General features: G+C 60.7%; 42 protein-coding genes, 1 pseudogene and 1 CRISPR repeat array (1 of these 44 running past the window's edge). Of the genes and pseudogenes, 16 read left to right on the top strand and 27 right to left on the bottom strand.

Annotated elements, in window-relative coordinates; all coding sequences use genetic code 11:
- On the top strand, positions 1-119 hold the end of the coding sequence (locus tag Q0D52_RS01810) for a HAMP domain-containing sensor histidine kinase (RefSeq protein ID WP_294379824.1). 1,024 nt of this gene lie to the left of the window's left edge; only the last 119 of its 1,143 coding nucleotides appear in the window; its start codon lies off the left edge, out of view; it ends in the stop codon at positions 117-119.
- Between the two features lie 189 nt (positions 120-308).
- Here Q0D52_RS01810 and Q0D52_RS01805 read toward each other — a convergent pair whose 3' ends face one another.
- A complete protein-coding gene (locus tag Q0D52_RS01805; protein WP_294379823.1) occupies positions 309-1,682 on the bottom strand; it encodes an SPFH domain-containing protein in 1,374 nt (457 codons plus the stop codon).
- 144 nt (positions 1,683-1,826) lie between these two features.
- On the bottom strand, positions 1,827-3,278 hold the full coding sequence (locus tag Q0D52_RS01800) for a hypothetical protein (RefSeq protein ID WP_294379822.1): 1,452 nt from the start codon (positions 3,276-3,278) through the stop codon (positions 1,827-1,829).
- 203 nt (positions 3,279-3,481) lie between these two features.
- On the opposite strand from Q0D52_RS01800, the gene Q0D52_RS01795 reads away from it, so the two are divergent.
- The 6 genes from Q0D52_RS01795 to Q0D52_RS01770 all read left to right on the top strand — a co-directional run bounded on the left by Q0D52_RS01795 (position 3,482) and on the right by Q0D52_RS01770 (position 11,113).
- Positions 3,482-5,266, top strand: coding sequence for a hypothetical protein (locus tag Q0D52_RS01795; protein ID WP_294379821.1), 1,785 nt, complete (start codon positions 3,482-3,484; stop codon positions 5,264-5,266).
- On the top strand, positions 5,266-6,702 hold the full coding sequence (locus Q0D52_RS01790; RefSeq protein WP_294379820.1) for a sensor histidine kinase: 1,437 nt from the start codon (positions 5,266-5,268) through the stop codon (positions 6,700-6,702). The genes Q0D52_RS01795 and Q0D52_RS01790 overlap by 1 nt, the downstream gene beginning before the upstream one ends.
- 64 nt (positions 6,703-6,766) lie before the next feature.
- Positions 6,767-7,408: a response regulator transcription factor gene (locus tag Q0D52_RS01785; protein WP_294379819.1), complete on the top strand. Its 642-nt coding sequence runs from the start codon at positions 6,767-6,769 to the stop codon at positions 7,406-7,408.
- Between the two features lie 318 nt (positions 7,409-7,726).
- Positions 7,727-8,458: a DUF4428 domain-containing protein gene (locus Q0D52_RS01780; RefSeq protein ID WP_294361716.1), complete on the top strand. Its 732-nt coding sequence runs from the start codon at positions 7,727-7,729 to the stop codon at positions 8,456-8,458.
- A 106-nt stretch (positions 8,459-8,564) separates the two neighbouring features.
- Entirely contained in the window at positions 8,565-9,377 is an 813-nt protein-coding gene (locus Q0D52_RS01775; protein WP_294379818.1) for a hypothetical protein, read from the top strand.
- Positions 9,378-9,628: 251 nt separating this feature from the next.
- Positions 9,629-11,113, top strand: a complete 1,485-nt coding sequence (locus Q0D52_RS01770; RefSeq protein ID WP_294379817.1) for a DHA2 family efflux MFS transporter permease subunit — start codon at positions 9,629-9,631, stop codon at positions 11,111-11,113.
- A 355-nt stretch (positions 11,114-11,468) separates the two neighbouring features.
- Here the strand turns inward: Q0D52_RS01770 and Q0D52_RS01765 are convergent, their stop codons facing one another.
- Together Q0D52_RS01765 and Q0D52_RS01760 are read right to left on the bottom strand one after the other, a co-directional pair.
- A complete protein-coding gene (locus Q0D52_RS01765; RefSeq protein WP_294379816.1) occupies positions 11,469-12,692 on the bottom strand; it encodes an LL-diaminopimelate aminotransferase in 1,224 nt (407 codons plus the stop codon).
- A 269-nt stretch (positions 12,693-12,961) separates the two neighbouring features.
- The gene (locus Q0D52_RS01760; protein WP_294379815.1) at positions 12,962-13,591 is read right to left on the bottom strand and encodes a flavodoxin family protein; all 630 of its coding nucleotides are present in this window, start codon (positions 13,589-13,591) and stop codon (positions 12,962-12,964) included.
- A 686-nt stretch (positions 13,592-14,277) separates the two neighbouring features.
- On the opposite strand from Q0D52_RS01760, the gene Q0D52_RS01755 reads away from it, so the two are divergent.
- Positions 14,278-17,034, top strand: coding sequence for an ATP-binding cassette domain-containing protein (locus Q0D52_RS01755; protein ID WP_294379814.1), 2,757 nt, complete (start codon positions 14,278-14,280; stop codon positions 17,032-17,034).
- A gap of 4 nt (positions 17,035-17,038) precedes the next feature.
- Here Q0D52_RS01755 and Q0D52_RS01750 read toward each other — a convergent pair whose 3' ends face one another.
- Positions 17,039-18,169: an SLC13 family permease gene (locus tag Q0D52_RS01750; RefSeq protein ID WP_294379813.1), complete on the bottom strand. Its 1,131-nt coding sequence runs from the start codon at positions 18,167-18,169 to the stop codon at positions 17,039-17,041.
- Positions 18,170-18,528: 359 nt separating this feature from the next.
- On the opposite strand from Q0D52_RS01750, the gene Q0D52_RS01745 reads away from it, so the two are divergent.
- Positions 18,529-19,797, top strand: a complete 1,269-nt coding sequence (locus tag Q0D52_RS01745) for an MFS transporter (protein ID WP_294379812.1) — start codon at positions 18,529-18,531, stop codon at positions 19,795-19,797.
- Between the two features lie 98 nt (positions 19,798-19,895).
- Here Q0D52_RS01745 and Q0D52_RS01740 read toward each other — a convergent pair whose 3' ends face one another.
- The 6 genes and pseudogenes from Q0D52_RS01740 to Q0D52_RS01715 all read right to left on the bottom strand — a co-directional run.
- Complete coding sequence (locus tag Q0D52_RS01740) at positions 19,896-21,017, bottom strand: C39 family peptidase (RefSeq protein WP_294379811.1); 1,122 nt, start codon at positions 21,015-21,017, stop codon at positions 19,896-19,898.
- 387 nt (positions 21,018-21,404) lie between these two features.
- A complete protein-coding gene (locus Q0D52_RS01735; protein WP_294379810.1) occupies positions 21,405-21,878 on the bottom strand; it encodes a PaaI family thioesterase in 474 nt (157 codons plus the stop codon).
- 125 nt (positions 21,879-22,003) lie between these two features.
- On the bottom strand, positions 22,004-22,432 hold the full coding sequence (locus Q0D52_RS01730) for a PaaI family thioesterase (protein WP_294163498.1): 429 nt from the start codon (positions 22,430-22,432) through the stop codon (positions 22,004-22,006).
- Between the two features lie 80 nt (positions 22,433-22,512).
- Positions 22,513-23,877 (bottom strand): lysylphosphatidylglycerol synthase transmembrane domain-containing protein, encoded by a 1,365-nt coding sequence (locus Q0D52_RS01725; RefSeq protein ID WP_294379809.1) that lies wholly within the window; start codon positions 23,875-23,877, stop codon positions 22,513-22,515.
- A gap of 8 nt (positions 23,878-23,885) precedes the next feature.
- Positions 23,886-25,085, bottom strand: coding sequence for an ATP-grasp domain-containing protein (locus Q0D52_RS01720; protein WP_294379808.1), 1,200 nt, complete (start codon positions 25,083-25,085; stop codon positions 23,886-23,888).
- Positions 25,086-25,362: 277 nt separating this feature from the next.
- Positions 25,363-25,923: pseudogene (locus Q0D52_RS01715) on the bottom strand (DUF4143 domain-containing protein); the annotation flags it as partial.
- 363 nt (positions 25,924-26,286) lie between these two features.
- On the opposite strand from Q0D52_RS01715, the gene Q0D52_RS01710 reads away from it, so the two are divergent.
- Positions 26,287-26,778 (top strand): CrcB family protein, encoded by a 492-nt coding sequence (locus Q0D52_RS01710; protein WP_294379807.1) that lies wholly within the window; start codon positions 26,287-26,289, stop codon positions 26,776-26,778.
- A complete protein-coding gene (locus Q0D52_RS01705) occupies positions 26,775-27,155 on the top strand; it encodes a CrcB family protein (RefSeq protein WP_294379806.1) in 381 nt (126 codons plus the stop codon). The genes Q0D52_RS01710 and Q0D52_RS01705 overlap by 4 nt, the downstream gene beginning before the upstream one ends.
- Before the next feature lie 194 nt (positions 27,156-27,349).
- Here Q0D52_RS01705 and Q0D52_RS01700 read toward each other — a convergent pair whose 3' ends face one another.
- The 4 genes from Q0D52_RS01700 to purN form a co-directional block, all read right to left on the bottom strand.
- Entirely contained in the window at positions 27,350-28,249 is a 900-nt protein-coding gene (locus Q0D52_RS01700) for a J domain-containing protein (protein WP_294379805.1), read from the bottom strand.
- A gap of 340 nt (positions 28,250-28,589) precedes the next feature.
- The gene (gene purH, locus Q0D52_RS01695) at positions 28,590-30,233 is read right to left on the bottom strand and encodes a bifunctional phosphoribosylaminoimidazolecarboxamide formyltransferase/IMP cyclohydrolase (RefSeq protein WP_294379804.1); all 1,644 of its coding nucleotides are present in this window, start codon (positions 30,231-30,233) and stop codon (positions 28,590-28,592) included.
- 114 nt (positions 30,234-30,347) lie between these two features.
- The gene (locus Q0D52_RS01690) at positions 30,348-31,340 is read right to left on the bottom strand and encodes an XdhC family protein (protein ID WP_294379803.1); all 993 of its coding nucleotides are present in this window, start codon (positions 31,338-31,340) and stop codon (positions 30,348-30,350) included.
- A complete protein-coding gene (gene purN / locus Q0D52_RS01685; protein WP_276667602.1) occupies positions 31,330-31,944 on the bottom strand; it encodes a phosphoribosylglycinamide formyltransferase in 615 nt (204 codons plus the stop codon). Before purN ends, Q0D52_RS01690 begins: the two co-directional genes overlap by 11 nt.
- Before the next feature lie 341 nt (positions 31,945-32,285).
- Between purN and Q0D52_RS01680 the strand changes: the two genes are divergently transcribed.
- The 4 genes from Q0D52_RS01680 to Q0D52_RS01665 all read left to right on the top strand — a co-directional run bounded on the left by Q0D52_RS01680 (position 32,286) and on the right by Q0D52_RS01665 (position 38,316).
- Positions 32,286-33,191, top strand: a complete 906-nt coding sequence (locus tag Q0D52_RS01680; protein WP_294379802.1) for a Fic family protein — start codon at positions 32,286-32,288, stop codon at positions 33,189-33,191.
- Between the two features lie 127 nt (positions 33,192-33,318).
- On the top strand, positions 33,319-34,758 hold the full coding sequence (locus Q0D52_RS01675) for a VWA-like domain-containing protein (protein ID WP_294379801.1): 1,440 nt from the start codon (positions 33,319-33,321) through the stop codon (positions 34,756-34,758).
- 193 nt (positions 34,759-34,951) lie between these two features.
- Positions 34,952-36,514, top strand: a complete 1,563-nt coding sequence (locus Q0D52_RS01670; protein ID WP_294379800.1) for an AAA family ATPase — start codon at positions 34,952-34,954, stop codon at positions 36,512-36,514.
- A 2-nt stretch (positions 36,515-36,516) separates the two neighbouring features.
- Positions 36,517-38,316, top strand: a complete 1,800-nt coding sequence (locus Q0D52_RS01665) for a leucine-rich repeat domain-containing protein (protein ID WP_294379799.1) — start codon at positions 36,517-36,519, stop codon at positions 38,314-38,316.
- 157 nt (positions 38,317-38,473) lie between these two features.
- Positions 38,474-41,281: a CRISPR direct-repeat array (repeat unit 36 nt; unit sequence GTTTCCGTCCCCTCTCGGGGAAATGGGGTTATCGAT).
- 80 nt (positions 41,282-41,361) lie between these two features.
- Here Q0D52_RS01665 and cas2 read toward each other — a convergent pair.
- The 12 genes from cas2 to pglZ form a co-directional block, all read right to left on the bottom strand.
- A complete protein-coding gene (gene cas2 / locus Q0D52_RS01660) occupies positions 41,362-41,721 on the bottom strand; it encodes a CRISPR-associated endonuclease Cas2 (protein ID WP_294379798.1) in 360 nt (119 codons plus the stop codon).
- The gene (cas1, locus tag Q0D52_RS01655; RefSeq protein WP_294379797.1) at positions 41,718-42,740 is read right to left on the bottom strand and encodes a CRISPR-associated endonuclease Cas1; all 1,023 of its coding nucleotides are present in this window, start codon (positions 42,738-42,740) and stop codon (positions 41,718-41,720) included. The genes cas2 and cas1 overlap by 4 nt, the downstream gene beginning before the upstream one ends.
- An 18-nt stretch (positions 42,741-42,758) precedes the next feature.
- Complete coding sequence (locus Q0D52_RS01650) at positions 42,759-44,024, bottom strand: hypothetical protein (protein ID WP_294379796.1); 1,266 nt, start codon at positions 44,022-44,024, stop codon at positions 42,759-42,761.
- Positions 44,025-45,452 carry a type III-A CRISPR-associated RAMP protein Csm5 gene (gene csm5, locus Q0D52_RS01645; RefSeq protein ID WP_294379795.1) on the bottom strand — a complete coding sequence of 476 codons (1,428 nt, stop codon included), beginning with the start codon at positions 45,450-45,452 and terminating at the stop codon, positions 44,025-44,027.
- 2 nt (positions 45,453-45,454) lie between these two features.
- Positions 45,455-46,378 (bottom strand): type III-A CRISPR-associated RAMP protein Csm4, encoded by a 924-nt coding sequence (gene csm4 / locus Q0D52_RS01640; protein WP_294379794.1) that lies wholly within the window; start codon positions 46,376-46,378, stop codon positions 45,455-45,457.
- Positions 46,379-46,382: 4 nt separating this feature from the next.
- The gene (gene csm3 / locus Q0D52_RS01635) at positions 46,383-47,036 is read right to left on the bottom strand and encodes a type III-A CRISPR-associated RAMP protein Csm3 (RefSeq protein ID WP_294379793.1); all 654 of its coding nucleotides are present in this window, start codon (positions 47,034-47,036) and stop codon (positions 46,383-46,385) included.
- 4 nt (positions 47,037-47,040) lie between these two features.
- Positions 47,041-47,466, bottom strand: a complete 426-nt coding sequence (gene csm2 / locus Q0D52_RS01630) for a type III-A CRISPR-associated protein Csm2 (protein WP_294379792.1) — start codon at positions 47,464-47,466, stop codon at positions 47,041-47,043.
- A 3-nt stretch (positions 47,467-47,469) separates the two neighbouring features.
- Positions 47,470-49,755 carry a type III-A CRISPR-associated protein Cas10/Csm1 gene (cas10, locus tag Q0D52_RS01625; RefSeq protein ID WP_294379791.1) on the bottom strand — a complete coding sequence of 762 codons (2,286 nt, stop codon included), beginning with the start codon at positions 49,753-49,755 and terminating at the stop codon, positions 47,470-47,472.
- Complete coding sequence (gene cas6, locus Q0D52_RS01620; protein ID WP_294379790.1) at positions 49,745-50,542, bottom strand: CRISPR-associated endoribonuclease Cas6; 798 nt, start codon at positions 50,540-50,542, stop codon at positions 49,745-49,747. Before cas6 ends, cas10 begins: the two co-directional genes overlap by 11 nt.
- A gap of 150 nt (positions 50,543-50,692) precedes the next feature.
- Positions 50,693-51,625: a DUF4268 domain-containing protein gene (locus Q0D52_RS01615; protein ID WP_294379789.1), complete on the bottom strand. Its 933-nt coding sequence runs from the start codon at positions 51,623-51,625 to the stop codon at positions 50,693-50,695.
- A 2-nt stretch (positions 51,626-51,627) separates the two neighbouring features.
- Positions 51,628-53,790, bottom strand: coding sequence for a protease Lon-related BREX system protein BrxL (gene brxL / locus Q0D52_RS01610; RefSeq protein ID WP_294379788.1), 2,163 nt, complete (start codon positions 53,788-53,790; stop codon positions 51,628-51,630).
- A gap of 12 nt (positions 53,791-53,802) precedes the next feature.
- The gene (gene pglZ / locus Q0D52_RS01605; protein WP_294379787.1) at positions 53,803-56,433 is read right to left on the bottom strand and encodes a BREX-1 system phosphatase PglZ type A; all 2,631 of its coding nucleotides are present in this window, start codon (positions 56,431-56,433) and stop codon (positions 53,803-53,805) included.
- 150 nt (positions 56,434-56,583) lie between these two features.
- Here pglZ and Q0D52_RS01600 point away from each other — a divergent pair, with 150 nt between their 5' ends.
- Positions 56,584-57,585, top strand: coding sequence for a site-specific integrase (locus Q0D52_RS01600; RefSeq protein WP_294379786.1), 1,002 nt, complete (start codon positions 56,584-56,586; stop codon positions 57,583-57,585).
- The last annotated feature ends 86 nt before the right edge of the window (positions 57,586-57,671 follow it).

The following is a 57,671-nucleotide window of genomic DNA, read 5'->3' as shown; positions in this document are numbered from 1 at the left end:
GTCTGTCGCTGGTATGGGAAATCGCGACGCTTCATGGTGGCACGATCGAAATCGAGAACAGCTCCAACCGCGGCACCGTCATGCTCGCAACCCTCCCTAAGCTAGGCGTTGCGAAGTAGCCGATTGGGCTCTAAGCATGCCCCGGCAACGGTTCAAGCGCCACGAACGGCGCATCGTTGGTGAAGGGAGCCTACCCGCAAAAAGCGGCGCCCGCATGATATACGGGCGCCGCCATCAAGTTTGCGTATCGCGCTTGGCCGCGCGGGTCGGGACCGATGCCCCGCTTCGCGCGTCTCGCGCTAGCCGCCTTACGGGCGCTTCGTTCCGCAGTTGCTGCAGAACGCGCCGGTGTTGTGCTGGCCGCACTGGCAATCCCAGCCGCCGTCGCCTGCGGGCTTGGGGCTGCCGCAGTTGCTGCAGAACTTGCCGGTGTTCTTCGCACCGCACGAGCAGGTCCACTCACCGGCTGCCGCGGGCGGCTCGGGCTTGGGGCTGCCGCAGTTGCTGCAGAACTTGCCGGTGTTGGAGGCGCCGCAGGAGCACGTCCACGCATCGCCACCTGCAGCAGGTGCCGCCGCCGGCGCAGCCGCGGGAGCGGGCTCGGGGGTAGGAGCCGCGAAGCCGCCGCCCGCCGCCACGGGATACTGGCTTTGCGGGGCGCTGCCGCCCTGGCCGTACAGGCCCTGCGGGTTCATGCCGCCAACCGCGTTGGCCATGCCCATGCCCATGAAGCCCATCATGGCGCCGTTCTCGTTCGCGGCCGCCGTGCGCATAGCGTCGGCCTGCGAAGCCGCCAGGTTGGCAGCCGCCATGTTCGGGTCGCGCATGACCGCGGCCTTCTGCAGGTCCTTGATCATCTGCTCGTCCTCTTCGGACGCCGCAATGGCGTTCACGCCGAAGCTTGCCACCTGCAGACCGCGCAGCTGACCCCACTTCTCCGACAGCACCTCGTTCAACGCGTCGGCAAGCTCGGTGGTGTGCGCCGGCACGGCCGAGTAACGCACGCCCATGGCGCTGATCTTCGCGAACGCCGGCTGCAGCGCGGTCAAAAGCTCGCTTTTCAGCTGCGAGTCGATCTTGTCGCGCGTGTAGGGCTCCTCCACGTTGCCGCAGACGTTCTTGTAGAACATGAGCGGGTCGACGATCTTGTAGGAGTACTCGCCGTTGCAGCGCACGGAGATGTCCACGTCAAGGCCGATGTTGGCGTCCACCACGCGGAACGGCACCGGCTGGGCCGTGCCGTACTTGTTGCCCACGATCTCCTTCGCGTTGAAGAAGTACACGCGCTGGTCCTTGCCCGTGTCGCCGCCGAAGGAGAAACGCGCGCCCACGCGCTCGAAGGACTTCTTGATGCGATCGCCCAGCGTGCCGGACTCGCCGAAGAACAGGCTGGGCTCGGTGGACTTATCGAACACGAACTCGCCCGCCTCGCCGCAAGCGTCCACGATGGCGCCCTGCTCGACGATGATCATGAACTGGCCCTCGTTCACCGCGATGATCGAGCCGTCTGAGATGATGTTGCTCTCGCCCTTGGTATTCGAGCTGCGGCCCTTGTCCGAGATGCGCTTCTGGCCCTTCGCGCACAGCACGTCGGCCTCAAGCGAATCGCAGTAGAAGTACTCGCGCCAAGAGTCGGCCAGCACGCCGCCTGCAGCTCCGATACCCGCTTTGATCAAACCCATGATGTCCTCCTTCTCCGATGCTGCCTGTTCGTTCGTTATCCCAAAACCTGTTCGATTAAGCTTGGTTATACCCGATCGCCTGCGGCGCCGGCCGTTCCGTTACGGAAGCGACGATCGGCGCCGTTCGCAACCGGTGAAAATCGGTTACCGCTTGTCGTCGTCATCCGTTTCCACAAGCGTGCGCGTCTGGTACGAGGTGACGAACGTGTCGTCGCTGCCCGTTAAGTCGAAACTGCCGTTGACCACGTACGCATGCGCGCTGCGCTGCTCCACCGCCGTTTTCATCTGCGAATAGAAGTAGATGCATGTGCCTGCTGCCACGACCAGCGGCACGCCCGCGTCGACGCCCACGCGGGTGACGGTGTCGTCGAACTGGATGAAACCGAAGTCCACACCCAGCATGACGGCGCCGACCACCAGGAAGATGCCCAGGAACCACAGCACCACCTTCAGCGGCGATACCGGCAGATCGCCCACCAAGCGCCCCGTCTGGCCGTTCATGGCGAACAGGAAGTCCTTGTCCTTCCAGCGCGTGTGCAGCATCCACACCGGCAGCAGCGCCTGCTTGATCTCGGAGAACGACACCTCGGCGTCCACGTCTGCCGGGTCGACCTGGTCGTAGCCGGTGACGGTGTCGCGCAGCTGGTCGGCCAGCGTGTTCTCCATGCGGCGCACCGCGCGATGGCAGCACGCGTCGGAATCCTGGTCGTAGCGCTCGGCGGAGAAGCCGGGCAGGTAAGCCACCGAGAACGGGGTCAGCTCGTCGTAGTCGAACGGCTCGATGGCGTCCATGTGCTCGTCGGGCATCTTCGCCGAACCGTCGGCGGGGATGCGCGTGAACTCCGACGAGCCCTGGCGCCACGCGTTGTACACGTGGGTTTCCGTGACCTCGTACTTGCCCTCGCGCCAGGTGCGTATATTGCGCGCCTCGAAGGTGCCCTCGCCGCTGGCCGATCCGTCGTAAAGCCAGAACGGCACGTACACGCCCTGCACATGGGCGATGCGGTTTTGTGCGGCGAATTCCTTCGGAAGGAACTTCTTGCCCTTGTAGTACTCGGTAAGCGTCTGCTCGGCGGCGGCTTTGTCCAGCTTGAACGGGATGACCAGGTCGGGCTTGGCGGTGTCCACGAACGAGCCGGGCGCCATGGCCTGGTTGCCGCAGTACGGGCATTCCTGGATGGCGGTGGTAGCGTCGGACGTCAGCTGAGCGCCGCACGATGAGCACAGGTACGTGCGCATACCCGCGCGCTCCTCATCGTTCCAGCTGGCGCGCGAGAGGTACGACGCGATAGAGCTGTCGGCCTGGGCGCCCACCGCCACGGCAGCGTCGATGACGTCCTCGGTGACCACCGACGACGCCCCGGCGGCCTCGTCGGCCATGCGCTCGAAGCTTGATTGCTCGCCGGCTTCGGCACGTGCGGCCGCGGCCTCCGCCTTCTCGTCGGCCTCACGCTGCTTGGCCGCGTACGCCTCCTCGACCTGGGCCGGCGTGAACGTCGATTCGCAGAATTCGCACTCGAGCAAGCCGCTATCGCCCTTGTAGCGCAGCGGTCCCATGCAGTTCGGACATTGATAGTTCACCGATTCTTGGGCCATGGCTTTTTCCCCTTTCCCGAATGCGTATGTGGAGAAAACCTCTGGTAACAGCTTACCAAAGCCGGGCGTTCCAAGAGCGCCATGCTGTCCCATTTTCAGCCGCATTTCAGCAACCCGCGGCCCGACTTTGCGATCCGAGGGCCAAAGCCGAATCGAGCGCGTACAATGAGCCGAAACGACCGAGCGGGAAGGGGAAGGCGGCCATGGATATCGACCGTAAGCGCGTGCTGATCGCGTGCGCCATCGCCGGCGCCGTGCTGGGGCTCGTGCTCGCCGCGCTACAGGCCGCAGGCTCCTTCGCCACGCCGAACCTGCACGGCATGCCCACCGGCGCATCAAGGTCGACGGGCTTCATGCTGGCAATGGCCCCCTTGCTGGCTGCCTGGGGGTTCACCATCCACCTGCGCTGTTCCGACGCGCAGATCGCGCGCTATCTGAAGGCCAACGCCGCCCTGTGCGTCGCCTGGCTGCTCATCGTCACGCTTAAATACCCTACCGGCAACGACCATCTGGTTTCCATCATGTGGTACCTCTATTACGTGCCCATGCTGCTGACCAGCACGTTCAGCCTGTTCAGCGCCATGCGCGCCGCGGCGCTCGACCGCAGGACCGTCACAGGTTACGCGAAACGGGCCATCCTGGCCATCGACGCGGCGCTCATCCTGCTGGTGCTCACGAACAACCTGCACCACGTGGTGTTCCGCTTCTCGTTCGACGACCCGTTGTGGTCGGGCAGCTACACATACGGCCCGGGGTATTGGGTGGTGCTCGGTTGGATCATCGCGCAGATCGCGTTGTTCTTCGCCTGCTCGTTCGCCGCGGCGCGCCGACAGCTGCGCAGCGCGTTCGTGCCCATGGCCCTTGTCGTGGGCGTGCTCGGGGTGTACACGGTGCTTTACATCCTGCGGTTCCTGATCGGCTCCAACCTTGCGCTCGTGTACAGCATTCTGCTGATATCCTGCCTTGAGATAGCTCTTGACCTGGGGATACTTCCTTCATACTACTGGAGCGAGTCCATGTTCTCCGCGCTTCCGTTCAACCTGCGCATCCTTTCGCGCACCGGCGAGGTTGCGCTGCACACCGCGCAGTTCCACCCAAGCGACAACGACGACACGCTGCATCCCATGTTCCTGCAGTCCGGCCTTCCCCGCCGGAGCATCTCGAGCTTCCGCACCACGGCGGTCCCTCATACGATGTTTCGAGGCTACAACGTCACCGGCGGCTCGGCGCTGCTGGCAGAGGACGTCACCGCCATCGACGAACGGCGGGAAACGCTCGAGCAGCGAAGGGACAGCCTGCGGGCGCACAACGAGCTGCTGAAGCATCGCCACGCCATCGACAGCGTGCTGTACCGCACGCAGCAGGAGCGCGCGCTGGTCGACGAGATCGAGCAGACGCTTGCGGCGAAGACCCGCCGCATCGACGAGCTTCTCTCCGACCTCCCCCGCGGCAACGACCCGCAAAGCCTGGCGCAGCGGCGCGAGCGGCTCACCGAGGTCAAGCTGCTCATCGCGTACTGCAAGCGCAAGGGCGGCCTGGTGCTGGCAGGGAAAAGCGACCCGGCGTTCAACCGCGAACGCCTTCAGCTGGTGTTCAACGAAACGGCCTCCGACCTGCGCACATTAGGCATCGATTGCGCCGCGCTCGTGGACGTCAAGCGCGTGCTGGCCGCGTCCACGGTAAGCGTGCTCTACGACTGCCTGTACGATTTCGCGGCGGCGGCGTTCGCGGCGAACAACCCCATCCTCATGCTGTTCGTCAGCGACAAGGTCGAAGCCGGCGAAGGCCCGGGCACCGGGAAGCAGCGCGTCGTGGAGATGCGCGCCGCCCTGGAGGCCGAGGAGTCGGCGCAAACCGAAGGCTACACACGCTCCCTTGAGGAGCTGCGCCGGGTCCTCGAGCTCCGCGACGTCAGCTTCTCCCTTGATGTCGCGCCCGCAGGCGCGACGCTGGCCGTGCGCGTGAGCGAAGGCGAGGGGGTCGCATAATGGGAGACCTGCTGTTCACGAAGATCCCCGTGGTGGCAACGCTTACGGCCGTGTTCTTCCTGCTGAGCGCCGCGCAGACGCTGCATGTGCTGTTCCTAGGCGCACGCAAAAGCGGCCGTCCGGTATCGGTGGCCACCGTGTACGAGGCGCTGCTGGTGGTGCACCTGTATCTTGCCACCGCCACCATGCTGTCAGCATACGCGAACCACGGCACCCTGCTGCTACACCTGCGCATAACGGCGCTGCCCTTAAGCGCGCTGCTCTGGTTCAACCTGGCCTTGGCCGTCATGGGGCTAGCGCTTGCCATTCGTTATCGTAAACCGGTGATGACCTGGGAGATCGCGCTTTTCGCCCTGTGTTCGCCGCCCGTTATCGATGCCGCCGGGGCCTTCGCGCCGTACCTGTTCATAGCCGATGCCGCGTTCCTGACGTTCCGCGTGAGCGCGGGGCTGATCTTGGATATCCGGCGATTCCGCAACAGCATCACGCGGCTTTCCGCCATCGAGGCCATCGATCGCCTGCCCGAGGGCCTGGCCATGGCCGAGCGGAGCGGCCGCGTGCTGTACATGAACGACGCCATGCGGTGGTGTCTCATGGAGCTCGGCTTCGCCACCGACCTGTCCGACGTCAGCATGCTGTGGGAGAACCTGTGCAAAATCGCGAAACGCGGCGCGGCGCCCATAAACGACGTGCTGCCCGAAGGCGTGCGCATCCAGGTCGGGGAAGGCAACGTGCGCCTGTTCAAGCGCGACACCGCCGAGGTCAACGGCAAGACCTACCGCCGCCTGACCGCCATCGACGTCACGGAGGAGGAGCAGCTCAACACCACCATCGCGCGCACGAACGACCTGCTTGAGCAGGCGAACCGCGAACTGGAGGAATCGCTTGCGGGCGTTCGCGAGGTCGCGCGCAACGAGGCCATGCTGCACATGAAGGCGCGCGTACACGACACCATCGGCCAGCGCCTTTCCATCCTGCACCGCTACCTTGAGGACGGCAGCAGCAATCCCCAGGTGCTCGATCAGGTCACGGACCTGGTGCGCAGCATGATGGAGGACCTCGGCCGCGCCGACGACGAGCAATCTCCCACCGAGCTGGTCTCCATCGTGAGCGCGTTCGAGCTGGTTGGCGTGCGCATCGAGCAGATCGGCAGCCTGCCCAAAGCGCCCGCCGTGGCCGAGGCGTTCGTCACCATCTGCCGCGAAGCCGCCACCAACGCAGTCAAGCACGGCCAGGCCCATAACGTGCGCATCGCCTTCGAGGAAAGCGACAGCTCGTACACGCTGCGTGTAACCAACGACGGCCTGGCGGGTCCCAGCGATTTCCGCGAGGGAACGGGCCTTCCCAGCATGCGAGAGGCCGTTGGCGCGGTCGGCGGCACCTGCCAGGTGACGGCCACCCAGCCTTTCACCCTAGAAGCGGTGGTTCCACGGTAGAATAGAGGGTATCGCCGCTGTTCCGGCGATATGCAGGGACCGCCTTCTAGCCCAGGGGGACGCCATGATCGACATGGTCATCGCCGAAGATCAAGCCATGCTGCGCGATTCGCTCGCGTGCGCCATCGACATGCAGGATGACATGCACGTCGTGGCGGCCATCGCCGATGCGGCCGACGCCCTCTCCGCGGTCGAGAAGCACCACGCAAACCTAGCGCTTTTGGACGTGTGCACGGAAAACGATTCCAGCGGCATCGTCGCGGCCGCCGCCATCAAGGAGGCGCACCCCGACGTGCGCGTGGTCATCATGACGGGCATGCCCGAGATCACGTTCGTCGAGCAGGCCCGCGCCGCCGGCGTGGACAGCTTCGTGTACAAGAACGTGGGCACGGCCGAGCTCATCGCCGTCATCCGCTCCACCATGGAGGGCTATTCCACGTTCCCGCGCCCCCAATCCAACGCGCTTTCCGGCGCCGCGGCGCTCTCGCAAACCGAGATCGACATCCTGCGCCTGGTGTGCGAGACGAAAACGCGCAAGGAAATCGCACAGGAGCTGTACCTTTCTGAAGGCACCGTGAAGCGCCACATCTCCGAGATCTTGGCAAAAACCGGCTACGACAACATCCTGCGCCTGGCCGTGCACGCGGTTTCCAGCGGTCTCATCATCCCCGGCATGGGCCGCAACACCGAGCAATCTGAGGAATAGGGGCGCAAAATTGCCGCTATTCGGGCACTGATGCGAAGCTGGGCGCGCCCTAGCTTCCGCGCGTCCCGTTCCCGTCATTCGCGCGAGACGCACGGCACATGACGAAAGCTCCGCCCTGCTAGACTTTCGCGCACCCCTTCCCACGCACCCGCCCAAAAACCCCGACGCATAACGCAAGCTTTTTCGGCCTCCTGAACGGTAACCTGAGCCGCTCGGTCCGCTTTTGCACCCCTTTTCGAGCCGTAGGGCGCTTCTTCGCCTTCCCCGCTTCTGCCATTATCGGGGTACGGAGTTGGAGACGACGAAAGGGGGCGCGACATGGGGCTGTTCGGAAAGATGTTCGAAAAGAAAACCTGCAGCATCTGCGGCGGCGAGATTGGGCTTCTGGGCAATCGCAAGCTTGAGGACGGCAACCTGTGCAAGGAGTGCGCGGGCAAGCTGTCGCCGTTTTTCAGCGACCGACGCGCGAGCACCGTCGAGCAGATCGCCGAGCAGCTTGAGTACCGCGAGGCCAATCGGCAGAAGGTGGCGGAGCTCAACGTCACGCGCACGCTCGGCTGCGACATGAAGGTGATGCTCGACGAGGATGCGAAGCGCTTCATTGTCACGCGCAATTCCCGTTGGCGCGACGCAAACCCCGATGTCATGGACTTTTCCCAGGTCACGGGCTGCGACACCGAGATTCGCGAAACCCGCAACGAGCTCACCTGGAAAGACGACGAGGGTCATTCGCAAAGCTACGACCCGCCACGCTACGACATCGACTACGACGTGTACGTCACCATCCACGTGAACTCGCCGTACTTCAATGAGATCACGTTCAAGGTCAACGACTACCGCATCGAGGAACGCAATTCCGTGGAATACCGCGAGGCGGAGCGTCAGGCGCAGCAGATTCGCGAGGCGCTCACGCAGCTTCGCGAGACCGTTCGCGAGCAGGCGGCGGCAGCCGCGGCGCCGAAAACCGCGCAAACCTGCCCGTTCTGCGGCGCCACCACCGTCCCCGATGCGCAAGGACGCTGCGAGTACTGCGGCGGCGCGATGGGATAAGCGCCCGCCGGGTTGATTTGAGGCAAGCGCGTAAGCAGGGCACACGCCTTCGGCATGGGACCGAAGGTTCGCCATAGGAGCATCAACAAGAAAGGGAGTGAGGGACATGAAGAGGAAGCTATTGGTATGCGCGTTGGTAGCATGCGCGATGACGCTGTGCTTGACACTTACCGGCTGCGGCGGTGGCGGCGCGACCAACGACAAGGACGCGAAAGAGGCGTTCATCGGATCGTGGAAGCTGGCGGGCATGGTGTCCGACGGCGAAGAGGCCACCGCTGAGGACATCGCCATGCTCGACGCGTTCGGCATGAGCGTGGGCCTGAACGTTAACGAGGACGGCACCTGTGCTCTCGTCATGTTCGGCGAGCCCCTTGATGGCACGTGGGAGGCCAAGAGCGCCACGGAAGCCAAGTTCACCATCGATGGCAGCCCCATCACCGCAACCATCACCGACGGTAAGCTGCAGATGACCGACGACGGCTACGCCATGACGTTCGAGCGCGGCGAGGTCAAGACCAGCGGCACTGCGGGCGACGCAAAGGCCGCAACCACCTCCGACAAGAACACCGTCGCCGTTGACAAGGTGCTCGTCGACGATGAGAACTGCACCATCACCGTGCTGAACAAGAAGCAGGATTGGCTCGACGACTGCGGCTACACCTTCAAGGTTGAGAACAAGACCGCCGACAAGACCGTCCTGTTCATGGCCGAGTATGGCACCTTCAGCGTCGACGGCCAGATGGTCGACTTCACCCTGACCGAGACCGTCAAGCCCGGTATGTTCGCCGAGACCTTCGGTTACTTCGACAGCACCAAGGTTACCGACATCGACGCCATGAAGAACGTCGCCGGCACCATCAGCCTGATGGACAACGACAGCTACGAGACCATCGCCAGCTATCCCATCGAGCTCGCCTAGCACCAAGCGAACTCGAACGAAGCGCCTCCCCCCACGGGAGGCGCTTTTCGCTTCTCCACAATTTCAACGCTTACGAAACGAGGGTAGTTTCTGCTAGGCTAAAAGCAATTAGTGGTAGTCAGCAGCGCCCGCAAGCGGGGTCTGCAAAGGATGAAAGCTTCCTTTGCAGACCCCGCTTTTTTGTATTTCCGGGCCTGTTTCGCCTGTGCGGGCGCTGCGCAAAAGTCGGAAAGGAATGTACGGAAAACAGTATGCAAGGTTTTGATCCCCATAAGGCGCACATCGAGGTTGCGCATCCCTACCTGACCATGATGGGCCTGTATCTGGGCGGTTTCACGGGCATGTTCAGCGAGACGTCGCTTAACATCGCGCTTCCGCAGCTGACCGAGGCGTTCGGCGTCGACATGGCCGTCATGCAGTGGGTAGTCATCGGATATATGCTGGTCATCGGCATCGTGTTGCCTTTCGCCAGCCTACTCATGAAGTGGTTCAGCGTGCGCAAGCTCACGCTGTTCGCGCTGGGCGCGTTCTTCGTCGGCTCGTTGATCAGCGGATTCGCCCCTAGCTTCGAGGTGATGCTGGCGGGCCGCCTGGTGCAAGGCGTGGGCACGGGCCTGGTCCTGCCCATGATGTTCGCCGTGGTGCTTGAGGTGTTCCCACCGGTGAAGATCGGCGCTGCCATGGGCTTGACGGCGCTCATCATCATGTTCGCCCCCGCCATCGGCCCAACCCTCTCGGGCATTATCCTGGGTGCTCTGAGCTGGCGCTTCATCTTCTTCACCTTCGCCGTGGTGCTGGCCGTGGCCATGGTGTTCGCAGCGAGGTTCCTGGTGAGCCCCTACGAGCTGACGCGTCCGCGCGTCGATGCGCTCTCGTGCGTGCTCTCGTGCCTGGGATTCGGTGGCGTGGTGTTGGGCGCCGGGCTTGCCAGCCTGTACGGATGGACCAGCGTCGAAGTGGTGTCCGCACTGGTCATCGGCGCGGTCTGCATTGCCGCGTACGTGTATCGCCAGCTGCACATGGAGACTCCCGTGCTTGATGTGCGCGTATTCTGCCAGCAGGGCTACCGCGTGGGCGTGACGCTGGTGATGCTGAACTTCGGCATCACGCTTTCTGCCATGTATCTGTTGCCGCAATACATCCAAAGCGGCATGCTTTTGCCCGTTGCCATGACCGGCATGCTCATGCTGCCCGGCGGCATGGTGAATTGCATCGTGTCCGTGATCGCCGGCGGTCTGTACGACCGCATCGGCGCCCGCATCCCGGCGCGCGTCGGTTTCGCCCTGTCCATCGCCGGCACGGTGATGTTCCTGCTGGCGACGCCCGAAACGCCCATCGCGTATGTGGTTTGCGCTCACGTAATCCTGATGATCGGCGTGCCGCTGGCCATGTCGCCGAGCCAGACGAGCGCCCTGAACTCGCTGCCGCACAGCATGAACGCGGACGGCTCCACCATGATGAACACCCTGCAGCAGGTGCTCGGCGCCGTTGCCACCGCCGTCGCCACCAGCCTGTTGGGCATGGGCCAGGCGGCAAGCACGGAAGGCGGCGCGGTCGCGTTCACCAACGGCGTGCACTGGGGCTTCACGTTCACCCTGGTGCTTGCGGTTGCCGCGCTGGCGGTTTCCATGCTGCTGAAGAAGCGCAGCTATGCCGGCGATGACGCGCCCGCAGACGGCGCGCCGGCAAGCGCTCCGCAAGGCGACAGCGCAAAGGCCGCTGCCAAGGGTTGCTAGCAAAGAAAATCGAAAGCCCACGCGGACGTCGAACCCGCGTGGGCTGAGAGCGCAAAACCAATGAGGGATGCCGGCAAGAGAAGACAGAATTTAGTACAAATAATTCTCTGACGTTGCGTATTCCCCACCTGTGGCGTTTATGACGTAAATGATGACCAAATCAATCACTGTGCAGAAAATGCACAGTTTTAGGACTGTTTTCACGGCAGCAGCCTATACTCCGCCGTGCGGTCACCGACTTACACCGGTTAAACTCACACCGTCAATCATGTTCGCGCATACGAAGAAGGGGGCCTGCGGCCCCCTCTTCTTCGCGACTCCGCATGATGCGTCAACGGGCGGCAGCCCGCTGCCCCTACTCCGCCATGAGCTTCTGGATGCGCTCCATGGCCTCGACCGTGGCGTCGGCATCGCCGAAGGCGGTCAGGCGCACGTAGCCCTCGCCCGAGGGGCCGAAGCCTGCGCCCGGCGTGGTGATGATGTTCGCCTCGGTCAGCAGCTTGTCGAAGAACTCCCAGCTGCCCACGCCCTCAGGCGTCTTGCACCAGATATACGGGCTGTTCACAGCGCCGTACACGGTGAAGCCGGCGGCCTCGAGGCCTTCCTTGATCACGCGTGCGTTGTTGCGGTAGTAGGCCAGCGTCTCCTCGATCTGGCGCTCGCCTTCCTCGGTGTAGATGGCCGCGGCACCGCGCTGGATGATGTAGCTGGCGCCATTGAACTTCGTGCATTGGCGGCGGTTCCACATGGCGTTGAGGCTCTGGCCGTCGCGGACCAGCTCCTTGGGCACCACGGTGTAGCCGCAGCGCGCGCCGGTGAAGCCCGCCGTCTTGGAGAACGAGCGGAACTCGATGGCGCAGGTCTTGGCGCCTTCAACCTCGTAGATGGAATGCGGCACGCCCTCTTCGGTGATGAAGCGCTCGTAAGCGGCATCGAACATGATGATGGCGTCGTTGGCGTTGGCGTAATCAACCCACGCCTTCAGCTGCTCGGCGTTGAGCACCGTGCCGGTGGGGTTGTTCGGGCTGCATAGGTAGATGACGTCCGCGCGGCCCTCGGGCAGCGCTGGGCAAAAGCCGTTCTCGGCGGTGGTGGGCATGTACACGATGTTCGTCCAGCGCTCGGCGGCCTCGTCGTAGTCGCCAGCGCGGCCGGCCATGGCGTTGGAGTCCACGTACACGGGATACACCGGGTCGCACACGGCGACCACGTTGTCAATGTCCAGGATGTCGCCGATGTTGCCGCAGTCGGACTTAGCGCCGTCGGAGATGAAGATCTCGTCATCGGCGATGTCGACGCCGAGCGCGTGGAAGTCGCGCTTGGCGATGGCGGCGCGCAGGAAATCGTAGCCCTGCTCAGGGCCGTAGCCGTGGAAGGTCTCGGACTTCGCCATGTCCTCGACGGCGGCGTGCATGGCCTCGATGACGGCGGGGACGAGCGGGCGCGTGACGTCGCCGATGCCCATCTTGATGAGCTTCGCCTCGGGATGCGCCTCGGAATAAGCGGCGGTACGGCGGGCGATCTCGGAGAACAGATAGCTGCCGGGAAGTTTCTGGTAATTCGGGTTGACCTTAGCCACGAAGGGCCTCCTTGCACATTCGGTTTCCGCAAGCGGCGGCGCAGCCGCGACCGCCGCAGTTTCCATACGGGCCCATTTTGCAGCGGATTTCCCCGAGATTTCCGAAATGTAACGTAGGGATTCCCGGATTTAACACGGAAGCGCCGGCACAAGGCCGGCGCTTCACGAATGCGTCAAATAACGGTCTGGGAGCCGCGCGAACTAGCACATGCGGTTCGCGATCCGGCTGCGCGAGCTAGCGGATGCAGTTCATCATCTAGCCGCCCGAACTAGCGGATGTAGTTCGTCATCTGGCCGCGCTCGGCGACGGGGACGTCGATGCCCGCAGCCTTCCCGGCCTCGATGCACTTGAGCAGCCACGCCATGTTCTGCCCGATGTTGCGCATGGTCTGCAGGCCCTCCGCGTCCTGCGCGGCCTCGCCCGGCAGGCGCCCGTGCACGTTGTTCCAGTACGTGGACGACACGACGGGCATCTCGCAGAAGGTGAAGTACTTGTTCAGCACGTCGAACGACGCCGTGGTGCCGCCGCGGCGCGCAACGGCCACCGCCGCGCCGGGCTTATGGCGAAACGCCGCGCCGCCTGCGTAGAACGCGCGGTCGAGCGCGCACAGGATGCGGCCCGAGGGGTGCGCGTAGTACACCGGCGTGCCGAAGACGAAGCCGTCGACCTGCGCCGCTTTGGCGATCAGCTCGTTGACCACGTCGTTGTCGATGACGCACTTCCCGCCCAGCTCGGCGCACTTGCCGCAGGCGATGCAGTCGTTGACGGGCTTGTTGCCCAGCCACATGGTTTCCGTCTCAATGCCGTGCCCCTCAAGCGCGGCGGCAACCTCGGCGAGCGCAACCGACGTGTTGCCCTCCTGCCGCGAGCTGCCGTTGACCAGCAAAACTTTGCTCATAGGAATATCCTCTCGTCTGGATGACCCGGTAGATGTCGATCCCATTGTACAAGCGCCAACCACCCCCAACCAAACAAGCACACACCTCAGACACTTCGGGGACGTAGCGTTAACTGTCCGGGAAAGGGCACGGGGCGCGTCCCAAGGCGTCCCGCGTTCAGCAGATGCCTTACGTTCCCCCAGGATACTCCACACCCGTGCCCCGGCCAGAAGTCCCTTACCCAGGCGGCTCGGGGACCCGCACCCAAGAGGGCAGCTCGGACAGACTACCCGCAGCCCTTCCGCCCTCTCGCCTCAATGCTTCAGGGCGGACACTTCGGGGACGTAGCGCTAAGTGTCCGAAATTCGCGTACCCGCTTGCGCGATGACGATAGCCGGGATGCAAAAGAAATAGAGTTCTGGGCGGTTTCGCAGAAAAACAGGGCGGATTTTGACATGGTCCTGGAGTTCTGTGCGGTTTTTCGCCAGCTCCCCCGATGCGCGATGCGCCCGACCTGGGCAAACGCCGAGCCTCGAAGGCTCTTCAGGCAAATTCAGCCTGCAAAACCGCCCAGAAGATCCGGTACGCACGAACCAACACGCAACACCTCGCTGCGCATTTCCCAACCACCCCCGCTCACGTCCCGCGCCCCGGGCTCGCTTTATAATGAAGGGCAGCAACGCACCGTCGCCTGAAAGGCATCGCCATGAACCACCCGTCTGCCAACCGAACCAGCATCGCGCCTGCCAGCCCTACGCATATCGAGGTGCGCGGGGCGCGCGTGCATAACCTGCGGAACGTGAACGTCGACATCCCGTTGGGCCAGCTGGTGGGCGTGTGCGGCGTCTCGGGCAGCGGGAAAAGCTCGCTGGCCCTGGGCGTTTTGTACGCCGAAGGCTCGCGACGCTACCTGGAGGCGCTGTCCACGTACACGCGCCGCCGCATGGGGCAGGCCGCGCGCGCCGACGTCGACGAGGTGCGCTACGTCCCCGCCGCGCTGGCGCTGCATCAGCGCCCAGTCGTCCCCGGCGTACGCAGCACGTTCGGCACCATGTCCGAGCTGCTGAACAGCCTGCGCCTGCTGTTCAGCCGCGTGGGCAGCCACCCGTGCCCGCACTGCGGCGCCTACGCCCCGCCCTCCATGTCGGTGGCCGCCGAGCAGCCAATCACGTGCCCCACCTGCGGAAAGACCTTCTTCGGCCCCGGCGCGGAGGACCTTGCCTTCAACAGCGGCGGCGCCTGCCCCACGTGCGGCGGCACCGGCACCGTGCGGCGCGTGAACGAGGCGGCGCTGGTCCCCGACGAGAGCAAAACCATCAACGAGGGCGCGGTGCTTCCCTGGGGAAGCCTGATGTGGGACCTCATGAAGCAGGTGTGCGGCGAGATGGGCGTGCGCCTTGACGTGCCGTTTTCCCAGCTCACGCCCGAGGAGCGCGACATCGTCTTCCACGGCCCCGCCGAGAAAAAGCACATCCTGTACAAGGCGAAGAAGGGCGACAACTTCGCCGAGCTCGACTTCACCTACTACAACGCCGTCTACACGGTGGAGAACGCGCTGGCAAAGGCAAAAGACGAGAAGGGCCTGGCGCGCGTGGCCCGCTTCCTGACCGAAGGGCCGTGCCCGGATTGCGAGGGGACGCGCCTGTCGGCGGCGGCGCGCGGCCCGATCGTGCGCGGGATAAACCTGGCGAAGGCGTGCGAGATGACGCTCGACGAGGCTGTGACCTGGGTAGACGGCGTCCCGGAAACACTGGCGCCGGACCTGCGCCCCATGGCGGTCTCCATCTGCGAGTCGTTCCAGCATACGGCGCGACGGCTGCTTGAGCTGGGGCTGGGCTACCTGTCGCTCGACCGCGCGGGCTCCACGCTGTCCACCGGCGAACGCCAGCGCGTACAGCTGGCGCGCGCCGTGCGCAACCGCACCACCGGCGTGCTTTACGTGCTTGACGAGCCGTCGATCGGCCTGCACCCGGCCAACATCGACGGCCTACTCGGCGTCATGCGCGACCTGCTGGCCGACGGCAACTCGGTGGTGATGGTCGATCACGACACGCGCATCCTGGCCGCGGCGGACTACCTGGTGGAGATGGGCCCGGAAGCCGGAGCCGGCGGCGGGCACGTGGTCGCCTGCGGAACGCCAGCCGAGCTGCGGGCCGACAGCACCTCGCTGATCGGGAAATACTTGCCGGCGGCTGTCGAAGCGGGGAACGCCGCGACCGAGCTCGCGTATGCCCGTGAAATCGGCGCCCATTCGCAAGCAGAAACAAGAGCGGCCGCCTCAGCAGGCGAAACGACCCCGGCTTGCTGCGCGGACGCAGACGAGCCGCCAGCGGCGAGCACGGCAAGCACGGCGGAAAGCCATGGCGCCTCAACGGAGCAACCGAAGCTCGACCATGCGGCCGTATCGGCCGCAGCGGCCCCCGCAAGCGCAGCGGCCGCAAACCCCATGGCGAACGTGCGCCCCCGCCGCCCGGAGGGCCAGCTGTTCGACCATGGCACCATCCACCTGGAAACCAGCCCGCTGCACACCGTGCACGCGCTGTCGGTCGACCTGCCCGTCAACCGGTTAACAGCGGTCACCGGCGTGTCCGGAAGCGGCAAAACAACGCTGGTGCTCGAAGAGCTGATTCCTGCGCTGAACAGCGCAAACACAGGCGAAACCCTACCCGCCTGCGTGCGCGGGATCGACCCCGCCGGCATCATCCGCGCGCAGCTCATCGACGCAACGCCCATCGGCGCGAACGTGCGCTCGACTGTCGCCACCTACTGCGGCGTGCTCGACGACCTGCGGCGCGCATTCGCTCGCACCGAGGAGGCAAAAGCCGCGGGCCTGAAGGCGGGCGCCTTCTCCCACAACACCGGCAAGCTGCGCTGCCCCACCTGCGACGGCACCGGCCAGGTGTCGCTTGACGTGCAGTTCCTTCCCGATGTGGACGTCCCCTGCCCCGATTGCCGCGGCCGTCGCTACAGCGGCGACGCCGATGCCATCACCTGGAACGGCCACACGCTCGCGCAGCTCATGGCCATGAGCATCGACGAGGCGCTCGACGCATGCGCCAGCCTGAAGAAAGCGCACGCCATGCTGCAAACGCTGCATGACCTGGGGCTTGGCTATCTGACGCTCGGCGAGGCCACTCCGGCGCTTTCCGGCGGCGAGGCGCAGCGCCTGAAGCTGGCCAGCGAAATGGGCAAAGCCCAGGACGGGGCGCTGTTTGTGTTCGACGAGCCCACCATCGGCCTGCACCCGCGCGACGTGCGCACGCTGCTGAACGTGTTCCAGCACCTGGTGGAGCAAGGCGCCACCGTGGTGGTGATCGAGCACGACCTGGACTTCATCCGCAACGCCGACTACGTGGTGGACATGGGCCCGGGCGGCGGCCAAGCGGGCGGCCGCGTAGTGGCGCACGGAACCCCAGCGCAAATCGCCCAAAACCCCGCCAGCCTAACCGGCAGCTATCTATAAACCCTTACGCGACCCCCAAAACCGCAGCAAGCACAAGCAGCACCGCCAAGAACCCGACGTTCCAGGCCGTGAACACGAGCAGGTAGCGGCCGCGGATGCCGAGGCGTCCCACCATGACCGCCTTGAACGTGATGAGGCTTGCCATGGACGCGATGAGCGTGCCCAAACCGCCCAGGTTCGTGCCTACGATCAGCGCCTGCCACTGATCGGTGAACCCCGAAAGCAGCACCGCCGCCGGCACGTTGCTGATAACCTGGCTGCCCCCTACTGCGGCAAGCAGCGCGTTGCTGCCCACCGCCGCGGAAAGCGCCTCGTGAAGAACCGGAACGCGGCCCATGTTCCCCACGAACACGAACAGGGCCGCAAAAGTGGCCAACAGCCCCCAGTCAACGCGCCGCAACAGGCTTGCGTCCGAAAGGGAAACGCCCACCAGCACCAACGCCAGCAAAACGCGAACATCCAGCACGCCGGGCACCGCAGCCAAGCAGCACGCGAACAGCGCGCCATACATCGCCAACCGCTTACGCGAGCGGAAGGGGAAACCGGCGAACGTATCGACGCCGCCGGCGCCACGCACTTCCCCACCTCGGAAGCACAGCGCGCATGCAAGCGCCAGCATCGCGGCGGATGCAGCGGTATACGGCCCCATGAGCTGCAGAAACTCCCCAACGCCCATGCCCGAGGCCGTGAACAGGTACAGGTTCTGCGGGTTGCCCACGGGCGTGAACATGCTGCCCAGATTCGCCGCGATGGTCATGAGCGTGGCCACCAGGCACATGCGGCCCTCCATGCCTGCGCGGCGCAAAACCACCAAAGCCAGCGGCACGAACGTGATAAGGGCAACGTCATTGGTCACCGCCATGCTGGCGAAGAACGCAAGCCCGACCAGCACGCCAGCCACGGCGCGCTGCGTCCGGGCGCGCGCGACCAGCCACGCCCCCGCGGCATCCAAAACGCCAAGCGAGCGGAACCCCGCCACCACCGCCATCAGGCAGAACAGCAGCGCCAGCGTATGCCAATCAACATATGCGGCATATCCGGCATCAGGCGGCACAAGGGCGCACGACGCCAAGGCCGCCGCAACGGCAACGACCAGCACGGCCTCGCGCGCCGCAAAAGCCCGAGCCGCACGCACAGCCGACCGAAGCGATATGCTCCCGATTTCAATCACGAGGCAAAAGGGTAACACGTTGCCTTCGGGCGCATCGGGCAAATCTCCCGGCAAGCGCGAAGGCGAAGGGCAAAACCACCTAAGAACGCGAACGGAAACGCGCTCCGCAGTTTTGCCCAGCCTGAAACATGGTTCGCAACAGCACCCTTCCCGCTTCCCCGGCTTTTGCGGAAGCCTGGCGCTTCCGCAAAAGCCGGGCTCTTCCCGTCGCATTATCGCGATTCCGTCAGCTTTTCGCCGATTGAAACATGACCCCGTTATGCTAGATAACCGTACGCGCCAAGCGCGGTATGGCAATACCGTCCCGAAGGTGGTTCCCAAGCATGTTATTCGCCAAGATCAAGCAGCATTACGAAGCCGTGGTGGCGGTGTGCTGCTTCCTGATATTGTTCACGAACGTGGGCCTGCCCTCCACGTCGTTTTCCGTGTACCAGCCCTACCTGGTCGACCTGCCGGGCGTCGGGCATTCGGGCGGGTCGATCATCGTGTCGGTGCGCACGTTCGTGTCGCTTCTGGCAATGCTCGTGGTCGGTCGCTACTACGACCTGGTCGATTGCCGCATCGGCGCGTTCCTGGCAACGCTGTGCGTCAGCGCCGGTTTCGCGCTGTACCCCATCGCCGGCAGCAACTTCGGCATGCTGTGCGGCGCCTCGGCGCTGACGGGCCTGGGCTACGGCTTCGGCGGCATGATCGCCTCGACCATGCTGATCAACCGGTGGTTCCGGGCGAACGTGGCAACCGTGGCCGGCGTCGCCGCGGTGGGCTCGGGCGTGGCGGCCATCGTCATCCCGAACGCGGCGGTTGCCCTCATCAGCGCCTTCGACCTGCAAACCGCGTTCAGGGCAGAAGCGGCGTTGGCCCTGATTATCGGCGTGATGGTGTTCGCCCTGCTGCGAAACGACCCGCGCGACATGGGCCTGACCCCTTACGAGGGAAGCCCGAAGGCGGTGCAACGCAAGCAGGAGAAAAGCGCCCAGCAGCTTGAGCGCGCAAGGAAGCGCCACGTCAACCGCGACCTTTCCCCGCGCACCATGCCGCTTCTGTTCCTAGCCATGATCATCATCGGCTGCGTGTCGGTGGGCGGCGGCAACTACCTGGCCGTGCTGTTCACCTCCGAGGGATTCTCCGCCGAGCGCGCCGCCACGCTCGTAGCCGTCAACGGCGCATGCTTGACGGTGGCGAAGCTGGTCAGCGGCATGGCGTTCGACCGCTTCGGCACCAAGCGCGGGTCGGCGGTCTTTTTCGCCCTGTACATCGCCGGCACGGCGGTGCTGTGCCTGTCGGATATGGGCAACACCGGGCTTGCCGGGCTGGGCGTGCTGATGTTCGGCATCGGCATGTCGCTGGGCACCGTGGGCATTTCGGTATGGTCCATCGAGCTGGCGCCGCGCGGCAAGGAGACGCGCACCATCAAGAACTTCCAGGTGTGCTACGCGCTGGGCGGGTTCATCTTCACGTTTCTTCCGGGCTTTTTGACCGAAGCGTTCGGCACCTACCTGGTTTCGTACGCAGCGCTGCTGGCTATGCTGGTTGTGGCAGCCATCATCGTAATCGGCGTCTACGCAGCCACCGACAAACGAACGAACGCGTAAGGCGACGAACCCGGACGCTAACCCTACGTCCCCGACGTGTCCGTGACGGATCAGGGACGTAGGGTTAAGCGTCCGAAACGCTCTCGGCGCGGGGCGCCTTACGCAATCGCCAGCGCCATGGAGCCGCATTGCTCGTAGAGGTACTTGAACCAGTCGTAGTTGACGGTCACGTAGCCCTGCGTGGGGTCCATGATGCACGCCCGGTGGCCTTCCACACCCAGCAGCACTACGCAATGCTCCAGGTCATAGAAGGAATTCGCCTCCAGGGGCTCATCGAAGCACGGGTCCTCGAAGTCGAGCGTGGTCCACACGAGCACCGGGGTTCCAGACGATGCCTTGCTAGCAAGCTCATCGAAATCGGTGCCGGTGAGGTTGGCGAAACGCTCGCTTGCGCCCGCTTCCTCCAGGTAGGCGTTACCGGCCGTCAGGATGGCGGGCGGCATGCCCTCGCCCGCCCAGTACGGGTCGCCCCAGAACGCCGAAGCGTAATCGTCGCCCTCCACGTCGAAGGGCAGCTGGTTCGCCACGATGGAATCGGGGTCGGCATCGTGGCCCATGGCCTGCAGCACCGCGGCAAGCGAATACACCTCGCAGCCCGCCGGCATGCTGGGGTACTGGAACAGCTCGGGGACATTTGCGCTCGTACCGCTCAAACCGGTGAAGTCGACCACCTGCATCACATTTGCGCGGCCGAAACCTTCCATGGGCTCCTGGCCCATCGCGCCCAAGGCGTCGCGGCGATTGCGGGAGAACCCCTCGGCGTCGTCAGGGCGCATACCGGGAGCAACGGATTCCGCAGCTTCGGCATCTTGGGGCTGCTGCACGTCCATCCCGTCGTCAGCAGCGTACGCCGTCTCCATCGCCTGGGATTCCAAGGCGTCCTGTGCCGCGCCCCGATCGTCGCCATCGTTTGCGCCAGCGTGGCCATGAGCCGCAAAAACGCCGGCGATCACGACGACGGCAAGCACAACAGCCGCTACCGCGAGCGTACGCCTGCGCCCAAACCAGCTGCTACCGCCGATCACCGACCCGCCGCCCCTGATGAACGCGCCATTATGCGCAACGCGGGAAGCGCCCTCGCTATGACGCGCCTCGTCACGAGAGCGAACAGGGCGCGGAACCGTCACGCGCGCATGGTGCGCCGACGGCGAAGCTTGCCGCGCATGACGGCCTTGCGAAGGCGTATGCTTGTCGATATGAGTGTCGATAGGTTCTCCCATCACCACGTTCTTCCTAAATTTGCGCGCACGCAAAAGCGTACGGTTTACGTTCGTTTTCGAACATGGTAAACGCCGCAGCTGAAGCATTCCTGAAAACCAAAACCTTGCTGCAGCTTCGCCACATTTGGGAAACGATAGTATCAGGAAGAATCGACAGGGGCCGTTCTGCAACGGGGGCGCCCGGGCAAAACCCGGACACTTAGTGCTACGTCCCCGAAGCGTCCGACCCAAAAACGTCCGGCAGAGCCATCGTTCGCAACGCCATCGATCCGCGCCGCAATGCAAAAAAGGCGCCGCTTGCCCAATGGACAAGCGGCGCCTTCAACAACAGTGCAAAGCTGACCGAAACTCGCACAGCTCGGCCTGGCGCGCAGGGCAACCGCAGAGCTATTCCCCGAACAGCTCCAAGGCTTCCTTCACGATAGGGTCATCGGGCTTGATGTCGGCGACGTTGTGCATGGTGCACGTTGCCGTCAAGCACACTTTGCCCGCTTCGTTTTTCACCACCACTTCGGCAACGCACGAAGAGCGCCCGAAATGCACGTTGCTGGCCTCGAGCACCAGCTTCTCCCCGATGGCGACGCCGCGCACGAAGTTCACGTTAGCGCACTGGGTGACGGCGTGCTTGCCATACGACCAGGTGATAGTGGAGCCGACCACGTCGATGATGGCCATGAGAAAGCCGCCGAACGTGCCGCCGCCGGTGTTCGTGGCGTTCTCGGGCACCGTCACCGTGCTGCGCGTGAAGCCCGGCTCGATGAGCTCGGGGCTCATGTCGTTGATGAACGCGCGATTGCGCTCGTACAGCATGCGCAGGCTGATGCGGACGTAGTCCTTCATGGGTCCTTCGGGTGCCGTCATTGCCGCCTCCTTCGTTTTGTGCGCCCGCAAAAGCGCATCGGCGCCGCGTGCGAACGCGATGGGATCCCTGCCGCTTCGCCGCAAAACGCGGCGCGAGGGCAACCTCAGCAGCAGGGGGTTAGCGCTTACGCCTTGTGCTCTGCGGCCAGCTTGCGCTGCTTCTCGGCGAAATGCTCCTTCGTCACGATCTTCGTGATGAACGTGCCCTCCGAGATGGTGTCGCCAAGCTCGTCGGTGGCGATGACGTGCCAGAACTGCTTGCGCCCGCCGTACGAAGGCTCCTCGCGCTCAAGCTCGGCGACGCCGGTGATGACGCCGTCTTTGCGCGCCTTCTTGTGGCGGATGGTGGTTTCCAGGCCGAAGATGAGCTCCTTGTCGAAGTCCGTCAACTCCTCGGCCGCGCGCGATGCGCACGATTCCAGCAGCGCGATGGTGGCGCCGCCGTGCAAGAACCCATGCGGCTGGTAGATTTCCGGACGCACGGGCATGCGCATTTCCACGCGGTTCTTCTCAACGCTGATGGTGGTGATGCCGAGGGTGTCGAGCAACGTCATAAGCTTCCTCCTGATAACGAAACGGGGCCGCACACAAGCGCGGCCCCCAACCTGAACTTGGTTTGTGAATAAGTATACGGTTACGAAGAACCCTCTTCGCCGGGCAAATCATCGGGCATGTCCGCCGCATGCGCCGCCTGCGCGCCAGCCGCCGGCTCAAAAGGCACGGTAGGCTGGTCCTGCGTGCTCGCAATCCGGACAGAGGGCTCGGTTCGCTCCGCTTCCGCAGATGAACCGCCTTCAGCAAAAGGCACCGTCCGGGCAGCGGACGCAGGCGCTTCGCCCGCCGGCTGCGCACCGGCAGCACCCGCCATGCGCGAACGCAGCGCGGCCGCGCGCTTGAAGCGCGCCTCATCGGCACGCGCCTCTTCCTGCAGGCGCGCCGCAGTAGCCGCAGTACCTGCGACGGCTCCCATATCCTGGTCGTACGCCGCCTGCTTCACGTCGCCCTTAAACGCCTTCGTGGTGTTGATCAGCACGGCGCCGATGATGAACGGCATCCAGAACACGATGCCGCGATACACCAGGCCGATTGCCGTGCCGGCCGCCGCCGACTCGCCGAAGCTGGTAAACGCCACCACGACAGCAGCCTCGACCACGCCCACGCCCTGCGGCGTGACCGAGATCATAGCGAACAGCGTGGCCACCACATAGCCGCACACCAGCGCCGGCGCCGTGTCGACGCCGAACCCGATGCCCACCAGCGCGAAGCACGAAAGCTCGCACAAGCTGGCGATCAGCGAGCACCCGTACGCCTGCAGCGTGGGTTTGGGGCTGTGGCCGATCATGCCGGCGGCCTCGGAAAACGCCTGTGCGATGCGCTCTGCCCACGGCTCAAGCGGCTTTTTGCGCACGCGCGCAACCACCTTGCGGCTCACGCGTTCGGCGGGCCGCAAAAGGCGCATAAGCAAAGCGGGCTTTTTGTGGGCAAGGATAAGCAGCGCCACCATGGTTCCCACCAGGCACAACACCACCATGCCCATAAGGAACCACACAGGCGACAGCCCCACCGTGACGGCCAAGAAGATGAACGCGCACACCATGAGCGTGGAGAACGCGCCGTCGATGGTGATCTGCATAAGCAACGCCGCACCCGTGGCCTTGCCGGCGGGGATGCCGCGCCGTCGCGCGTCGTCGACCACCAACGTGGTGCCCGCCAGGTTCATGGACGGCGCGATGGTGTTCATGAAAAACGTGCCGAAGACCAGCGGCAACGTGGATTTCGGCTCCATGCGCTCGCCCACGGCGGCGAAACTGCGCGAATAGGCGAAGCTTTGCGCGAAGTACTTCCCCAGCTGCGTGAGGATGGCCGCGACCAGCGGCAGGGGGCTCCCCTGCTTCATGGTCTCGCCCAGTTCGACCAGCTGGTCGCCGCGCAAAAACACCACCGCAAGCACGATGATGAGCACCACGCCCATGAAAAGGTTCTTGACGTTAAATTTCATGCAGCCGCCTAACGTTGGCCCGCGGTGTCGTTACAGCTCAAAAACTCGCGCAAATCGGTGTGCATCAGGAAATCGAGCTCGGCCTTGCCGCGTTCGTCAAGGTCGGTTTCCACGAACAGGAAACCGTAGCAGCCGAACGTGGGCACGTCGAACTCGCGCAGCTCCAAAACCCTATCGAAGCGCTCGGAGAAGGCCGGGTAATCGAACTCCTCGGCTCCCGTCACGCCCTCCGGCGGATTGAGCAGCGACATGGTATACACATGATCGCCCGCACATGCGAACGCCGCGTCGTAATCGGGCAGCGTGTCGGTCAAAAACGCCTCATACGTGCGGAAGCCATACGCGTGCTGAGCAACGTCGGTGCCGCCCAGGCCGGCGAATCGCAAGGGATTGAACTCGATAGGGCGAATGGCGCCGCTACCCTGCTCGTCCACGCGCACCTCAACGTGCACGGGGAAGTTTCGCGCTCCCACCAGGGCGTTCACGCGCGAAAGCCACTCCTCGAAGACGGGCGCCTTCTCGCGCACAATGGCCGCTGAGGTGGTGTACATGCGATCGGACGTGTCGTCGGGACCGGCAAAATCATGGCGCAGCACGTTGAGCACGTGCGCCGCGCCCTGCTCGTCGAAAAACGCATCCAGGGCATATTCCTGCCCCGTGATGAACTGCTCCAGGATGAAATCGTTGCCGGCAACCACGCTATCGGGATACATATCCGCCCAAGCAGCCGCGTTCGACGCGAAATCGGCCAGCGCCTCGTCCCAATCAGCACGGCAGCGCACCGTGTGCACGCCCATGCTGCAGAACCCGCGGGCGGGCTTCACCACGAACGGCATATGCGACTCAAGCTCGGCGAAATCGAGTTTCCCCAGCTCATCGGCCGTGCATGCGCGGAAGAAGAAGTCCTCGTCCATCTGCGCCAGAAGCTCGCGCATGGCGACCTTGTCCTTGAACACGGTGATGGCATGCGTAAGACCGGGATTGTCCGCATGCGAGCAGATCCACTCGAGCGTATTCTCGGAATTGGTATACACGCGCTCGCCCGCGGAAAGACGCGAAGCAGCCTCAGCCTGATCGACCAGGTGCAACGCCCTCCCGGACGCAAAAGCCGTGCGCTCGGAAAACGCATTGCGAAGCACGGGGTGTTGCGAGGACTCAAGCCATTCCAACAATTGCGGCGAAGCATACGGTTCGTCAAGGATGACCATGGCAGACCCCTTTCGGCACTCGCTCAGCGCGCCCGGCGCGCACTACTTAAGCGAATAGTATACCCCCGCCGCGCAGCAAAAACGCCGCCTAGCGCATCCCTGCGTCAAACCCTCAGCAAGGGGTGGTTGAAAAAGCAACTGTTTTTCACAAGAGAGATAATTCGGAAGGGGCTGCGGTGGAAATCCTGGACCAAAAGAGCACCAGGCTTTCAACCGCAGTCCCTTACTAAAACGTAGTCTTGACTACACACAAGTGCCTGCTGAAAGCCAGCCAGTCCTACGGCTTTAAGGCGGTGATGGAGAACACGTAGATGTCATGCTCAGCGTCGTAGCGGCAGAAGGGCGAGGTTGCGGTGACAACGGCCGAGAACGCAGGCTTCGGATTGCGCGCGGCAGGGTTCGCCGCGACTTTCTGACGCAAGCGCTCAATGTTCCTGATGCCGTCGGGTACCTTGGTCTCGCCGAGTTTGACTTCCAGAGCCGCCCAGCGACCGTCGCGCAGCTCGATGATGGCGTCGACCTCCAGACCGTCGGAGTCGCCGTAGTAGCGCAACGACCCCGGGTGGGCTCCGGGCATGCAGGCGACGTAGGCCCGCAGGTCGTGAATGCACAACGACTCGAAGAGCAGCCCGAAGGTTTGCCCATCGGACAACAGGCGCTCAGGGCCCATGCCAAGCGCAGCGGCAGGGATGGAAGGGTCGGCGAAGTAGCGCTTGGGCTTGGTGCGCAAGCGCGACTTCGCGCGTACGGGCGCATCCCAGCCGTGCAGGCTCTCGATTACGTACATGCTCTCGAGCATGTCAAGATAGGACGTCACGGTAGAGGCAGCCGGCGTAGGCGTTCGTCTACGAGACGCGGATGATACGTTTTGAGCCTCTCCGTGCTATAAGCTACCATGGTCGAACATTCCTCTCTGACATGGGCATACTATATTTTCGAGGATTGTCGTACTCGATTTTCGAGGAAAGTGACACTCTGTTTTCGAGGAATCCAATCAGTGATTTTCGAGAATTTGAAGAAGCACTGCGCCCCATAACCCGTGGCCGCAAAAGCACCCGGACAGACAAGCAAATCAAGCTCGTCAACACATTTCACAACGCCATCGTTACCATAAAAGCCGCGATACCCAGCGAACAGCCCGCCCCTTGCAGGCGGCGGTATACTGCTGCTCAGCAAGCTCGATTCGGACAAGGGGGCATCAGTGCACGGCAATATCCCAGATGCGGTGGATCATGCGCTGCGCAGCCCTCGCTCCTTGGCGCCGTTGGTGCTGCTCATGGGCTTTTTGGGCGCCACGGCGCGCTATACCCTGGAGATGCTCCTGCCCGCGCAATACGGCTTCCCCGTCGCCACGCTTGCGGTGAACATATTCGGTTGTTTCACGTTGGAGATCGTCAATCAATTCGTCGCGCGCCGCACGAACCTGCCGGCGCCGTTGGTGAAGTCGATGGGCATCGGGCTTATCGGAGCGTTCACCACCATCGCCGCGCTTTCCACTGAGAACCTGGCGCTTTTGCAGCAGGGGCGTTACGGGATGTTCGCGCTGTATCTGGGCATCACCGTGTTCGCCACGTTCGGAGCCGCCTACGCGGGAAAGCGTCTTGCCGACGCCATGGGCCCGCGCTATAGCGCGCATCATCAGGTTGAGACGCCGCAGGCAGATTCCCCGCAAAACGGGGGCGATGCGCGATGAGCCCGCTGACGTTGGTCATGGTGGGCCTAGGCGGAGCAGCCGGCGCGCTGTGCCGCCACAGGGCGCTTTCGTTCATGAAACCTCGCTCGAACAGCTGGTTTCCCTGGCCCACGCTGCTGGTGAACCTTGCATCGTGCACCGTCGCCGGCGCGGCGCTTGCAGGGGCCGCCGCGCTTGGGCAAACCGCCTACATAGCGCTGACCATGGGGTTTCTGGGCGGATTCTCCACGCTGTCCACCATGAACTGCGAGGCCGTCGATATGGCCACGGAGGGACATCGCGGAGAAGCGGCCGCATACCTGGTAATCACCTACGGCTCGACCCTAGGCGCCGCCGCACTGGGATTCGCTCTAGCGCACGCCGTTCTAGGAGTCTAAGCAGGCCTGCCGCTCTTCCAGTCGCGCAAACCGCACGCTTTGCACGAACGCAAAAGCGGCGCAGCGCGAGCTCAATCGCCCACGCTACGCCAACCGCAAACCCGCAAACCCGCAAAGCACCGCCAACGAAAAGCGCGCAAACCCGACGCTATACCGCAAGCCCGCGCAGACCCGCAGGCCCGCCGCGTCTTTCCCTATAACCCCACCTTCGCCGCCTGATAGGTGCGGATGCGGTCGCGGAGGTTCTGCACGTCGAACAGCACCGACACCAAGAACGCCACGGTGAGCGGCGCGCCCACGAAGCCGTTTCGCGGCGCCAGCATGAAGATGAGCGGCGCACCGAAGATCATGATGGGCACCAGCAGCATGACCAGCAGGCTGCCCATGCGCTTGTACAAGCCGTAGATGATGGACGCCATCACGTACAGGAACAGGCCCGTTGCCGCGGAGCCGGCGATGGAGAGCACCGCAAGCGCCACCACCTTGGCGGCAACCATGAGCGCCTCGTCGCGCAGGCCCTTCTTCGCGCGGGCGAACACCTCTTCGCCGGTCTGCTGCTGCGCGCGTGCGGCGCGAAACGGCGCGAATGGGTCGAAGGGGTCGTATTCCACGGTGAAGCCGCCGAACGGCCACTCGGCACCGCCGGTGCGCTGACCTGCGCCATTCTGCCCCGAACCCGGGCGCTGCGAGCCCGCGGCGCCGCTGAAGATGTCGTCCCAACTGGTCCACACGTACGTAGTCTGACCTTGGGCCCCTTCGCCGAACGGCCAGCCGGCGAACGGATCGAACGGGTTGCCCTGACCGGACGCGCCGCCTTGCCCCGCCGAACCCGTCGGGTGCGCATAAGGATTGCCCGCGTACGGACGCGGGTCGCGGCGCGGGTCGAACTCGGGCGACCAGCTGCGGTTGATCAGCACGTCGCGCGCTTCGTTGATTTGCTTGGTAAGCTCCTCGGCCTCGGCGTGCTCCTTCGAGTCCAAGGGGAACTTGTCGGGATGATGGGCGATGACGAGCTTGCGATGAGCCTTCTTAATCTCATCGTCGCTAGCCCCATCGGCCAAGCCCAGTATTTTGAGTGCTTCTGATTTCTTCATAACGCCGACTATACGGGACGATTCCCGCCGCACAACCGCAACGCCGGGGATGTCACGCATTCGTCAGAAAAACCCGGCGCGAAAACCGCACGGACTCACCGAAATCAGCGCAAAAGGAAGCGGCCCGCCGAAAAGGCGGACCGCTCGCAGGTTTCGCTCCCCTACGCCCTTGTAGGCACAGCGGACGCAAACGATGCCGGCGACTCAAACGGCACAGGCGGCGCGGGCGGCGCAAGCGCACCCGCCAACGCGGGCGCGCCAACGCGGCCGCAAGCGCGACGCACGCATCACGCGCACGCGCACCAAACGGCACACCCGCCCCACTCGCCGGCTTCGCAAACTAGTGGCGGAAGTGGCGATGGCCGGTGAATACCATGGCGATGCCGTGCTCGTTGCACGCCTGGATGGACTCCTCGTCGCGCACGGAGCCGCCGGGCTGGATGATGGCAGTGATGCCCCACTCGGCCAGCGTGTCCACGTTGTCGCGGAACGGGAAGAACGCGTCGGAGGCGCACACCAGGCCCTTGGGCTCCACGCCCATGCGCTCGCACGCCTCATGGGCGCGCTTGCAGGCCAAAAGCGCGCTGTCCACGCGGTTGGGCTGGCCCGGGCCCATGCCGATGCCGGCATGGTCGCGCGACACCAGGATGGCGTTGGACTTCACGCCCTTGCACACGCGCCATGCGAACATGAGCTCGTGCATCTCGGCGTCCGTGGGCTTGCGGTCGGTGGGAACGGTGAAGGTTGCCGGATCCTCGGAGACGTGGTCGACGTCCTGCACCAGCACGCCGCCGTCGACGGAACGGACCTCGACGGCAGCCGGGGCGTCGATGCCGCCGGTGCGCAGCACGCGCAGGTTCTTCTTCTGCTGCAGAAGTTCAAGCGCAGCGGACTCGTACTCGGGGGCGATGAGCACCTCGACGAACTGCTTGTTCTCGTTGATGTGCTCGACCATCTCCAGCGTGACCTGGCGGTTCGCCGCGATGATGCCGCCGAAGGCGCTCTTCGGGTCGCAGGCGAAGGCCTTGTCGTAGGCCTCGGTGATGTTCTCGGCCGTGGCGGAGCCGCAGGGGTTCTGGTGCTTCAGGATGATGACCGCCGGCTCGTCGAGCTCGCGCACGAGCGACCAGCACGCGTCGGTGTCCAGGATGTTGTTGTAGGACAGCTCCTTGCCGTTGAGCTGCTGGGCGTTGACCAGGCTGTGCTCATGGGCGAACTCGTCCACGCGGTAGAAGACGGCCTGCTGATGCGGGTTCTCGCCGTAGCGCAGGTCCTGCTGCTTCTGCATGTACAGGGCGCACTCGGGCGGGAACTCGCCCTGGGCCTCGATGCCCTCCTCGCAGCCGCAGCCGCAGCCCTCGCCGTGCTCGTGCGGATGCGCGGCCTGGACCTGGTCGAACAGGAAGTCGGCGATGGCGCCGTCGTAGGCGTTGGTGGTCTCGAACACCTCAAGCGCCAGCTCCATGCGGGTCTCGCGCGTGGTGGCGCCGCCGTTGGAGCGCATCTCGTCGAGGATGCCGTCATAGGTCTCGGGGTCGGTGACCACGGTGACGCTCTCGAAGTTCTTCGCGGCGCTGCGCAGCATGGAGGGGCCGCCGATGTCGATGTTCTCGATGCAGGTGCCGAAGTCCGCGCCGGACTCGACCGTCTTTTCGAACGCGTACAGATTCACGACCACCATGTCGATCATCTGGATGCCGTGCTCTGCCGCCTCGGCCATGTGCTTGGCGTTGTCGCGCTTGGCCAGCAGGCCGCCGTGCACCATGGGATGCAGGGTCTTCACGCGGCCGTCCATCATCTCGGGGAACTTCGTCACCTCGTCGATGGGCGTGACCGGCACGCCGGCCTCCGCGATGACGCGGGCGGTGCCGCCCGTGGAGATGATCTCCGCGCCGAATTCGTCATGCAGCGCGCGGGCGAACTCGACGACGCCCGTCTTGTCCGTCACCGAGATGAGTACGCGCTTGACCTTCGGATCTGCCACTTGCTCTCTCCTTACCTTGAACCGTTCCTTGTAAGTCCGTTCCTTATCGCAAAGCGGGGCTTTGCGCCGAAGCGCCGCCCGCAAGATGCCTGTTTCGGGGTTGCCTGCCGGGCCCTAACGGCCCAGGCTTTCCTCGTGGCGCGCCCGCGCCTCGGGGCTGTAGCGCTGCGTATATCGTACATCGACCAGCTCAGCCACGATGGAGATAGCCAATTCCGCCGGGGTTTTGGCACCGAATTTCAGGCCGATGGGCCGCTTGATGCGTTCCCAGTCCGCCTCGGAGGCGCCGCGGGCCAGCACCAGGTCGTGCACGGTGGAGTTCTTCCCCTTGCAGCCCATCATGCCGACGTAGTGCACGTTGTGCTTGACGGCCCACACGCAGCCCTCGGGGTCGAACATGTGGCCGCGCGTGAGCACGCACACGTAGTCGCTGGGCGCGGGGGTGAGTTTGTCCAGCTCGTCGAAGTTGCCGCCGTCGAGCAGCACGCGCTCGGCGTCGGGGAAGCGCTCGGGCGAGAGGTACGCCGGGTCGTAGTCGACCGCGGTGACGACGAAGCCCACGTGCGCGGCCAGCGCGCTGACCTCGGCCGCGGCGTCGGAGGCGCCGAGCAACCACACGCGCACCTGGTCGAACAGCGGCACGGAAAGCCAGGTCAGGCCATCGAACTGCTCGTTGTGCATGCCGGGGCCGCGCGTGATGTCCTTCATCTGGAACACGTCGCGCGGGCTAGGCGTGCGCGCGGAGACGACCTCCTTCGCGTCGTTGCAGAAGAACACCATGCCGGCGCCGTCGGCAGAGCCCGTGTCGCCGTACTTCTTCGTGACCTCGTTGTCGGTGTTGGCCTGCGCGGCGGCGGGGTCGAACACCACCTTGAAGCCCAGCCACGCCAGGTCGCCCTCGGCCATGGCGCGAGCGGCGCGCTCGAAGGTAGGCGCGTCGGCGGCGGTGAGGGCTGCGGAAAGTTTCCCCAGGTCGTCGGGCGAAACGTGCATGTTGCCCTTCAGCGCCTCGGCGGAAAAGCACGGGAAGTCGGCGGGAGAAAGCTCCACCGCGCGGCCCGCGCGCAGATCGGTGGCGATGCCCGCCAACGTTTCCTTACTCAGCAAGATGCACCTTGCCCTCCGCATCGACGCTCACGCGGCCGGCGGCCAGCCAGCCCAGCACACGCGGGTACAGCTCGTGTTCCACCTGGTGGATGTGGGCTTCCAGGGTTTCAAGCGTGTCGCCCTCGGCCACGCGCACCGGCTCCTGGGCCACGATGGGGCCCTTGTCGTAGTCCTCGTTGGCGAAGTGAACAGTGACGCCCGTGACCTTCACGCCGGCGTTGAACGCATCGGCGATGGCGTGCGCGCCCTTGAACGAGGGCAAAAGCGCCGGATGCAGGTTGAGCACGCGGTTGGGGAAGGCATTGAGCATGACGGGCGTGACCTTGCGCATGTAGCCGGCCATGACCACGTATTGCGCGCCGGCTTCCTGCAGCGCGGCCACGATCTGCGCGTCGGCAGCCTCGGGGTCGGCGTACTTTTCGCGGTTCATGACCAGCACGGGGATGCCGGCGGCGTTCGCGCGCTCGATGCCGTACGCATCGGGACGCGACGCGACCACCTTCACCACCTCGACGGGCAGGCCCTTCGCCGCCTCATCAAGAATGGCCTGGAAATTCGTGCCGCTGCCGGAGAGCAGCACGCCGATCTTCAACTTTTCGGACACGAGACAGCCTTTCATCAAGCGGTGCCCAACCAGCCCCGCGATTCGCACTATGCAACCAGTATACGTGCAGGCAGCAAGGCGGAAGCCCCGCTCTCGGCAAGCGCCATCAAGTATTCAAGTGGAAAGAGAAAGGGAAACGGGAGTGGATGTGTGTTCGCGCGGGTGCGCCTGGGAACGCGAAGGACCATCGCGAACACACGTCCGTCCCCCTGTTCACGCGCATCCGCACGGCGGCGGCGGTTGCCGTGCTATCATGTTCCGATAACGCACAAGCGTTCGCGATTGCGGCGCAACCACAGGAAGGGCTCCTACGCGGAGCGGGGCGACCCCAGGTAACCGTTATGTCCGCAGACAGCTACGACGATTTCGAATATCGGCCGGCTTCCGAATACACTTCGGAAGATCGACGCAGGCACTATTGGGCCGTCGCCATCGGCCTGCAAGACGTCGACGGCCTGAAGGTGTCCGACTATCTGCGCGATCAAGCTCATGCCTACATCCGCGGCGAAAAAGGGCTTGACGAGGTCGGCGAACTCGTTCGCGGACGATACGCCAGCGCTGAGGCCGACGGCGAAACCAAAGAGGCTGACCTGGTAAGCCAGCGAATCGCCGAGCTGCTCACGCGCGGCGCGTTCTTCCTTTCGCCCGACATGCTCACCACCATCCACGCGTATCTGTTTCAGGACCTCGACCCCGCGATATACCGCCCCGGCCAGTTCAAAAGCGAGCGCCTGATCAAGCAGGAGGAGATCCTCAACGGCGACAGCGTGCTGTGCGCCGACCCGCTAACCTATGAGATGTCCCTTCGCGGCGCGTTCGCGAACGAGGCCGCCGCGGCATACACAACGTTCACGGACGAGGAGCTGCAGCGCTTCTGCCACACCATCGCGTTCCTCTGGCAGGTCCATCCGTTTTACGAGGGGAACACGCGCACCATCGCCGTGTTCTCGGAGTTGTACCTGAACAACCTGGGGTTTCAGGTGGCGAACGACCCCTTCGCCAAGCACGCACGCTACTTCCGCGATGCGCTGGTGCGCGCGCAGTACCGCAACGCGGCGGCGAAGATCTTCCCCGACGACTCGTTCCTGATGCGGTTCTACAAAAACGTGATCGGAGAAGACGGCGGCGAAATGAACCGCGCGGACGTGATTTGCACCCGCCTGTTCGACGACCCCAACCTGCTGCGCAACGTCGACCCCAAAGATGCGCTGCGTAAAGGGAAGAGCGAAGCGCCGCGATTCGACTAGAGAAGCGAACGCGAACAGGAAACGGGGGCGTGTTCACGCGAGAGCACTTAGAGGCATGAAGGGCCGTCGCGAACACACCTCCGTCCCCCGTTCACCCCCGCTCATGACCACATGCGAAGGAGGTTGGATGAACGCGCAGCTTAGCGAACGGCAGGAGTTGGCTGTTGAGGTGTTGCGGCTTGCGAAAGACAGGCTGCTGGTTTCGAACCCTTTCCTTGCGCCTGCGGCTAGTTTGCTGCCGTTCGTTCCGTCCCCCGATGCGCTTTTCCCGTTGTCGGGCACGGATGCGAAAGCTTTCTACTTCAACGCCGACTATGTGCTGGCTTGCTTTGCCGCGACGCAGGAAGCGCCCGTGCACGACTACGCGCATACGCTGCTGCACTGCTTGTTCCTGCATCCTTTCGCCAACCCCGGGCAAAACCGGGCTCGTTGGGACCTGGCCTGCGATATTGCCGCGGAATGCATTGCCGCCGAGCTGTGCGGCCCGCGCCCAGGAGATGCGGACAACGGCACGGAGTATGCTCTCGGGCGCATTTGCGGCGCCTTGCAGCATGCCCCGCTGACTGCGGAGTCGGTGTTCGAGCTGCTGAAAACCGACCGGTTCGTTGATGAGGAGCATGAGTGGCAGCAGCTGTTTTGCGTTGATAGCCACCGCTTCTGGTACGAAAGGCCAGGCGATCGATCGACGGCGGGCTCTGGCGCCAGCGAAGGTCATACCGAAGAGGCGACCGATAGCGAAAGCGAAGCCGAAACCCAGCCCGGCGGCGAAAGCCCCGACGGCACGCCCGACGAAAGCGCCGCCCACTTCAAAAGCCCCGAAAACGCGTGGCGATTCGCCGTCCAGAGCATCGCTGCTTCCATGAAACACCAGGTGAGCGCATCGAACGGCGGCTGGGGTCGGAATCTCAGCGGGCTGCTCGCTAACCTTGGCGTGGCGCCTAGGAGCTACAAAAAGCCCGCGCTCGACGAGTTTCTGCGCTCGTTCGCCACCTTTGAGGAGACGCCGCAGCCGTCAAGCGACGAGTTCGACTACGCGCTGTACACGTACGGTTTTACGCTCTATGGCGATACGCCCATCATCGAGCCGCTTGAAACCAGGGACGACAAACGCATCAGGGAATTCGTGATCGGCATCGACGTTTCCGGGTCGGTTTGGGGCCCCACGGCCACGCGGTTCGCGCAGATAGTGCAGGGCGTGCTCTGCAACGAGGGGCTGTTCTTTAGCGCGCCGCGCATCCGCATCATCCAGTGCGACACCCAAATCGTTGCGGAAGACGCGATCGACACCCCCGAGCACATGCGGAAATGGATCGGGGGTTTGCGCCTCCACGGCGGAGGCGGCACTGACCTTCGCCCCGTGTTCCAGCGGGTGGACGAGCTGGTCGAGCGCAACGAGATAGGCGACCTCAACGGCGTCATTTGCCTGACGGACGGGTACGCGAATTTCCCGAAATGTGCGACGCCGTACAAAACCGCCTTCGTCCTCACACCGGACGGGGCGCAAAACCTGGCACCGCCATGGGCGATGACGTTTATGCTCGAAGAGGACGACTTCAGAAGAACGTAAAGGGAACGGGGCCGGGAACGCAGCGGGGCGCTTGGCGAACGGGAACACAACACAGCGCTGCACGGGAACGCAGCAAGGCGCCAAGGCAGCACAACACGCAGCGAACGAAGGCACGATGCGCAACGCAGCGCCCAGCGAACGGGAACGCAACACGACACGGCGCGGGGCGCGCACAGGCGAAAGGCAGGGACCAATGGATATCGAATCGGCGAAACAGCAGGTCAAAGATACCATCACCGCATATCTTTCGCGCCACGACAACGGCGCGTACCGCATCCCGTTCGAGATGCAGCGCCCGATATTCCTTGAGGGCCCTCCGGGCGTGGGCAAAACCGCCATTGTGAAGCAGGCAGCCCAGGAATGCGGCATCAATTTCCTGTCGTATTCCATGACGCACCACACCCGCCAAAGCGCGCTGGGACTCCCCCGCCTGGTGGAGCGCGAATACGAGGGCAAAACGTACACGGTTTCCGAATACACCATGAGCGAGATCATCGCATCGGTGCACGACAGCATCACGCGTACGGGCATCGCGCAGGGCGTTTTGCTGCTTGACGAGGCGAATTGCGTGTCCGAAACGCTTGCCCCGGCCATGCTGCAGTTCCTGCAGTTCAAAACGTTCGGGCAACACGCCTTGCCGCAGGGCTGGATCGTGGTGGCGGCGGGCAATCCCACCGAGTTCAACCGCGCGGCCAGGCGTTTCGACGCAGCGACGCTCGATCGCCTGAAGCGCATCGAAGTGGAACCCGACGTGGACGCATGGCTGGATTACGCTGCGCAAGCGGGCGTGCATCCGGCGATAACCTCGTATCTGCAGTGCAAACCCGACCGTTTCTACCTGGTGCGCCCCGATGCCGGCGGCACGCGCCTGGTCACGGCGCGCGGCTGGGAGGACCTTTCCCGCATGCTGCAAACCTGCGAGCACGAGCAGCTGTCCACCGACGAGGCGCTTATGCGCCAATACCTGCAGGACGAGGAAACCGCCATCGATTTCGCCACCTACTACAACCTGTTCTGCGAATACCGGCAAACCCTGGATATCACGGGCATCCTGGCCGGCGCCGTACAAGAGGGGGAACAGGAACTGCGCGACGCGCGCTTCGACAAGAAGATCGCGCTCACGGGCATGCTCTACGACGCGCTGCTGGTCGGCGTGCGCGACGCCATGCAGCTTGAGGAGGCGCTGCGCATCGTGCGCGACGACCTGCTAGCCTGCAAAAGCGCAGATAGGAAAGGAAATCTGGAAGCCGCTCTTACCGTGCGCATAGCAAGCGCCAACGACAGCGGAGCCGTAGCGCTGGCGAAGCGGAAGCTTGTCAGCAGCCCGCAAATGGTGCAGGCGACGCGCGTTGCGCTGCTGCGAGAATGCCTGAGCGCCGTGCGCACGCACGTCGCGAACGACGACGCCGCCAAAAGCGCCTTCACCGCCGCAAAAGCGCCGTTTAACGCCGCGTGCGAGCGCCAGCGGACCATGGCGCAAAACGCCGTCGCGCAATCCGACGCGGCGTTCGCCTTCATGGACCGCGCGTTCGGACGCAGCCAAGAAGCGCTCGTGTTCGTGGCGCGCGCCTCGGCCGACCCCGCGTTCATCATGCTGGTAAGCGAATGGGGCGGCGACGGGTATTTCAGCCACAGCAAAAGCCTGAAATTCAACGAGCGCGGACTTGATCTTGCCAGAAAAGTGGAGCTTGTCATGCAGGACGCCGAGGACACCGAAGCAAGCGCCAGCCTGGAACTGGACGAGGAAGACCGATAGCCATGACGGTAGGCGCATACATCCCCCAAGAACCTAAATGGCTGCAACGCAGATATAGCCCCGTGCGGCCAACCTTCGAGCAAGGGACGGTCACCAGGCCGGGCAGAGGGCCTGCGGGCAAAAGGCCCGATGACGGCATTGCCGTGCTCTTCCTGGAAGCCGACGTGGGCGGATGCGAGCGGGCCAACACCGCAAAACCCTATCAAATGCTGCACGTGGGCGATCGCCTGGACCTTGAGCTAAAGGGAAACGGGTCCGTCGCCATGAGCTTCCAAAAGGACGGCGAGTGCTACCACCTGGGGTTTCTCAACGAGCAGTACGCCATTACCGCTGGGGTTTCCATCCTGCTGCGCTACCCGTCGGCGTTCGGCGTGATCGGCGACATATACGCAACGGTCACGGAGCTTGATCTTGAGGACCCAAAATGGCCGCGCGCCTACATTGAGATACGCTGCTTATCGGATGTGCGCCTAAGGCACGCGAAGAAAGGCTTCCTGCTAACGCCGGATGAGACCGTTGTCGTGAAGCTTTTGGAACCGCACGTGAAGATCACGATTCCCGATGGGGTCAGAGAAATCGCACCCTACGCGTTTTCGAACGACCGTCGCATACGCAGCGTCATCCTGCCTGCAGGGCTCCGCAAAATCGGCCATCACGCGTTCATGACGACGAACATCAGCGAAGTCAAAATCCCCGCAAGCGTTGAGGATATCGGGCACGACGCATTCGCAAACTGCCCCTATGACCGTTGCCTCTCCACCGGCAACGTGAACAACTCCCTTGTTCGCTACAAGGTGGAGAAGGGAAACGAGCGGTATCAATCCAGTAGAGGCAAGCTCAAAGACGCGCGGGCGCCCAAAGACCGCGAAAACCGCCCTTTTGAGCACATCGCATGCTGCACGACCATTTCCATGCCCTGGGCAAACTCCCGATATATGACGAAAGACGACCTGCCGGCGCTCGCCGAGCTGCTAGCCCGGCGTGATGCGCGACGCAAGGAAAGGTGGGCTCATCCGACGCCCACCATGCTGGCCGACAAGTGCATCAAGGAGCTGCAGGCGCGAGGTTCGTCCCCCACGCTTGAAACCGTTTTGGCGAAACTCAACGCCCTATCGGGCCTGAAACGCAATGAACTGGTTTTTGCGGTTGCAGAATACGGCAGCGAAGAGCAATTCGACATGATGCTGGCAACGGCGGCGCAGTCGCCGGAGAGCTTGTCGTTCCTGCTTGCCAGCGCCATCTCGCGCAACGACCACGACCTTGCACGGCGCCTTGCCCAGGCCGGGACAAGGCTGCACAGCAAGCGAATGCGCATTCCCGATAACGCCCGTGAGGAGAAAACCATTCTGTGCACGCCGATTGACCTGGCCCTGCAAGACATGCGGTACGAAACAGCGGCAGAGGGCAAAACGGGCGCGAGCATGCCATACGTTGACAACAGCAGCTGCATCGCCACCCTTGCCGAAGAGGGCTTGTTCACGCGCGAAAACCTTCGCGACCTGTATCTAGGCGCCCGAAGGAGCGCCGCGCCCTTCGGGCAGGAAAAGCTGCAAACCATCGTCCGCTTCGTTCACCCCGACGACGTAACGGACAAGCTTGACCTGTGCAAAAACCTAGTAGCCCACGAAGCGCAAGCCGAACTAGAGCACACCTTCACCTGGCCCAACTTCCCCACCATCGACCAGCTAGAAACCCTCGTGCGGTTCGCAAACGAGAGCGGCGACACGGAGATGGCGGTTAGGATTCTGGAATCCTACCGCAACCAGCAGCCACCTGAGCCTACCGAGGGCTTGATGTTGTAGGGGGATGCCCGTGCGGCTTGCAATAGTCCGCAAGCCGCACGGGCTAACCGGGAGATATCAGCGCTCCAGGCGCCCAAACAAGCATAAAGCTCAAACGAATATTGACGGGGAAGCCGCTCGCCAGTTCCCCTATTGCTAGACGACGCACTGCCCACCGCGCTTCGACCCCTCTCGGGGAAATGGGATTGTCGAACGGTTGGACAACCAGGCGAATTGACACGGCAGCCAAAGTTTCCGTCCCCTCTCGGGGAAATGAGGTTATCGATTGCCGTCGTGAAGTACGAGAGCGGCGAGGGTTATATCCCGTTTCCGTCCCCTCTCGGGGAAATGGGGTTATCGATTATGAAAACGGCCTACTATCACGACAAATTGCCGCAATACCAGTTTCCGTCCCCTCTCGGGGAATAGGGGTTATCGATCGGTATCAGCTGCTACGGGAATGAGTTCCTGGGCTACACCTAGTTTCCGTCCCCTCTCGGGGAAATGGGGTTATCGATTTATCTTTTCGCGAACTACCAGGTCTGCGAAGGAATGAGCAGTTTCCGTCCCCTCTCGGGGAAATGGGGTTATCGATTGATGAGGATAAAGCATCAGCGCTTTACCTTGCATCGTTTCCGTCCCCTCTCGGGGAAATGGGGTTATCGATATGTCGCATTACGTTCGTTCCCGTGCGCAAGGAGTTGGTTTCCGTCCCCTCTCGGGGAAATGGGGTTATCGATCCATAAAAGAGGCATACGCGAACGTATGTATCGAAGAGAGTTTCCGTCCCCTCTCGGGGAAATGGGGTTATCGATTCAAGCAAACCGAGCCGCGTACGAATCGGGAAATCGGTAGTTTCCGTCCCCTCTCGGGGAAATGGGGTTATCGATTCGGCTCAAGATTGGTCGCCCTTCGGCGAGTTCTTCAAAGGTTTCCGTCCCCTCTCGGGGAAATGGGGTTATCGATCTGCTCAAGCAGACCGAGCCGAGGACAAATCGTGAAGTTTCCGTCCCCTCTCGGGGAAATGGGGTTATCGATTATACTGTCTGCGCCCGCCGTAGCGACTCCGATTCGTTTTACGGTTTCCGTCCCCTCTCGGGGAAATGGGGTTATCGATCGTGAAAAAGGCCGTCAAGGAGGCTTATGCCACCAGTTTCCGTCCCCTCTCGGGGAAATGGGGTTATCGATCAGTGGAAGCATCTTCTTAAGTTTCTTAAAGCCGCGTTTCCGTCCCCTCTCGGGGAAATGGGGTTATCGATTTGAGATGAACGAATACACGTACACTTTTGAGAGCGTGTTTCCGTCCCCTCTCGGGGAAATGGGGTTATCGATTTTCTGCAATGACCATTGTTGATGATTATAACGAGATGAAGGTTTCCGTCCCCTCTCGGGGAAATGGGGTTATCGATTTACCACATGCGAAGCCAGAATTCAAGACTTTTCACAAAAGTTTCCGTCCCCTCTCGGGGAAATGGGGTTATCGATAGTAACACCACTATGTCGCATATTCGAAAGTTCCTTGAGGTTTCCGTCCCCTCTCGGGGAAATGGGGTTATCGATACGCTCGAATCATTACTGATTGACGGCCACGCCGCTATAAGTTTCCGTCCCCTCTCGGGGAAATGGGGTTATCGATCTTGAGGACTACCTCGGCGTGCGGTTGACCATATCCGAGTTTCCGTCCCCTCTCGGGGAAATGGGGTTATCGATTCACGAGAAGATTCCTCAATATATTGAGGGTATTGGGGAAGTTTCCGTCCCCTCTCGGGGAAATGGGGTTATCGATCAGGTTCTGTGATAACCGCTACACTGTTACGGCGTACCGCGGTTTCCGTCCCCTCTCGGGGAAATGGGGTTATCGATCCGTGATAAGTTGATGAAAACCGCATACTATCACGACAAGTTTCCGTCCCCTCTCGGGGAAATGGGGTTATCGATTTACGGCGTATCGCGATGATTGCCGCACCATGGGCGAGGTTTCCGTCCCCTCTCGGGGAAATGGGGTTATCGATCAAAATAAAAAAGGGGCTACAAAATGTAGCCCCTGGTGATGAGTTTCCGTCCCCTCTCGGGGAAATGGGGTTATCGATAATTATGGGATTGTAGTATCTATAGTTAGGTAAGAACTAGTTTCCGTCCCCTCTCGGGGAAATGGGGTTATCGATCATGTAGAAAGGAACCATCATGACCACGACCAAGACCTTCAAGTTTCCGTCCCCTCTCGGGGAAATGGGGTTATCGATTCGAAAAGCTTCGCCACATGCGCGATAATCGCAAGAAGTTTCCGTCCCCTCTCGGGGAAATGGGGTTATCGATTTTCCGACCGCAAGCGCATCCTTTACATGGGCGTTCTTTGTGTTTCCGTCCCCTCTCGGGGAAATGGGGTTATCGATCATGAGGGCGTTCAGCTTCTCAATTTGTCCTTGTGCGAAAAGTTTCCGTCCCCTCTCGGGGAAATGGGGTTATCGATCCACATACCAGACCATGCAAAGTAGGGCCGTTTGTTTCCGTCCCCTCTCGGGGAAATGGGGTTATCGATCGAACACTACGTGGACAGTTACAGTTACAGGCAAATTAGTTTCCGTCCCCTCTCGGGGAAATGGGGTTATCGATCTGCGCAGCTGCTGCGGTTATGGTAGCAGTTATTGGGCAGTTTCCGTCCCCTCTCGGGGAAATGGGGTTATCGATCTGAGAGCCAGAGAGGGACTAATTATGGTTATCAATAGTTTCCGTCCCCTCTCGGGGAAATGGGGTTATCGATTCACGAGGGCATAGGTGAATTGTGGGAACCTATGAATGTTTCCGTCCCCTCTCGGGGAAATGGGGTTATCGATGACCCGTGGCATCAAGCGAGGGTTGCACCCCTTCCTATCGAGTTTCCGTCCCCTCTCGGGGAAATGGGGTTATCGATACTATCGCTATATAGCGAAGTGACCCGTGGCATCAAGCGGTTTCCGTCCCCTCTCGGGGAAATGGGGTTATCGATAGCATTGACAACTTGAGTTCGGCGTGCTAACTGTCGCATTCGCTCTTTCCATCAATACCTTACCCATATGTTCAGTATACTCAAATGAAGATGTTTTGCCGTAAATCGCTGTCGTCATCCGCGCATTCGCCATACAGCGCCGCGCTGCACGACCCAGACATCTTGTAAATGCGCACCTTATCCGCCGGATCATAATATCGTTCCGACCCCATCAGCCTTTCAATAGCTTCCGTAAGCTCTTTCATATCCGCCGGTTTGAGATACGCCTCGTATACCGAGTTCTGAATGCGCCTACTGTAGCGCTTCAACAGCTTCGTAATCAGCGAGTATTTCTTCCGATTTGAGATATCGAACATTATCAGAGTATAGAACTTGTTCTCCGCCGGCGAGGCGCCCTCTTTCCTGCTGAAGTGGCGCGTCGACACTTCCAGCGCGCTCATGCATCATCAACTTCCCAATAAAATGGCTGATACAGCAGCGGATCACCAGCATCGATAGCGCCCACCACGCTCACCAACTTCTTATCGAGCGCCGCATGAAAGCCATAGCGAAACTCATCACCATACGCGCTGAAAAACCTACTTCGCTGCGTTATCTCATCGGATAGATAATCGGTAAAAGAACGCATCAACGTCCTAGTCATATACACCGCACCGTTATCCGCTCGCGAAAAATCGTCAGGAGACGCAGCACCGGACCGAACAAACGAAAGTACGGCTTTATCAACAAGAAACGCTCGATAGTCCTCAATCAAATCAGATGCCAACGCGGCATGTCCACGCTGAACAGCATGCAAAAACCCGAAGTAGGGATGCAAGCCATGGCGCTCAATCGCGCCAACGATGCTTCGATGCAAAATGCTATACCCGTACGACAGCAAAGCATTCACCGGATCTTTCGGAGGGCGCGAATTCCGCCCGTCAAAAGAAAACCCCGTATCCGACAACAGCTTTGCATAGCAACCGAAATAGCACTTGGCGGCATTCCCTTCATGCCCCAGCAACTCATCGATGCTCATAGCGCCAACAAGACAATGAAGAGAATGCCGCAAACCCTCTAACTCAACATCCGAGAATCGGTAAACATCTTCAAAAGACAGCAACAAAGCCAAGCTATTGCGCAACTTGGCTTCAATCGCCATCTTTGACCACATCAAACAGAAACTCGCATTGTCAGTAAGCATCGCCTGCTTTTTCTGGCGAAACGGATCGGCTCGGTCGGGCGAAACCGCCCGACCGAGGTAATGTCCATCATCGGAGTAATAGCCAATAGGTACAGCAGACGAAAGGCATTCACGCACCAATTGGGTAGACAGCTGAGGATTGCCGAACACGTTAATGCTATCCACGTTGCAAAACGGCAACCGGCGATCGGTTTCACCATCATCTTCGGTTACGACAAGCTGCCCTTGCGAATAACCCAGCTTAACATCGCTCCTGGTTAGGTACACATGGGCCATAGTCGTCCCCCTCTGCCGCTAGATGCTGTCGATAATGCGCTGGTTGACCTTGTCGTACAGGCCCGGTTTCGCCTGCCCATGAAGCTCGAATAGGGCGCTCATGATGTTTTCGAGAGACATGCTGCATGATCTTTCTAATGCAGCCTTCGACGAAGCCTTCAGCGTATGTGCCAAAGAGTTACGGCAATTTTTTTCGGCATTCCTTAATTGCGATATCGCATTTACCACTTGCTGATCATCGCAATATTCCTGCACAAGACACCAATAATGGCCGCTTTCGATAAATGCCTCGCCTTCGTATTTCTCTTGACACCAGCTCAATGCCTCGAAAAGCCTTTCGTTCTTTCGAATCGCTTCAGCATTGAATCGGTAAGATGTTTTGTCTTTGCTTTGCACCGAGTACATTTCCTCAGGCAAATACTCATTCAGCTTTAGTCTCATCTGCTCAGCAAGAGCCGGCGTCATCGAACGAATGAAGTCAGCCCAGTGACCCTGCTTCAAACGAACTTCCATGACGTATAGGTATTCCAACAGCAGGTCGTTCGCTTTGTAGCTCACGTCGGTTTTGGCAAACACCGTCGCAGGAAGGCCTCCGTCGAGGTTCAAACGGCACGCTGCCGCTTCTATCATTCTCTTGGTCGTTTCGCTCACAGTGCTCATTTGGCCCGTCAGCCTGGATGCCGCCTCATATTCGTAGCTCCGCACCAACGCAATGACGTTCTCCTTCAGCAAACGCTCGCTGAAATTGGGCGTAGTCACGGAAACGATACGGCATGCAGCGTCGCTATTGTTGTCTTGATTCAGCTCCCATAGCAAATCAAGATCGTATTTGTTAGGGTTCTCTCGATCGTTACTCGAGTTGATGCCGCGCTTCGGCGTCAACACCTGAAGCAACTCAAGGTTCAGCCTGCCGAACGACCCCAACGCCACCAGCGCCTGCGACATGCCCGCCGTACCCGACGACGTGTTGACCAGCACATCGCCTTCGCCTGAAAGGTCCTTGAGAATAGGCTCGAACTCTTCGATATAGCGGTCGAAGCGATAAACCTCCTCGAAAGACGATTCGATGAGCTGCACTTCAGGCGCAGGAATCCCAACGGATTCTGCCAGAAGCCCAATCGCCCTGGTATAGCGTTCATCTTGTTGCTGAAATTCAGTCATAGCCGGCGAAAGGAACAGCACCACTTTGTCCGGCCGCCTATGTCGGATGATATGCAGCAGCGGCCCATCGCCAAGCTGCGTGACGGGATCGGCCGTGCCGACCGGGGAAAACAACGTAACCATCTACAACTCCCTTACCGTGATCGAGCATTTCCCCATGGGATAGCTATCTTTGCCGACGATGCCCCACTTCATCGTGTGCGGGGACACCCCGATTTCCTGGTCGCGCCAATGACGGTGATCCTCTTTCGCTTTCGTTATGCGACCTCCGGGCCTTTGACGCCTTGCCTCAAACAATTTGGGGCTGAAGCCCGCACGCTGCACGTCGCTATAAAGCGTCGGGTGAATGCTGCGATCGATCTTGGTCGGAAACTGGTTATATAGAATGCGCGACACCATCTGCACGGCATCGGCCTCATCGTCGAACAACGCACTCGTAACCGTTTTGCTTATATAGTCGACGCCGCCGCCAAGATAGCAAGTCACCTCTGCGCTAGCCGCGCATTGACCCGCTTTGTCCTGATGCGTGTTGCAAAAGCCCGTATCGCCCACTGCTTTGTTTGGGCATCTCATTCCCGCGAGCGGACCAGCCGTGATGATGTATTGGCACCCGCCGTCGGACGACCCCGAAGCGGAAGAGCCCTCCCCTTCACCACTTTCGAAATGGTTCAAGAAACGCTCGGAATAGAAATCGAACGCCCTTTGGAAGATGCTCGATAGCCCCTGGGCATCAAGTGCGGGTGATGCTAAGTATTCGTCAATGCGCTCATCTACCGTAACGTCAACGGAGACCGTAGTTCCCGGGCGAAGGCACTCGCGATACACGTCAAGCTCGTTGCCCTCTTTGAGCGTCAACTTGCCCATATCCAGCTTGTGATCAACCGGATCGCCCTTCGAGAACTTGTCGTACTTCTTGGCGAACACCAGGCTATCAACGGAAAGCGGCTCGGAATCAGAAACGGATACGTACCGCATAATGTCGTTTTTGACGCTTGGATCGTTGGGGTTCGGCTGCTCCTTCCAAAAAGCCGCCCTGTTCAGACCCTTGCCCGCGTTCGCACTGCCAGACTTCGAGGTAGCCAGCTCATCGACGCGAGCAGTGGCGCGCAACCCGGCATCATCAAGCACCATATTCAACAGCAGGGCCGTACGAAGCATACCCTTAACGCTTGACCCGGGAATATACGGGTTGCCATGCGCGTCTTTCATAAATTGCCACACGTCGTGGTACTGAATGGCGCCACGCCGGGCAGTGGCGATCGGCGAATCTATGCGGTAAGCGATCGATCCCTGTGCAATCTTCAGCAGGTCGGCGTTTTCCCTTCGGGTCAAAAAACCTTGTAGACCAAACTTGTCATAGGCACCCTTCTCAAGGAACTCGCAATACCTTGACACCTGATCAGACGTCAGCCGCGAAACGAACTTCCGCACGTCAAGCACCGCGATTTCACCGCCATGCACGAAATAATCCCTTTTGCCATAACGCTGCCCGTTGCCGATATGCACCAAGCCGGCAACCTTGATGTCAAGACGAAGCTTGCGAACGCCCATGATCACACCTCCATCCACATCGCGCGCGCGTAGCGATACACCGGATGCGCGCCCGGCGTAGCATTCACATCGAATACATCGCCCTCGAAGCAACGTTCGAACACCGACCCCGACGCAAACAGGCACAGGCTGCGCTTCTTTCGGGGAGTCGGGGCATGGCTCGTCGACTGCACGAACCCGCCCTTGCGTACAAGGTGATACCTCGCGCCTTCAAGAAGGGAGTCGGTCAGCTCATCTTCTCGCGGAAGCGCGCTTGACAGCAACATCGCCCATTTGCCAAAGCTTGATTCATCTACCAAGCGCAACGGGACATCCTCCCGAATCTCGAACGTAAACCGCCCATACCCGCTGCTCCGTTTTCCGCCGATTCCTGAATAGCTCAGCTGCTCCATCAGCGGCCGCACGTCATACGCGCCGTCAACAAGGAAGAACAGTCCGCACTCCGGTGTAAATCGGTAACCGCCAACATGGTAGGGTTCAGCATCTTCGCTGGTGCTACGCGTCAGATTCACCTTCGTGCGCAGGAAGGACGCACCGTTGTTGAATCGCTCAAGTTCGCCGACGAAGTCAAACGAGCCGCTCAAGAAATCGCCTAGCTTATCTGCCGGAATGTACTTAAGCGCCTTGTTCGCCTTTCGAGCACGCGAATCGCCGGACTCCGCGCTGTTAGCGGCGTGCTCGGAAACACACGCCATGGGCTTGGGGATGTACAGGCGCTCTCCAATATAGGGAAAAGCATCGCTGATCGAAAATTCGCCTGATTTCGCGACAGCAAGCAGCTCATCGGCGCACCCCGCCTTCAGCGCCTCGATGAACAGCGCGCTGAACAGCGTTGCGGCATCACACGTGTATTCGCCATCCGAAAGACGCCCGTCCCCGAAATGCACGGGAGCCTGGAACGTCAGCTTCACCATTTGCGTGGCCATATGCTTACCTTAACTCCGGCACGTCGAGCGTTTTGTCTCCGGCAACCACTTCAGTAGCAAGATCCTTGAACAGAACGCGCCCGTTGCCGCGAGAACCGCCGCCGCCCAAATAGTCGTTTTCCAGCAGATCGATCGCCTTCGCGATGTTCTCGAAATCTTCCTTCACGTCGTCGAGGTTCTCGACGTTGTAAATCAGTTCGAACGAAAATTCGGAACCGCGCACCACACGCTCGATCTGCCGCGGGTTGGCAACCGACGTTAGGCGATCGATGGTGTTCTCAAACTTGTTCTCGAAGATTTGCGGCAGCGCCTTCTTGTTCGCCAAGAAGCAATCACTGAACTGCAGACGAGACATCTGCATCCCCGTCCCCGCCGCATCGCTGCCCTTTTCGCTTGAACCGAACAGGCGCTTGATTTCCGCGCAATCGCTTTCGAAGCCGCGCACGCCTGCAAGCGGGGTCGTCCCAAAATCGCGCGCCAAAAGAGAGCGCATTTTGCCCTTGAGCGTAGAACCGGGAATGATAGGGTCACGCGTAAGGGGGTCGCGGACCACCGGTGAATCAACGGAGCCGATTGCGCTGAACGAGTCGTCGCCGCCGATATGGAGGCCGGTTTTCACTTCGATAATGCCCGTAATCTTGATTTTCGTGTACGTCATCTTGCTACTCCCTGCCTCCATAGAATTTAAAGTATGCAACTAGACTTTCCGCGTAGCGGCAATACAGGACGAACTGCTCGTAAGTTTGGATTTGATCGAGCAAATCCATCAGATACGTCATGGAGATGAATTCCCTGACGCCCTCATTCCTTTCCCTGCCCGATTCGTACGCCATCTTCACCTTGATGTACTGAAGGTCGGACATGCATGCTTCCAGATCTTCCGGCGTGTTAACGCGCGCATGGATGTTGGTGATAAGGCTGTAAATGCTACGCAGTTTTGACATGGAAAGCTGCGGAAAAGCTAATTGCCTCTTGCGGGTATTCTTATCGGGTGGAGCAATAAACTGCTCGGCAATGAATGCGAAATTCAAATCGGTGATTGCGTGCTTTTCGCTTATCCGTAAGCTCACCGTCGGTTTTGCTTGCATGCGCTATCCCCTTTCCCTGATGCTGTACACATACCATTCCAAAGCGGCAACCAAGCATCGCCTTTCGCGACTATCGGATGCCCAAGCGTAAAACTGCTGACACAGCTCATCGCGCTTTTCGCAGCCCTCGAAGCTCCTGGCCAGCAAATATGCCAAGCGAGGTGCGGAAATCACGTCGTCATAATGTCGAAGCAGCGAGACGATTTTGTAGATGAAGGCTTTGCCCTTGTCGTTTTCCTTGAAGATGCCGGCGATTTCCCGCATACGAGGCTCAACCGCATTCGCCAAGTCATCCCACGAGAACACGTTATCCGCGCTCCACAGCGCTACGGCGTTCTTCGTGCATTCCTTGCCGTCGGGGCCAAGTTCGGCATACAGCTTCGCCGCATCTTCAAGCGAGCCCGTCTCCGACGCCATGCGCGCAATGGGGTACTTTTCGTCGAACATCCCCACACCCGCGCTTATGGTCAAACAACCGTTGCCGGTGAACTCCTTGAACGATTGGCGCAGGTCAAGCGCCGCGTACAGCACATCGCTCCAATTGCCCACGATGAACAGGTCGTCGCCGCCCGAATAGATGATCTGCAGGCGATACTGTCCCGATGCGAAAATCTCGTTGACCTGCTTCTTGAAGAACAGGCTGAGTGCGCGGCTCAACGTTGCCGTTCGGCTGACGGATGCCTTGCTTGCGGGAATGCCGCTCGCGAAAGCCGCACCAAGGTTATCGACATCAGCGCGCAAAACGCCCAAGCGCTGAATGCCCTTCCCGTCTTCCAGCGTGCTGCCGGCTTTTGCGTACGACGCAATTCCCTCAGTTCCCATGTCGGCGGTATAGTCGCCCATCCAAATATGCGTGGACAGATTGGTGCCGGCATCCCAGTTCTTCGTATAGACGCGCCTTGCCACGGGCTTTTCGGCAAGATAACGGTCGCGCTCATACAGCACAAGGCTGCAGCCAAACGGGAGCGAAAGCCGATGGTTTGCCGTTGATGCACAGGAATCGTCGATGATGGCAAAGACGCTTTTCTTGACAAGGTCCGCCGAGATGTCGCGCAGCGATTCACACGTTTCGCAAATATCATCATGGGAAGCAAGCGCCGTTGAACGGTGACACTCGCGACATTCCCTGCCATCATCGGTAAGCCCTTCGCCGCCGCAATTCAGGGTTTTGATGTCCGCAGCCGAATATCTTGCTGCTTTTGCATCGGATAGCTTTGCGGACAATTCCCTGAACAAATTGCCGAAGCGCTTCTTGTCTTCGCCGGCGTTCGACAGATCATCGGCACTGCACATAACTGTTGCGAAAGCCATGTACAGGTTCACGCCGTGTTCGCTGATGAACCAGTCCTTCAGCTCGTTTTCGAACGTTTGCAAAACCGCCTTGGCCTGCTGCGTATTCGGCAACAGCATATATGCATGGCCGCCGCCCGTGTACATGACATTCACGCGATTCAGCGACAGCCGCTCGAGCAGCTCGTCGACGATGTGCTCCATCATGAGCTCAAGGTACAAGCTTCGCGCGCGCAACTGCTTAAGCGCCTTCGACCCGCTGATGCTGTAGATGAAATCTTGAATGCCGCTCATGTCGCAGGTTGCCAACAAGAACATCGGCTTGGAGTAGTACGCGCGAGACGCCTCTCCCGAGAACAGCGCCGCGCGATAGTCGCAAATGCCTTGTTCCCTGAAATAATCGTAGATGCACAGCGCCAAACCCGCCGTTGTTTTGGCGTGGTCGTACAGCGATACGTCCACAAGCTCCGACAGGTTCGTTGACGAGGGAACCGTATTGGTGGTCGCCTCGAGCACGTGCAGCATCGAGTTCACTTCCTGCGAAGCGATATCCATTTGAGCGAGCTGGCCTTTTATCCTCTCGCGGATGGCATTGTAATCCTCATGCTCGATGACGTTATCGTCATGTCTGCCGCCAAGGATGTTGAAAATCTTCCGCAGGTCAACGCTCTTGTCGAATGAGGCTTTCACCTCATCGTCGCCCTCGTTCTTGCGATCCATGCCCGCCGAGATGTTGTCAGCGAAGTACGTGATATACGCCAGCGAATCAGACTCGAGCGATGACGAGCGGGACATTTCACGCGCGTGGTGATATCGAATCTGCTCGACAACCTTCAAACCCTCAGGCGAACAGAACGCAGGGTTAAGCGGTGAAACCTCATCGGTTATGAACTGCGCGCCAAGCGCAGCGTGCGTGCCTTTGCCCGAAGATCCGCGATACACGACCTTCCCGATATCGTGCAGCAGCGCTCCGTAGCACAGGATCGTTCTATCGTCCAACGGTTCCTCCTTTTCGATTCGACGAACCCTTCAACAACTGCATGCCTCCCATGCCCATAGACGTTTTCACCCCAACGCCGGACGCTTCGCCAAACGCAAGCAGCATGGCAACAAGCCCTTGCAGCGATTGCGGCCCAAAAGCCCGAAGCGTCAACGTGCCTGCGAATGCGGGAATCTTGTCAGCCTTCCCCATCGTGCGCGGAAAGTACCTTGAGCACAGGTTGTACGAGGTGATTGAAACGTGCTCGGAAAGATACTCGAGCGTTTCGGGGTCGATTTCGCAATCCCCCGCATACGCCTGGTTGTAACGCATAAGCAGGTTTTGAAAGATGAGCCGGACATCGGGCATGATCACGTAACGCCCTTTGCTCTTGAAAGCCGCAGGGGTTGCAAACCGCACGCGAAACGTCGGGCCGGCTTCGCTTTTCAGAATCCCGAGCAAGTGATCAACGCCGAAGGAGTCGCATTGCCTGCGCTTCACCGCGAACGTCTCGTTGATATTTCGCAAGGTGAACGAGTCGATTTTCGACGCCGGGCCGACAAGACGCTCGGCCGCTTCATCGGTCAGCGCGCTCATGCGCCAGATGATTTCGCCGTTTTCGCCCACGAAACAGTACTGGCTATAAGGATTGAACGTTGACGCGTGAAGCTGGGCGGCATAATCGTCGTCCACGTGCTCCATCAGGACGCTTTGCAGCATCGGCCCCAAGAAGGAGGGCTGCCACGACGGGTGCTCATCAGATGATTGCGGCTCGATATGCAATAACAAGGTAGTGATGTGCTCCATAGCGCCTCCAACGGTAACCGCACACAAACCCATTCGCATTCGAGTGTAGCAAAGCCCCTCTCCGATTTGTTGTACAACAAATCGGAGAGGGGCTTCAGGGGTGGAGGGTTAGGGGGTCGCAAATGACTGCGGAATGCGTCGCGCAAGCGTCTACAACCCCAACTCGCCGATGACCTGCTTCATAGCAAGAGCCCACTCGAGCTGCTTAGCTATGAACCCCGACCACGCGGCCTCGTTGCCTTTGATCATGCAGCCATCCTTGTAGAAGCGAAGACCTGAGGCCTTCTTAGCATCAAAAGGCGCAGCTACAAGGCCAAGCCTTTCCTCGAACAAGGCAGCATTGCCAATGGCCTTGTAGCCGATTTCCTTGTCATCCGGCACGTAGAACTCGATGCCGGTACGGCCGCGCTGCGTGTCTATGAGCAGCGCAATATGATAGGCAGACGTACCGCAGCGCAACGTTGTCCAGTGGTCCTTCGAAGGTTTCTGCGGGTTGAACACCTTCAGAAACCCAGGAGTCGCCTGCGCGATTTCGCGATACTTAGTCCAGTACGACAGCTTAACGCGCTCAGTTTCAGACAAGCCCTCGCTAAGCTTGATTGCCTTCGTCCACTCATTCGGCTGTTCGACCACGCTGAAGCGCGGCGCAGGCAGCGAGTCCCCAATGGACCACAGCTCTATTTCAACCAGGAAGAACCCGAAGTCGCTATCAGTGTGCTGATTGAGCCACTCGATTGCCTGACGATGCTCGTCGCGGGCGCGAGCCACCACCCACACGACAACCTCGGCACCCTTGCCGGCAGCATAGGTGATCACCTTGCCTAGATGGTCATGATTGGTGTCCTCGAGCTGATTCTCGATAATCACCTTACGCCCGGTTCCAGCCTCCTGTGCATAGATGTCCACATTGAACGAACCCACGGACGATTCGGCTTCTATGAGCTCAAGTTCAATGCCAACCGCCAAACTCAACATCGCAAGGTTAGGTTCCTCTGAAAGCCACTTGGTAAAGTCAAGCGCCTCATGAGGCCAAACATCGCGCAGCTCAACCTTCTTGAGTTTGTCGAGGTTGTATTTAGTCATGACTAGATTCCTAACGCCTTTCGCGCCGCCGAAACAGCGTCACCATCCGGATAGAAATCAGGGCTCACGCTACTAGCAAGCTCCATCGGGATAGCCTGCAAATCCTTAATGGCGCCAAATGGCAAAAGAATCCGTTTCGCGCCGGCGTTCTTCGCCACGCGCAGAATATCCTCAAGACCTTTGATCTCGTCCATGGAACCGGAGAGGCGAAGCACGCCGGGAATCACCAATCCCGCAGCAACGGGCCTGTTGCAAGCTGCCGAGCACAAACCCACGAACTCGGCCAAGCTCACCTCATCACTCGGCCCCTTGGCTTGCAAGTCATTGAAGAACAGCAGGTAATCCTTCTTATCTAGATGCATACCGGCTGCAACCCGGTTCGCGTTGTTGACGAAATAACTCCAGGCTGCATCTATGCTTTCGCGAGCGCTCCTCGACCCGATGCCCTCGTACTGGAAATGACAGCTGCCCGCGATCGCCTTGTTTTCGAGCTTATATACAGCATGCTTGCCTTCGATGCTCCTGCCAATACCAAAAACGTGTCCAGGTTGCAGAGGCGCTTCAGGAACAAGAGAGTTATCGCTTTGCTCGGGCACACCGACGATCGTTACAGCTGCCGGGTTGTCCAGTTCGCTATAGCCGAGGTTAACATCCATGAACTCGATGCCCGCCATAATCTTCAGCTGCTCCTTGACGCGCCTGCGACCCTCGATGGCATAATCGAGAATCATCTTCGCATCGTCATGCGTCATCTTCTCGTCTGGGAACAGGAGCTTCATAAGACCGCTGAACGTCTTGCGCACACCTATCTCATCGCGCGTATTGAAATCGCCATTAAGCCTGAAGAAATCGTCCAAATGATGGGTGTAATCTCGCTTACGCATACCCTTGCAGAATTCGCTCAAGCAATCGGTGATGAGCCCGTAACGCTTCGTGAGCAAATCGCTGCGCATCTTGGGAACCTCCCATCCGGGAAGGTAGTAGTGGATGCGGTCGAAGAAAGCGGAGTCCTCGTTGAATTCTGGCGGGAATGGGTCGAACAAGTGCGTTGTCTTAAGCACGTTCTGAACGCTGTCATTGATGTTTCCTTCAAACACCATCGAGGCATCGCCGCTAAAGCTCTCCCTACCGCGGGCGTATGCGCCGCCGGCCATGTATCCCTTCAGAATCTGAATGGCATTCATGTCCTTAAAATGCATGCCCGCGACCTCGTCGAATGTCACGACGTCCCAATTGCCAACTAAGCCCGTACGCTCGAGCGATGAAGATTTCTTCGCGCTCGCGTTCAGTCGCCCGAAAAGGTTCGCCGTAGTCGTCTGACCGCCGGAAAGCAAAATAGCATAGGGGCTTATCTCATTGTAAATGTGGCTTTTACCCGTGCCGCGCGGGCCGAGTTCGCAAAGATTGTAATTCCGCTCAGCCAGAGGAACCATACGCTCAATGAAGTGAAGCTTCGTCCGGAGGTCAAGCGAACTCGGCTCATACCCGGCAGAACGCAAGAGCAAATCCATCCACTCTTCGGTTGTAAACGCCTTCCTCTGGGAGATGATGTCACCCATATCGATATTGGGCATCTGGATGGGCGTAAGATTGCCGATGCGATATGGGTTGTCCTCAGGTCCGCTATTCTTACTCATCTTGATAGGCTTCGGACCACCGAAGACATCGGCAAGCTCATCATTCAACTCATCTTCAAGCTGAAAGTACTCCATTCGCAGAATGCACCACATGCCACCGCACAGCATCTTCGGATAGCTACGCACGTAGTCTTCCGGCATGACAACCGGATCGATGCTCAAGTTGGCGAACGTGGCAACGTGAATGCCCCGATATTCATCAAAGCGCACCGACACCTTATCGATGATCGTATACTGCCTCAGCTCCCAAATCTTCGACTTGATACGTTCGGACTCGTCCGGCCTCACGTAGTTTTCGGCGAGAATCTTCCTGATTCTGGCAAGTCCCTGCTCTACCATGCCCGGATCGTCCGTCGAACAGTACATTCCGAGCAGATACTCCAAAACAAACGTGGGCACATTAGCACCGCGCTTCATAACAGCCGTGAGATCCTTGCGCACGACCTTTCCAGGGAAAGCCTCGACGATTTTGGCATCAAGGTTATCGGGCTCGCAATGATCAACTGCAACGCTGTCCCGTTCTTCCATGCTGCACACTCCTTAAAAACCAAAGTCGTCCATGGGGACGAATGCTATTTCGATGCTGAATTCCTGCCGCCATGCCTCAACGCCGTCGTCCTTGCTGCGACATGACAAATAGTACGGCTTCTTGGGGTCGTATTGTCTGCCCGCTTTCAACCCGAGCTGGATACGCGAAACGCGCGCCGTCTCGTTCGAGGTGGTCATATCTGCGTGCGCCGGGCGCGTATCGCTCACCGCGTTTCCCGAAGCGTCGAGCAGCGTGATTTCGTACTCTGCTGGCAAGACCTTGCCGCCAACTGCCTCGGTCTGAAACAGCTCGACATGGAACAGCATCGACGTGATACGACGAGACGTTGAAAGCAACTTGAAGCCCGCACGCTGACGTTCTTCATAGCCCTTTGCCCCTAATCGCTTGTTCCTGAACTCGATGACCGGCACGCAACATTCCTGCAAGCTCAAGCCGCCATGAACATAGTTATCGCCAGGACCCGCCTTCTTGATGCGCACGCATTCGCGAGGCGCGAGACCCGTGTATGTGCCGCCGTCGATGTCATCCATGTTCATCTTCACGAACAGCCCATCATCGACGCTAGGCTCGTCACCCACAAGATAGCGCCTACCTTGCTTCACGACCCTTGTAGACGCATCCGCAACCGAAACCTTGCTGCGCTCCTCAAGGGGATTGCGCGTATAAAGGAAGCCATGATCGGCGGTTATGAGCACCCTGCTGATATGCAGGTCATTGATAGAGCTCTTCACCAGCGCCACCAAATCTTCGATTGCAGTTTCGCAGGCATCAAAGACCATATGCTCAGTGTTAAAGCTTTCGCCTACGGCATCGATCTTGTTGTGGTATACGTACACTACATCGGCATCACCCACGAGCTGCTTACGGACCGACCTCTTCTCAGCCAGCAAGGTTTTGCTCTGGATGCAGTGGCTCTTGGGTTTACGTCGACGTAGCGCCGCTTCCCGCTCTTCGGTAGAGGCAACGGGCACGTCACCATCGAGAAAGACCGCCATGTCAGCTTCACGAAGCCCCATCGAATGGTGCGGGAGCAATGCTGCCATGCCGAATTCCGTAATCGAGGGGAATACGCTATGCATGCTTTTCAGCTCGGCGGTTCCCGCCGTGGCGCGCTCAAGGCGATGCGCAAGCTCATCAGCAACCTCAAAACGAAGCGCATCGCTAACGATGACCAGCGTCCGCTTCACCTCTTTGGAGCCAGCCACCACAAACTCATCGAAGAAACGTCGCTGCCTCGGCACGCCCTCGATATAACCGGACTCACTCCACTGTTCTTCAGCGGCGTTCACCCAGCAACGATTCGTTTCGGATAAAAACCAATTAACGTAGACACCCTCGACCCATGCAGCAAGACTTTCGAGCTCATCGATCACATTGCCGGCAACATCGTAGGACGATTTTCCGCAGCGGTCGAATGCCACGCAGAAAGCGCGATACCAGGAGTCCATCATGTACCAGTCGCCCGTATAGGCGCTCCATACGTCACGCGCGACAGCGATATGGAAGCCTTGCACGTGCTCGCGATAGAATCGCTGCATGTTAGCAGACGCTTCAAGCGCGGAGAAAAACGGCTCCACGCGCGTAAACCATTTCAAGTCTTTGCGACGCTGCGCAACCTGCAGTGCCTCGTCAGAGCGATCAGCACCCTGCGCCATGCTTCCCAGAAGGTCTGTCAAGATGCACTCATTTATGCAAGGGAACACGTCAGCGGCCTGCAGCTGAGCGAGGGGTATTTCCGCGAAGCGTTTCGGAAGGCCGCATAGCCGTTCGGTATCGCGAGCAAGCTCGAACAGCACGGCAAGCGACTTCTCGTCGCCCATCCAGGCGCGCACCACGTTAAAGCAAGGTTGACCGTGCGAATTCGAGATTCTGTCCTCAAGGCCTTCGAGATACTCGCCAGGCAATTGCGTAGATAGAGCCGTGAGCAAGACGTGCGCAGCAAAGCCATCGCGCGAAAGCAAATCACCGGAATATCCGACTCTTTTTGAAACGAGCGACGCGAATAACGAATCTGCCCCGTATTTCGAAAGCTGATTTAAAGGCTCGGCACCATCGTAAAGCAAAACGAGATACGTCCTAACGATGGTTTCGAGCGACAAGTCGCTCGCTCCCAAGATAGCCCCAATCACGCCGAGCGCGACGTCTGCCTTCGTTTCCGCCTGCGGCATGAGCTTTGCAAACCGCGCTCTGCGATCGGCGGCGTTGAAAAACTGGCGAAACATGGACACTCCCTCAACAGCAGCATCCTTTGCCCCAAGGCTTTCAGCCAGCAGCGAGGCAAAATCAGCTTGAAAATGCTCGGAGCAAATCTCGATATCGGCAAGCCAGTTCTTTTCAAGCGCTTTCGGCGAGAAGTCCTTGGGTTCCGTTGTGTACACAAGGAAGTCATCACGAGCGTGCAGCCGATAAAGCTCGCGCTTGGCAATGAAGCGATTGTTGCCAGACAACTTAAGGAAACGAACGTTTCTCTCAGACGAGATTCCCTCTTTAGCAAGGACGTCAAACTGGCTTTCGAACGACTTATCAACGTCATGCCAGAACACCACACGTCGCTGCTCGAATTCCTCCAGGGGCTTCGCAAACCTGTCTTTAAGCTGCTCGATCGCATCCTGCTGTGCCATACGCGAACCATGCTTTCACAAATAGAGGCCTACCGATTTTGTCTCTTTAACCTTTGCATTATCCCACAAAGCCAACGAACCGCTCCCGACCCGCTTCCATGTTATGCAGCCGGCAATCCGCCCGGTTCGTTTACGGAAAGCGAGGAGACCATGAACAACGAGAAGCACGAGGAGATGACATATCGTATAGCTGTTGAGCGATGGGCAACCGAACGCGAAAGCCTGCAATACGTGTTGCCGTATACGGCGCGCAAGGCAGCCCAGAAAGCCCTGCTGTTCTCGCCATGGATAGCGGAAATGGGAATCGACCAGATAGAGCCGTCTCAGGTCAGTGCTGCGCTGATGCACCTGGGAAGCAAAGGCGGACGGCAGAAGAAAGGGCTTTCGACGGCTACGCTCAGAGCGGCGCATCTTGCCGGTAGCCAAGCTTGCGACTGGGCGGTTGAACGCGGCTTCGCAAGCAAGAACCCATTCGCACGCGTGACCAGGCCAAGGGCGAATTACCGACAATCGCAGTTTCTCACCCAGGGCCAAGCCACCAAACTCGCACGTGCAGCAAGCAGATCATTCAGCAAGAACTTGTCAAACGGCGATATCGCGCATGCTTCGTTCGCACTCGCGGTGTGCATAGCAGTTGCCACAGGGCTACGTAGAGGAGAGATATTCGCCCTTGATTGGGATGATTTCAACGAAACAACGATGCGATTAAGCGTAAGCAAAGCTATTAAGGGCGACGGCTCCTTGGGAAGACCCAAGAGCGTGGCGAGCATTAGGAACATCGCAATCGGAGGAAAGCTATGCAAGCTACTGACGAAGATGCGAGCATGGCAAGAAGAGAACTTCCCAGAGAAGGACTGGTCGCAGAGCGCTTTCATCATATGCAATGGAGAAGGCAAACGCGCGAGCCTGAACGCCTTCGAACATTGGTGGCGCACGTGGGCAGATAAAGGCGGCTGGAAGGGCCTGCGCTTTCACGAGCTTCGTCATACTCATGCGACGCTACTGATTTCAAACGGCACCGACGTGAAAACCGTCCAAATGCGCCTAGGTCATTCCTCTGCTGAAGTAACCATGTCGTGCTACGCGCACGCCCTGCCGATGGCGGATGGTTCAGCGGCGACGCTGCTCGATTCAACGCTGTTCTCGCGATAAAGGCACCCTGCAAGGGACCTCGCGTCCCTTGCAAGCGAAACGACGATTTTCGGCGGGTTTGCGGCCGAGAAGCTGAAGCATTTGCA

Origin of the sequence: uncultured Senegalimassilia sp. (genome assembly GCF_934630535.1) — a bacterium.
GTDB lineage: Bacteria > Actinomycetota > Coriobacteriia > Coriobacteriales > Eggerthellaceae > Senegalimassilia.
Note: the sequence above shows the minus strand (reverse complement) of the source record. Positions and strands in the feature narration are given on the sequence as shown.

Bases quoted from the DNA above. Each gene is read 5' to 3' on its own strand.
- Q0D52_RS01805 (WP_294379823.1), bottom strand. From the start codon at position 1,682: ATGGGTTTGATCAAAGCGGGTATCGGAGCTGCAGGCGGCGTGCTGGCC.
- Q0D52_RS01800 (WP_294379822.1), bottom strand. From the start codon at position 3,278: ATGGCCCAAGAATCGGTGAACTATCAATGTCCGAACTGCATGGGACCG.
- Q0D52_RS01795 (WP_294379821.1), top strand. From the start codon at position 3,482: ATGGATATCGACCGTAAGCGCGTGCTGATCGCGTGCGCCATCGCCGGC.
- Q0D52_RS01790 (WP_294379820.1), top strand. From the start codon at position 5,266: ATGGGAGACCTGCTGTTCACGAAGATCCCCGTGGTGGCAACGCTTACG.
- Q0D52_RS01785 (WP_294379819.1), top strand. From the start codon at position 6,767: ATGATCGACATGGTCATCGCCGAAGATCAAGCCATGCTGCGCGATTCG.
- Q0D52_RS01780 (WP_294361716.1), top strand. From the start codon at position 7,727: ATGGGGCTGTTCGGAAAGATGTTCGAAAAGAAAACCTGCAGCATCTGC.
- Q0D52_RS01775 (WP_294379818.1), top strand. From the start codon at position 8,565: ATGAAGAGGAAGCTATTGGTATGCGCGTTGGTAGCATGCGCGATGACG.
- Q0D52_RS01770 (WP_294379817.1), top strand. From the start codon at position 9,629: ATGCAAGGTTTTGATCCCCATAAGGCGCACATCGAGGTTGCGCATCCC.
- Q0D52_RS01760 (WP_294379815.1), bottom strand. From the start codon at position 13,591: ATGAGCAAAGTTTTGCTGGTCAACGGCAGCTCGCGGCAGGAGGGCAAC.
- Q0D52_RS01755 (WP_294379814.1), top strand. From the start codon at position 14,278: ATGAACCACCCGTCTGCCAACCGAACCAGCATCGCGCCTGCCAGCCCT.
- Q0D52_RS01745 (WP_294379812.1), top strand. From the start codon at position 18,529: ATGTTATTCGCCAAGATCAAGCAGCATTACGAAGCCGTGGTGGCGGTG.
- Q0D52_RS01740 (WP_294379811.1), bottom strand. From the start codon at position 21,017: ATGGGAGAACCTATCGACACTCATATCGACAAGCATACGCCTTCGCAA.
- Q0D52_RS01735 (WP_294379810.1), bottom strand. From the start codon at position 21,878: ATGACGGCACCCGAAGGACCCATGAAGGACTACGTCCGCATCAGCCTG.
- Q0D52_RS01730 (WP_294163498.1), bottom strand. From the start codon at position 22,432: ATGACGTTGCTCGACACCCTCGGCATCACCACCATCAGCGTTGAGAAG.
- Q0D52_RS01725 (WP_294379809.1), bottom strand. From the start codon at position 23,877: ATGAAATTTAACGTCAAGAACCTTTTCATGGGCGTGGTGCTCATCATC.
- Q0D52_RS01720 (WP_294379808.1), bottom strand. From the start codon at position 25,085: ATGGTCATCCTTGACGAACCGTATGCTTCGCCGCAATTGTTGGAATGG.
- Q0D52_RS01705 (WP_294379806.1), top strand. From the start codon at position 26,775: ATGAGCCCGCTGACGTTGGTCATGGTGGGCCTAGGCGGAGCAGCCGGC.
- Q0D52_RS01700 (WP_294379805.1), bottom strand. From the start codon at position 28,249: ATGAAGAAATCAGAAGCACTCAAAATACTGGGCTTGGCCGATGGGGCT.
- Q0D52_RS01680 (WP_294379802.1), top strand. From the start codon at position 32,286: ATGTCCGCAGACAGCTACGACGATTTCGAATATCGGCCGGCTTCCGAA.
- Q0D52_RS01675 (WP_294379801.1), top strand. From the start codon at position 33,319: ATGAACGCGCAGCTTAGCGAACGGCAGGAGTTGGCTGTTGAGGTGTTG.
- Q0D52_RS01670 (WP_294379800.1), top strand. From the start codon at position 34,952: ATGGATATCGAATCGGCGAAACAGCAGGTCAAAGATACCATCACCGCA.
- Q0D52_RS01665 (WP_294379799.1), top strand. From the start codon at position 36,517: ATGACGGTAGGCGCATACATCCCCCAAGAACCTAAATGGCTGCAACGC.
- cas2 (WP_294379798.1), bottom strand. From the start codon at position 41,721: ATGAGCGCGCTGGAAGTGTCGACGCGCCACTTCAGCAGGAAAGAGGGC.
- cas1 (WP_294379797.1), bottom strand. From the start codon at position 42,740: ATGGCCCATGTGTACCTAACCAGGAGCGATGTTAAGCTGGGTTATTCG.
- Q0D52_RS01650 (WP_294379796.1), bottom strand. From the start codon at position 44,024: ATGGTTACGTTGTTTTCCCCGGTCGGCACGGCCGATCCCGTCACGCAG.
- csm5 (WP_294379795.1), bottom strand. From the start codon at position 45,452: ATGGGCGTTCGCAAGCTTCGTCTTGACATCAAGGTTGCCGGCTTGGTG.
- csm4 (WP_294379794.1), bottom strand. From the start codon at position 46,378: ATGGCCACGCAAATGGTGAAGCTGACGTTCCAGGCTCCCGTGCATTTC.
- csm3 (WP_294379793.1), bottom strand. From the start codon at position 47,036: ATGACGTACACGAAAATCAAGATTACGGGCATTATCGAAGTGAAAACC.
- csm2 (WP_294379792.1), bottom strand. From the start codon at position 47,466: ATGCAAGCAAAACCGACGGTGAGCTTACGGATAAGCGAAAAGCACGCA.
- cas6 (WP_294379790.1), bottom strand. From the start codon at position 50,542: ATGGAGCACATCACTACCTTGTTATTGCATATCGAGCCGCAATCATCT.
- Q0D52_RS01615 (WP_294379789.1), bottom strand. From the start codon at position 51,625: ATGACTAAATACAACCTCGACAAACTCAAGAAGGTTGAGCTGCGCGAT.
- brxL (WP_294379788.1), bottom strand. From the start codon at position 53,790: ATGGAAGAACGGGACAGCGTTGCAGTTGATCATTGCGAGCCCGATAAC.
- pglZ (WP_294379787.1), bottom strand. From the start codon at position 56,433: ATGGCACAGCAGGATGCGATCGAGCAGCTTAAAGACAGGTTTGCGAAG.
- Q0D52_RS01600 (WP_294379786.1), top strand. From the start codon at position 56,584: ATGAACAACGAGAAGCACGAGGAGATGACATATCGTATAGCTGTTGAG.